Source organism: Streptomyces sp. BJ20 (assembly GCF_022869105.1).
GTDB classification, from domain to species: Bacteria; Actinomycetota; Actinomycetes; order Streptomycetales; family Streptomycetaceae; genus Streptomyces; species Streptomyces griseoincarnatus.
This window is the reverse complement of the sequence record NZ_CP094918.1, coordinates 3,024,481-3,079,592: the sequence shown is the minus strand read 5'-3', so window position 1 is coordinate 3,079,592 and position 55,112 is coordinate 3,024,481. Positions and strand designations below refer to the sequence as shown.

The 55,112-nt window shown below is 73.2% G+C and carries 50 protein-coding genes and 2 pseudogenes (2 of these 52 only partly in view); 22 read left to right on the top strand and 30 right to left on the bottom strand.

Going from position 1 to position 55,112, the window contains the following annotated elements:
• A protein-coding gene (locus MTR79_RS13910) for a CBS domain-containing protein (RefSeq protein WP_086702439.1) crosses the window boundary here: on the bottom strand, nt 1-222 show its 5' portion. 204 nt of this gene lie to the left of the window's left edge; 222 of the gene's 426 nt are visible here — the first part of the coding sequence; it begins with the start codon at nt 220-222; the stop codon falls past the left edge of the window.
• A 176-nt stretch (nt 223-398) separates the two neighbouring features.
• Between MTR79_RS13910 and MTR79_RS13905 the strand changes: the two genes are divergently transcribed.
• A complete protein-coding gene (locus tag MTR79_RS13905) occupies nt 399-1,649 on the top strand; it encodes an MFS transporter (protein WP_244793163.1) in 1,251 nt (416 codons plus the stop codon).
• Nucleotides 1,650-1,661: 12 nt separating this feature from the next.
• Here MTR79_RS13905 and MTR79_RS13900 read toward each other — a convergent pair.
• The 3 genes and pseudogenes from MTR79_RS13900 to MTR79_RS13895 form a co-directional block, all read right to left on the bottom strand.
• A pseudogene (locus MTR79_RS13900) lies at nt 1,662-2,010 on the bottom strand (VOC family protein).
• Between the two features lie 158 nt (nt 2,011-2,168).
• Complete coding sequence (locus MTR79_RS33585) at nt 2,169-2,291, bottom strand: hypothetical protein (protein ID WP_280518320.1); 123 nt, start codon at nt 2,289-2,291, stop codon at nt 2,169-2,171.
• A 105-nt stretch (nt 2,292-2,396) separates the two neighbouring features.
• On the bottom strand, nt 2,397-3,134 hold the full coding sequence (locus tag MTR79_RS13895) for an SDR family oxidoreductase (protein ID WP_244790426.1): 738 nt from the start codon (nt 3,132-3,134) through the stop codon (nt 2,397-2,399).
• Nucleotides 3,135-3,270: 136 nt separating this feature from the next.
• Here MTR79_RS13895 and MTR79_RS13890 point away from each other — a divergent pair, with 136 nt between their 5' ends.
• Complete coding sequence (locus tag MTR79_RS13890) at nt 3,271-3,846, top strand: TetR/AcrR family transcriptional regulator (protein ID WP_216718442.1); 576 nt, start codon at nt 3,271-3,273, stop codon at nt 3,844-3,846.
• Between the two features lie 13 nt (nt 3,847-3,859).
• On the opposite strand, the gene MTR79_RS13885 is transcribed toward MTR79_RS13890, so the two are convergent.
• Together MTR79_RS13885 and MTR79_RS13880 are read right to left on the bottom strand one after the other, a co-directional pair.
• On the bottom strand, nt 3,860-4,648 hold the full coding sequence (locus MTR79_RS13885; RefSeq protein ID WP_244790424.1) for an aminoglycoside adenylyltransferase domain-containing protein: 789 nt from the start codon (nt 4,646-4,648) through the stop codon (nt 3,860-3,862).
• Between the two features lie 37 nt (nt 4,649-4,685).
• Nucleotides 4,686-5,222 (bottom strand): isochorismatase family cysteine hydrolase, encoded by a 537-nt coding sequence (locus tag MTR79_RS13880; RefSeq protein WP_048454984.1) that lies wholly within the window; start codon nt 5,220-5,222, stop codon nt 4,686-4,688.
• A 150-nt stretch (nt 5,223-5,372) separates the two neighbouring features.
• Between MTR79_RS13880 and MTR79_RS13875 the strand changes: the two genes are divergently transcribed.
• Both MTR79_RS13875 and MTR79_RS13870 read left to right on the top strand, forming a co-directional pair.
• Nucleotides 5,373-5,795, top strand: a complete 423-nt coding sequence (locus MTR79_RS13875) for a pyridoxamine 5'-phosphate oxidase family protein (protein ID WP_086705427.1) — start codon at nt 5,373-5,375, stop codon at nt 5,793-5,795.
• Nucleotides 5,796-5,859: 64 nt separating this feature from the next.
• The gene (locus MTR79_RS13870; RefSeq protein WP_086705428.1) at nt 5,860-6,306 is read left to right on the top strand and encodes a type II toxin-antitoxin system PemK/MazF family toxin; all 447 of its coding nucleotides are present in this window, start codon (nt 5,860-5,862) and stop codon (nt 6,304-6,306) included.
• Here MTR79_RS13870 and MTR79_RS13865 read toward each other — a convergent pair.
• A complete protein-coding gene (locus MTR79_RS13865) occupies nt 6,281-7,150 on the bottom strand; it encodes a TIGR02452 family protein (RefSeq protein ID WP_244790422.1) in 870 nt (289 codons plus the stop codon). The genes MTR79_RS13870 and MTR79_RS13865 overlap by 26 nt on opposite strands.
• A 309-nt stretch (nt 7,151-7,459) precedes the next feature.
• On the opposite strand from MTR79_RS13865, the gene egtA reads away from it, so the two are divergent.
• Genes egtA through egtD form a run of 4 tightly spaced genes read left to right on the top strand, consistent with a single transcriptional unit; the run spans nt 7,460 to nt 11,833 of the window.
• Entirely contained in the window at nt 7,460-8,803 is a 1,344-nt protein-coding gene (egtA, locus tag MTR79_RS13860) for an ergothioneine biosynthesis glutamate--cysteine ligase EgtA (protein WP_244790420.1), read from the top strand.
• The gene (gene egtB / locus MTR79_RS13855; protein ID WP_244790418.1) at nt 8,800-10,119 is read left to right on the top strand and encodes an ergothioneine biosynthesis protein EgtB; all 1,320 of its coding nucleotides are present in this window, start codon (nt 8,800-8,802) and stop codon (nt 10,117-10,119) included. Before egtA ends, egtB begins: the two co-directional genes overlap by 4 nt.
• Complete coding sequence (gene egtC, locus MTR79_RS13850; RefSeq protein ID WP_086700450.1) at nt 10,119-10,874, top strand: ergothioneine biosynthesis protein EgtC; 756 nt, start codon at nt 10,119-10,121, stop codon at nt 10,872-10,874. The genes egtB and egtC overlap by 1 nt, the downstream gene beginning before the upstream one ends.
• Complete coding sequence (egtD, locus tag MTR79_RS13845) at nt 10,871-11,833, top strand: L-histidine N(alpha)-methyltransferase (RefSeq protein ID WP_244790416.1); 963 nt, start codon at nt 10,871-10,873, stop codon at nt 11,831-11,833. The genes egtC and egtD overlap by 4 nt, the downstream gene beginning before the upstream one ends.
• A gap of 36 nt (nt 11,834-11,869) precedes the next feature.
• Here egtD and MTR79_RS13840 read toward each other — a convergent pair whose 3' ends face one another.
• Complete coding sequence (locus MTR79_RS13840; protein WP_244790414.1) at nt 11,870-13,120, bottom strand: extracellular solute-binding protein; 1,251 nt, start codon at nt 13,118-13,120, stop codon at nt 11,870-11,872.
• A 214-nt stretch (nt 13,121-13,334) separates the two neighbouring features.
• On the opposite strand from MTR79_RS13840, the gene MTR79_RS13835 reads away from it, so the two are divergent.
• Nucleotides 13,335-13,550, top strand: coding sequence for a dodecin (locus tag MTR79_RS13835; RefSeq protein ID WP_048454993.1), 216 nt, complete (start codon nt 13,335-13,337; stop codon nt 13,548-13,550).
• 13 nt (nt 13,551-13,563) lie between these two features.
• Here the strand turns inward: MTR79_RS13835 and MTR79_RS13830 are convergent, their stop codons facing one another.
• Entirely contained in the window at nt 13,564-14,064 is a 501-nt protein-coding gene (locus tag MTR79_RS13830) for a hypothetical protein (RefSeq protein ID WP_086700446.1), read from the bottom strand.
• 59 nt (nt 14,065-14,123) lie between these two features.
• Between MTR79_RS13830 and MTR79_RS13825 the strand changes: the two genes are divergently transcribed.
• Nucleotides 14,124-15,143 (top strand): LLM class flavin-dependent oxidoreductase, encoded by a 1,020-nt coding sequence (locus MTR79_RS13825; protein WP_086700444.1) that lies wholly within the window; start codon nt 14,124-14,126, stop codon nt 15,141-15,143.
• A gap of 38 nt (nt 15,144-15,181) precedes the next feature.
• Here MTR79_RS13825 and MTR79_RS13820 read toward each other — a convergent pair whose 3' ends face one another.
• The 4 genes from MTR79_RS13820 to MTR79_RS13805 all read right to left on the bottom strand — a co-directional run bounded on the left by MTR79_RS13820 (nt 15,182) and on the right by MTR79_RS13805 (nt 19,781).
• Entirely contained in the window at nt 15,182-16,213 is a 1,032-nt protein-coding gene (locus tag MTR79_RS13820) for a PRC and DUF2382 domain-containing protein (protein ID WP_086700443.1), read from the bottom strand.
• Nucleotides 16,214-16,411: 198 nt separating this feature from the next.
• Nucleotides 16,412-17,161 carry a succinate dehydrogenase/fumarate reductase iron-sulfur subunit gene (locus tag MTR79_RS13815; protein ID WP_086700441.1) on the bottom strand — a complete coding sequence of 250 codons (750 nt, stop codon included), beginning with the start codon at nt 17,159-17,161 and terminating at the stop codon, nt 16,412-16,414.
• Entirely contained in the window at nt 17,158-19,107 is a 1,950-nt protein-coding gene (locus MTR79_RS13810; RefSeq protein WP_244790412.1) for a fumarate reductase/succinate dehydrogenase flavoprotein subunit, read from the bottom strand. The genes MTR79_RS13815 and MTR79_RS13810 overlap by 4 nt, the downstream gene beginning before the upstream one ends.
• A gap of 2 nt (nt 19,108-19,109) precedes the next feature.
• The gene (locus MTR79_RS13805) at nt 19,110-19,781 is read right to left on the bottom strand and encodes a succinate dehydrogenase (RefSeq protein WP_086700438.1); all 672 of its coding nucleotides are present in this window, start codon (nt 19,779-19,781) and stop codon (nt 19,110-19,112) included.
• Nucleotides 19,782-19,901: 120 nt separating this feature from the next.
• On the opposite strand from MTR79_RS13805, the gene MTR79_RS13800 reads away from it, so the two are divergent.
• Nucleotides 19,902-20,786, top strand: a complete 885-nt coding sequence (locus MTR79_RS13800; RefSeq protein WP_048455000.1) for a LysR substrate-binding domain-containing protein — start codon at nt 19,902-19,904, stop codon at nt 20,784-20,786.
• Here the strand turns inward: MTR79_RS13800 and MTR79_RS13795 are convergent.
• The 4 genes from MTR79_RS13795 to MTR79_RS13780 form a co-directional block, all read right to left on the bottom strand.
• Nucleotides 20,762-20,977, bottom strand: a complete 216-nt coding sequence (locus tag MTR79_RS13795) for a hypothetical protein (protein WP_244793161.1) — start codon at nt 20,975-20,977, stop codon at nt 20,762-20,764. The genes MTR79_RS13800 and MTR79_RS13795 overlap by 25 nt on opposite strands.
• Before the next feature lie 203 nt (nt 20,978-21,180).
• On the bottom strand, nt 21,181-23,325 hold the full coding sequence (locus tag MTR79_RS13790) for an EAL domain-containing protein (protein WP_086700437.1): 2,145 nt from the start codon (nt 23,323-23,325) through the stop codon (nt 21,181-21,183).
• Entirely contained in the window at nt 23,322-24,134 is an 813-nt protein-coding gene (locus MTR79_RS13785; RefSeq protein WP_086700435.1) for an SAM-dependent methyltransferase, read from the bottom strand. The genes MTR79_RS13790 and MTR79_RS13785 overlap by 4 nt, the downstream gene beginning before the upstream one ends.
• A gap of 280 nt (nt 24,135-24,414) precedes the next feature.
• Nucleotides 24,415-25,341, bottom strand: a complete 927-nt coding sequence (locus tag MTR79_RS13780) for an SCO0930 family lipoprotein (protein WP_086700434.1) — start codon at nt 25,339-25,341, stop codon at nt 24,415-24,417.
• Between the two features lie 833 nt (nt 25,342-26,174).
• Here MTR79_RS13780 and MTR79_RS13775 point away from each other — a divergent pair.
• Nucleotides 26,175-26,939 (top strand): DUF4239 domain-containing protein, encoded by a 765-nt coding sequence (locus MTR79_RS13775; RefSeq protein WP_078894909.1) that lies wholly within the window; start codon nt 26,175-26,177, stop codon nt 26,937-26,939.
• Between the two features lie 240 nt (nt 26,940-27,179).
• On the opposite strand, the gene MTR79_RS13770 is transcribed toward MTR79_RS13775, so the two are convergent.
• Nucleotides 27,180-30,626 (bottom strand): S8 family serine peptidase, encoded by a 3,447-nt coding sequence (locus MTR79_RS13770; protein WP_244790410.1) that lies wholly within the window; start codon nt 30,624-30,626, stop codon nt 27,180-27,182.
• A 163-nt stretch (nt 30,627-30,789) separates the two neighbouring features.
• Here MTR79_RS13770 and MTR79_RS13765 point away from each other — a divergent pair, with 163 nt between their 5' ends.
• A complete protein-coding gene (locus tag MTR79_RS13765) occupies nt 30,790-31,773 on the top strand; it encodes a helix-turn-helix domain-containing protein (protein WP_244790407.1) in 984 nt (327 codons plus the stop codon).
• A 97-nt stretch (nt 31,774-31,870) separates the two neighbouring features.
• Here the strand turns inward: MTR79_RS13765 and MTR79_RS13760 are convergent, their stop codons facing one another.
• Nucleotides 31,871-32,404: a hypothetical protein gene (locus MTR79_RS13760; protein ID WP_244790405.1), complete on the bottom strand. Its 534-nt coding sequence runs from the start codon at nt 32,402-32,404 to the stop codon at nt 31,871-31,873.
• A gap of 336 nt (nt 32,405-32,740) precedes the next feature.
• Here MTR79_RS13760 and MTR79_RS13755 point away from each other — a divergent pair, with 336 nt between their 5' ends.
• On the top strand, nt 32,741-33,406 hold the full coding sequence (locus MTR79_RS13755) for a class F sortase (protein ID WP_048455007.1): 666 nt from the start codon (nt 32,741-32,743) through the stop codon (nt 33,404-33,406).
• 52 nt (nt 33,407-33,458) lie between these two features.
• On the opposite strand, the gene MTR79_RS13750 is transcribed toward MTR79_RS13755, so the two are convergent.
• Nucleotides 33,459-34,298 carry a polysaccharide deacetylase family protein gene (locus MTR79_RS13750; protein ID WP_244790403.1) on the bottom strand — a complete coding sequence of 280 codons (840 nt, stop codon included), beginning with the start codon at nt 34,296-34,298 and terminating at the stop codon, nt 33,459-33,461.
• Nucleotides 34,299-34,445: 147 nt separating this feature from the next.
• Here MTR79_RS13750 and MTR79_RS13745 point away from each other — a divergent pair, with 147 nt between their 5' ends.
• A complete protein-coding gene (locus MTR79_RS13745; RefSeq protein WP_048455008.1) occupies nt 34,446-34,907 on the top strand; it encodes a universal stress protein in 462 nt (153 codons plus the stop codon).
• A 108-nt stretch (nt 34,908-35,015) separates the two neighbouring features.
• Nucleotides 35,016-36,467 carry an amino acid permease gene (locus MTR79_RS13740; protein ID WP_244790401.1) on the top strand — a complete coding sequence of 484 codons (1,452 nt, stop codon included), beginning with the start codon at nt 35,016-35,018 and terminating at the stop codon, nt 36,465-36,467.
• Nucleotides 36,468-36,999: 532 nt separating this feature from the next.
• Here the strand turns inward: MTR79_RS13740 and MTR79_RS13735 are convergent.
• Entirely contained in the window at nt 37,000-38,178 is a 1,179-nt protein-coding gene (locus MTR79_RS13735; protein WP_244790399.1) for a CapA family protein, read from the bottom strand.
• 211 nt (nt 38,179-38,389) lie between these two features.
• On the opposite strand from MTR79_RS13735, the gene MTR79_RS13730 reads away from it, so the two are divergent.
• The 3 genes from MTR79_RS13730 (at nt 38,390) to MTR79_RS13720 (ending at nt 40,411) form a co-directional block, all read left to right on the top strand.
• Nucleotides 38,390-38,935: a sigma-70 family RNA polymerase sigma factor gene (locus MTR79_RS13730; RefSeq protein ID WP_048455011.1), complete on the top strand. Its 546-nt coding sequence runs from the start codon at nt 38,390-38,392 to the stop codon at nt 38,933-38,935.
• A gap of 134 nt (nt 38,936-39,069) precedes the next feature.
• Nucleotides 39,070-39,582, top strand: a complete 513-nt coding sequence (locus MTR79_RS13725; protein ID WP_086700858.1) for a hypothetical protein — start codon at nt 39,070-39,072, stop codon at nt 39,580-39,582.
• 172 nt (nt 39,583-39,754) lie between these two features.
• Entirely contained in the window at nt 39,755-40,411 is a 657-nt protein-coding gene (locus tag MTR79_RS13720) for a zf-HC2 domain-containing protein (RefSeq protein ID WP_086700857.1), read from the top strand.
• Between the two features lie 33 nt (nt 40,412-40,444).
• On the opposite strand, the gene MTR79_RS13715 is transcribed toward MTR79_RS13720, so the two are convergent.
• Nucleotides 40,445-41,308 carry a DNA-formamidopyrimidine glycosylase family protein gene (locus MTR79_RS13715; protein ID WP_244790397.1) on the bottom strand — a complete coding sequence of 288 codons (864 nt, stop codon included), beginning with the start codon at nt 41,306-41,308 and terminating at the stop codon, nt 40,445-40,447.
• 31 nt (nt 41,309-41,339) lie between these two features.
• The gene (locus MTR79_RS13710; RefSeq protein ID WP_244790395.1) at nt 41,340-43,475 is read right to left on the bottom strand and encodes a SpoIIE family protein phosphatase; all 2,136 of its coding nucleotides are present in this window, start codon (nt 43,473-43,475) and stop codon (nt 41,340-41,342) included.
• Between the two features lie 172 nt (nt 43,476-43,647).
• On the opposite strand from MTR79_RS13710, the gene MTR79_RS13705 reads away from it, so the two are divergent.
• A complete protein-coding gene (locus tag MTR79_RS13705; RefSeq protein WP_244790393.1) occupies nt 43,648-45,069 on the top strand; it encodes a lipase maturation factor family protein in 1,422 nt (473 codons plus the stop codon).
• A 5-nt stretch (nt 45,070-45,074) separates the two neighbouring features.
• Nucleotides 45,075-45,206, top strand: a pseudogene (locus tag MTR79_RS13700) (helix-turn-helix domain-containing protein); the annotation flags it as partial.
• A 7-nt stretch (nt 45,207-45,213) separates the two neighbouring features.
• Here the strand turns inward: MTR79_RS13700 and MTR79_RS13695 are convergent.
• Complete coding sequence (locus tag MTR79_RS13695; protein ID WP_244790391.1) at nt 45,214-46,206, bottom strand: aldo/keto reductase; 993 nt, start codon at nt 46,204-46,206, stop codon at nt 45,214-45,216.
• Between the two features lie 99 nt (nt 46,207-46,305).
• Complete coding sequence (locus tag MTR79_RS13690; protein ID WP_244790389.1) at nt 46,306-49,326, bottom strand: glycoside hydrolase family 38 C-terminal domain-containing protein; 3,021 nt, start codon at nt 49,324-49,326, stop codon at nt 46,306-46,308.
• 430 nt (nt 49,327-49,756) lie between these two features.
• On the opposite strand from MTR79_RS13690, the gene MTR79_RS13685 reads away from it, so the two are divergent.
• A complete protein-coding gene (locus MTR79_RS13685) occupies nt 49,757-50,152 on the top strand; it encodes a VOC family protein (RefSeq protein ID WP_086702762.1) in 396 nt (131 codons plus the stop codon).
• A 12-nt stretch (nt 50,153-50,164) separates the two neighbouring features.
• Here the strand turns inward: MTR79_RS13685 and MTR79_RS13680 are convergent, their stop codons facing one another.
• From MTR79_RS13680 to MTR79_RS13660, 5 genes are all read right to left on the bottom strand, one after another.
• A complete protein-coding gene (locus MTR79_RS13680; RefSeq protein ID WP_086702763.1) occupies nt 50,165-50,644 on the bottom strand; it encodes a GNAT family N-acetyltransferase in 480 nt (159 codons plus the stop codon).
• A 52-nt stretch (nt 50,645-50,696) separates the two neighbouring features.
• Entirely contained in the window at nt 50,697-50,870 is a 174-nt protein-coding gene (locus MTR79_RS13675; RefSeq protein WP_102638571.1) for a hypothetical protein, read from the bottom strand.
• Nucleotides 50,871-51,305: 435 nt separating this feature from the next.
• Nucleotides 51,306-52,799: an SDR family NAD(P)-dependent oxidoreductase gene (locus MTR79_RS13670; RefSeq protein WP_086702765.1), complete on the bottom strand. Its 1,494-nt coding sequence runs from the start codon at nt 52,797-52,799 to the stop codon at nt 51,306-51,308.
• A 103-nt stretch (nt 52,800-52,902) separates the two neighbouring features.
• The gene (locus MTR79_RS13665) at nt 52,903-54,330 is read right to left on the bottom strand and encodes a wax ester/triacylglycerol synthase family O-acyltransferase (protein WP_244790387.1); all 1,428 of its coding nucleotides are present in this window, start codon (nt 54,328-54,330) and stop codon (nt 52,903-52,905) included.
• A 250-nt stretch (nt 54,331-54,580) separates the two neighbouring features.
• Nucleotides 54,581-55,112, bottom strand: partial view of a PA14 domain-containing protein gene (locus MTR79_RS13660; RefSeq protein ID WP_244793159.1) — the end only. It continues 2,087 nt past the right edge of the window; the window shows 532 of its 2,619 coding nt (coding positions 2,088-2,619); its start codon lies beyond the right edge, outside the window; the stop codon is at nt 54,581-54,583.

The following is a 55,112-nucleotide window of genomic DNA, read 5'->3' as shown; positions in this document are numbered from 1 at the left end:
GCATATCGAGCCGACGTTCGTGGCCTCGGGGTCGTGCCCCTCGGCGACGCCCCGCAGCACGATGTCGCGGTCGGTGAGCACGCCGAACAGGTCGCAGTCGTAGGCGACGAGGACGTCACCGACGTTCTGCTCGCGCATCAGCCGCGCCGCCCGCGTCAGCGAGGTCATCGGTTCGACGGAGGTCGTGTGCGCGGACATCACGTCGCGTACGCGCGTGGTCATGGGCGCCTCCCGGTGCGTGGTCGCGGTCGCGGGTGCGGTCGCGGGCCTCCCCTGGGGGCCGCGTAGCCCGCCGTGCCGGGAGTAAACCGGTCCGGTTTGCCCGCGGCGGCCCGGCTCGCTTGGATGGGGCGGTCCCCGGCGGCCGCCAGGGCTCGGCCGGTGTGAGCGGGGGGCTGGTGGACGGGCGGCGGTCGGCGGCGTGGCGGTTCGGGTGGCTGTGGACGGCGTACGGGGTCAGCTCCTTCGGCACGCGGTTCGCGTTCGACGCGTTCGCGCTGGTCGCCCTGCTGGTGCTGCACGCCGGTCCGGCCCAGGTGTCGCTGCTGGCGGCGGTCGGTCCCGCGGTCGGCGCGGTGCTGTCGGTGCCGCTCGGGCCCTGGGTGGAGTACCGCCGCAAACGCCCGGTGATGATCGCGACGGACCTCGTCCGGTGCGCGGTGCTGCTGAGCGTGCCTCTCGCGTACGCCCTCGACGCGCTCACCGTGGCGCAGCTGCTGGTGGTGTCGGTGACGGTGGCGGCGGCCGACATCACGTTCCAGGCGGCCGTCGGCGCGTACGTGAAGGACGTCGTGCCGCGGCAGGGGCTGCTGCGCGCGAACGGGCGGCTGGAGTCGACGACGTGGACCGCGACCATGCTGGGGCCGCCGCTGGGCGGTGCGGCGATCGGCCTCTTCGGTCCGGTGACGACGGTGGTCGCCGACGCCGTGAGCTATCTGCTGTCGGCCGGTGCGCTGGGCGCGGCGGGCGGCGGCGACCGCCGTCCCGAACGGCCCGACCCGCGGCCCCGGCTGCGGGCGGGCGACCTGCTCGACGGGTGGCGGTACATTCTGCGCAGCCCTGACCTGCGTCCGCTGTTCCTCAACACGGTGCTGGTCAACGGCCTGATCATGGCGTCGTCGCCGCTGCTGGTCGTGCTGATGGTCGGCCCGCTGGGCTTCGCCCCGTGGCAGTACGGGCTGGCGTTCGCGGTGCCGTGTCTGGGCGGGCTGGTCGGCGCGCGGCTGTCGCGGCGGCTGGTGGCGCGGTTCGGGGAACGGCGGGTGCTCCGGGTCGCGGGGACGCTGCGGGCGTGCTGGTCGGTCGGGCTTGCGTGCGTGGGGCCGGGCGTGGCGGGTCTGGTCCTGGTGATCGTGATCGAGTTCGGTCTGATCACGAGCATGGGCGTGTTCAACCCGGTGTTCTCCACGCGCCGGCTGGAGCGGACGCCGGCGGACCGGGTGGTCCGCACGCTGTCGGCGTGGTCGGCGACCAGCAAGGCGTCGATCGCCGTGCTGACGGCGCTCTGGGGCCTGCTGGCGAGCTTCACCGGCCCCCGCACGGCCATCGCCCTCGCGGGCGCCCTCCTCCTGGCGACCCCGCTGCTGCTCCCCCGCCGCCTCGACGAGGCGCGCCGGTACCAGGACAGCGAGGCGGATGCCAAGGCCTAGGCGAGGCCGTGTTCAGCGGTGGCTGAGGACGTTGACCACGCGGCCGTCGGGGTCGCGGACGAAGAAGCGGCGGACGCCCCACTCCTCGTCCCGCAGGCGGGTGGACGATCTCCGCGCCGCTCTCCCGGACGGCCCCGTACACGGCGTCCACGTCGTCCACCTCGACGCTGATGTCGGGGTGCGCCGGAGCCGTTTTGTCGCCGGTCATCACGCTGACCTGCGCCGTCGGGTTGGACGGGGACGCCGGCGTCATGATCCAGCCGTGGTTCATGACCTCCTCGAGGCCCAGCAGGCCGTAGAACTCCCCGTGCCTTTCCGGGTTCTCCGAGTGGAGGTTGGGCACGACTCGGCGGACGGTCATCGACGGCTCCCTCGGTTCTGTCGGGTCCACCGGGCGGCGGTCATGGAACGCATGCGCCGCACCGCGCGGCGTCGGATGGCGGCCCTGCCCAGGCTAGCCGTCCCGCGGTCGAGGCGGCCGGAGACGACGCCCGGCGCGCGGACAGTGAGGGCGGCGGCCTACGCGGGCAGGGGCGCCCGCGCGTCCAGCAGGCCCTCGCCCCGCGGGTCCGCCCATAGCCCGGCCGGCACCGTCGTGCCGTACGCCTCCGTGTCACGCCGTACCTCCTCGGCGGGCCGCATGCCGACGATGACGCCCGCGACGACGGGGTGGCCGGTCGACGCCCGGAATCGCAGGAGCCGGTTCCGCTTCCGGCGGGAGTTCCTTTCCGGCCGTCCACCGCACGGTCACGCCTGTGCAGTGGGCCGTACGACGACCTCGCCGACGTCGACTCCGGCGGGCTGCTCGATCGCGTAGCCGATGGCGGAGGCGACGGCTGAGGGGGGCATCGCGATCTCGTCGCGCATTTTGGTCATCGCGGCGGCGGCCTCGGGGCTTGCGCCCTTGCCGACGCCCTCGGTGTGGGTGAAGCCGGGTGACACGACGGTGACCCGCAGACCGGGGCCGGACTCCTGGCGCAGCCCTTCGGAGATGACGTGCACGGCCGCCTTGGTGGCCGCGTAGACGGCCTGGGGCGACTTGATGACGCGGGCGGCGGTGGAACTGACGTTGACGAAGTGTCCCGTACCCTGGCGGCGGAAGACGGGGAGGGCCGCGCCGATGCCGTTGAGCAGGCCCGTGACATGCGTGGCGACCATGGCGTCCCAGTCGTCCTGACGGAGCTCGTCGAACGGGGAGACGGCCATGGTGCCCGCGTTGGAGACGAGGACGTCGAGGCGGCCGTACCGCTCCATCGCGGTGTCGGTGAGGCGGCGCAGGTCCTCACGGCGGGTGACGTCGACGACGACGCCGGCGGCGTTCCCTCCATGGGCCGTGATGCCATCCACCACGGCGTTCAGCCGGTCCTCGCGCCGGGCTCCGAGCACCAACCGGGCGCCCCGCCCGGCGAGGAGGCGCGCGGTCGCCTCGCCGATGCCGCTGCTGGCGCCCGTAATCGCGATGACCTTGTCCTGGACGGTCGGCATGGTCGGGTTCCTTCCCTGAGGTGTCCGCGGGTCGTCGCGTGACCTACGGTGAAAGCGGAGACGTCCCCGCTTCCTACTCAAACTAAGTGGGGACCTCCCCACTTAGCAAGCCTCCCCGGGAAGGAATGCCAACGAGATGGCCGACCAGGCGCCCCGACCGCTGCGCGCCGACGCACAGCGCAACAGGGAGAAGATCCTCACCGCCGCCGCCCACGTGTTCAGCACGGAGGGGCTGACCACGCACATGGACCGGATCGCCAAGGAGGCGGGCGTGGGCAGCGCGACGCTGTACCGCAACTTCCCCACCCGGGAGGCGCTGGTCGAGGCGGTCTACCGCAACGAGGTGGCCCAGCTCTGCGGCTCCGTCCCGTCCCTGCTGGAGCGGCACCCGCCCGAGGAGGCGCTGCGCGCGTGGACGCGGCTCTTCCTGGACTACGTCACCACCAAGCACGGCATGATCGACGCCCTGCGCGCCATCGCGGCGACGGGCGCCAACCCCTACGGCAACAGCCGGCAGTTGATCCACACCGCCGTGGGCACGCTCATGGACGCGTGCGCGGCGGCCGGCGTGATCCGCACCGACGTCCCCGCCTCGGACATCGGCGCCGCACTGGAGGGCATCGCCCTCACCTCGGCGGGACCCGGCCGGCGGGAGCAGGCGGAGCGGCTGCTCGACCTGATACTGGACGGTCTCACGGTCCGCCGGGGCTGAGGGGCGCTCGGGCTCAGACCCCGGCGCCCTCGGCCGCCTCCTCGACGCGTGCGGCCACCCAGCGCAGGAACTCCCGCACGTCGCCGGCGGGCAGTACGGCCGCCTCCGCGCGAGGGCGTTCGAAGCTGCGCAGCGCCTCGGCGACCAAAGACTCGAAGGCCGGCTCGGACGCGGCGACGATCTCTCCCGCCCGGCGCTTGGCGAACCAGTGGCCGGTACGGCAGTGGACGGTGGCGCGGCAGCCGTTGAGCACCCGGTTGTCGGCCAGGTGCCCGTCCCCGTCGGTGTGTTCGCGCACGGAGGCGCGGAGCGCCGCGAGCACCGTGGGCCGGTCCGGGGCGGCGATCACCTCCCGCGCCGGCGCGCCGTACAGCGGGAGTCCGGCCTGGTGGGCGACGGAGCGGTCGATGACGTACCAGAAGTCGGACGCGTCCGCGGGGTCGTAACTGACGCGTTCGGGCAGGGACGGTCCGGTGTTGAGGTCGAGCAGGTAGCCCGCCTCGCCCGACGGGCGGGCGGCGAAGTCGGCGGCGTAAACGACCAGTTCGAGGCCGGCGGCGGGGCAGGGCAGCGCCGGGTGGGCCAGCGTCGCGGCGAGCGGGGCGAGGTCGGCGCGGGGCGGGGCCGGGTCCACGACGACCGTGACGTCGACGTCGCTGCGCCCGTGGCGGTAGTCGCCCAGGGCGAGCGAGCCCACGGCGAGGACGCTGAGCAGACGGTCTCCGCAGACGGCGGAGGTGCGACGGACCAGCTCCTCCAGAAAGGCGCGCAGTTCCGGCGGCGGGAGGGAGGGGCGGCTCATTGCCCCAGTGTCACCCCGGCGAGTCGCCCGCTGCGGGTCACGTCCACAGCTCGCCGCTGTCGCACACCCGTGCGCCCATGTTGCGCTCCATCATCCGCAGGGCCGCGTCCGCCAGATCCTCGTGGATGTGCGCGACGGCGTCCCGAGGGACGATCACCTGGAAGTGCCGGATGTGCGCGTCGAGCGAGGAGTACAGCACGCACTGCTCGGTCACCTGCCCGCACAGCACCAGCTGGTCGATCCCCTGCTGGGAGAGCAGATAGCTGAGCGGGGTCTCGAAGAAGACCGAGTGCCGGGCCTTGACCACGAACAGCGACGACTCGTCCGGCACCAGCGGCTCCACCAGATGCGCGTGCTGCCCCGCCAGCGCCTTGTCGAGCAGCTCGCCGTGGTGCGAGCGCCACTCGCCGAAGTTGTCGTTGACGTAGATCACCGGCGCGTCCTGCCGTCGCGCCCGCTCCAGCAGCCCTGAGATCACCGGGACCACCGTCTCGGCGGACGGGAGCAGCTGGTCGGCGTCCGGGTGGTCGTAGGTGTTGATCATGTCGATGACGATCAGTGCGGTCTTGCCCATGCCTCCAGGGTTCCACCCGCGCGCGGGAACAGGCATCCGCACGGTGCCGCGGCGCGGGAGCGCCCGCGACGTGGGCCTCCGGCCGTACTCCGACGCCAACGGGGCCGTCCGGCCCTAGTCGGGACCCGTTCCGCCACCGACGATGGGGAAATGATCCACAGCGATGGCTTCCGGGCGCTCGACCGGCAGGAGTGCCTGCGCCTGCTGGGCAAGGTGCCGGTCGGTCGCGTCGTGTACACGCGGCAGGCGCTCCCTGCGGTGCTGCCGGTGAACTTCACTCTGGAGCCGGACGGCGCCGTGGTGCTGCGCACGTCCGCCGGCTCCGACCTGGTGCGGGCCGTCGACGGGGTGGTGGTGGCGTTCGAGGCGGACGACTTCCACGCGGGGCGCCGGTCGGGCTGGAGCGTGGTGGTGACCGGCCGGGCGGCTGTGGTCACCGACCCGGCCGAGCACGAACGGCTGCTGCGCACCGGCCCCCGCTCGTGGATGCCGCTGCGGGAGGGCGTGTTCGTGCGGATCGAGAGCGAGATGGTGGCGGGACGGGAGCTCACGGCCGTCGGCGCGGGACCGTAGCCGCCCCTCGGGTGGTCAACCCCCTTGATCCATACCGCCGGACGGGTGGCGTACGGTACGGCCTGTGACCGCCTACACCCCTGAAGACACCCCGGGCCGTTACGGCCTGTACGCCACCGTCGAGACCGAGCCGCGCTCCGTCGGCCGGGTGCGCACCGAGTACTCGCCCGCGCACGACGGCGACCCGGACCCCGGCGAGATCGTCTGGACGTGGGTCCCGTTCGAGGAGAACGACGGCCGCGGCAAGGACCGGCCGGTGCTGGTCGTCGCCCGTGAGACGGCGGGGACCTTCCTCGCGGTGCAGCTGTCGAGCAAGGGGCGTGCCGGGGACCGGGACCGGGTGCCGATCGGCAGCGGGCCGTGGGACCGGTCGGGACGCGACTCCTGGGTGGCCGTGGACCGGGTGCTGCGGCTGCACGAGCAGGGCATGCGCCGGGAGGCGTGCGCGCTGGACCGGATGCGCTTCAACTCGGTGCGGCAGCGGCTCAGGGAGCGCTACGGCTGGGAGTGACCTCCGCCGGCGCGACCGCCAGGTCCGCGAAGGCCCGCTCGAACGCGGTGCGGGTCGCGCCGTCCCGGGTGCGGTCGAGGATCCCGAACACCACGTGGGCGAAGGCGCCCTCGAAGCGTCCGCCGGGGCCCAGGTGCGTGTGGAACGCCTCCGCGACCTGGGCGGGGTCGTTGCGGAACACGCCGCAGCCCCAGGCCCCGAGCACCAGCCGCCGGTAGCCGTGGTGGGCCGCCGTCTCCAGGACGCGGCCCGCGCGGCGGACGAGCACGCCGGGCACCTCCCCCACGCGCTCGGGCGCCTTGGAGCGGATCACGCCCGCGTTCGGCGCCGGTGACGTGAGGAAACCGGCCGTGAACGGGGCGTCCAGCAGGGCGCCGCGGTCGTCGCGGAACACCGGCACGGCCGGGGCGTGGATCACCCGATCGGTGTAGAAGGGGTCCCGGTGGGCGCGGTGGTGGTCGTAGAAGCCGGGCGCCCGCAGCAGGCAGGTGTACAGCGCGGAGGCGCGGCACAGGGCCTCCTCCTGGGCCTGTGCGCCGTTGAGGTAGCCGCCGCCCGGGTTGCGCGCCGACGCGAAGTTCAGGACGGCCACGGGGTCCGGGCCTTCCGGGACGGTGAGGCGGCGGGCGGCGGCCAGGCTGCTCTCGCCGGTCACCTCGAAGCGGGTGGGCGCGGGCTCGAAGGCCGGGACCGGGACCGGGTCCGGCCCGTGCAGCGTGGTGGCCTGCCGTGCCGCCTCGACGGCGGCCCCGACCGGCACCCGGCGGCCGTCCGGCGCGAGGTAGGCGCCTTCCGCCACGATCCGTTCCGTCTCCCGGGCGATGCCCCGCAGGCGCGCGCTCACGGCGCCACCCCCGTAGCCGCCGTGACCGCGCTCCACGCGCCCCGCGCGTTCCCCCTCGTCGTGCTCACACGAGCATCCTGAGCGATGCTGGTGACGCGGCGCAACGCGGTTTTCGCCGCCCCGGACGGTCCGGGCCCGGAGGTGAAAAGCCCCGGTGGCGGGCGGGACGCGGAGGTGACGGACCCCTTACGCCCCGTCGGGCGCTCTTGTGCACGGCGGTTCGAGGGTTTTGGGTGGACGCGTCGATGCCGGCCGGGACCCACCGGGCCCCGGGCCGGCGACATGGTGGTGTCTCAGGAGGATTCCCGCATGTCAGATCCGTCGAGCGGTTGCGCGCCGTACCGCGCGGCCGTCACCGAAGCCGAGGCGGAGGCCCTGATACGGGGCATCTGCTTCAAGACAGGACCGCCCCGCCGACTCGGCGTGGAGGTCGAATGGCTGGTCCACGAGTCGCGCGATCCGCGGCTCCCCGTCTCCCGTGAACGGCTCGAAGCGGCCTACGCCGCACTGCGTGAGGTGCCCCTGCGCTCGGCGCTCACCGTCGAGCCCGGCGGCCAGCTGGAGCTCAGCTCTCCGCCCGCCGCGTCCCTCACCGAGTGCCTGACCACCGTCTCCGCCGACCTGGACGCCGTCCGCGCCGTCCTGCGCCGGGACGGCCTCACCCTGGCAGGCCTGGGCCACGACCCCTGGCAGACCCCCCGCCGGTTCCTCCGGCAGCCGCGTTACGACGCGATGGAGGCCGCCCTCGACCGCACCGGCGCGGGCGGCCGGTACATGATGTGCAATTCCGCCTCCGTGCAGGTGTGCGTGGACGCCGGCCACGAGGAACCCGGCCCGCTCGGCCACGTACGCCGCTGGTGGATGGCGCACCTGCTGGGCGCCGTCCTGGTGGCGGTGTTCGCCAACTCCCCCGTCTCCGCCGGCCGGCCCACCGGCTGGCTCTCCACACGCCAGCTGCGCTGGGCGCAGATCGGCGCCGGACGGGCCGGCGCGCCCGCGCTGGACGCCGACCCGCGCGGCGCATGGGCCCGGCACGTGCTGGACGCGCCCGTGATGTGCGTGCGCGGGGACGGTGACGGCCCGTGGGAGGTGCCGGAGGACCTGTCGTTCCGGCACTGGACGCGGCGCCGGGCGCCGCGCGCGCCCACCCACGACGACCTGGACTACCACGTCACGACGCTGTTCCCGCCGGTCCGGCCGCGCGGCCATCTGGAGCTGCGGATGATGGACGCGCAGCCCGGCGAGGACGGCTGGACCGTGCCGCTGGCCGTCACAGCGGCGCTGTTCGACGACACCGAGGCCGCCGAGACCGCGTACCGGGCGGTGAAACCACTGGCCGAGCGGACGCGGGGTCTGGCCGCCCCGCAGAACCCGCTGTGGCGGGACGCGGCCCGCGACGGGCTGGCCGACCCGGAGCTGCGGGAGGCGGCGGCCGTCTGTTTCGCGGCGGCGCTGGCCGCCCTGCCCCGGCTCGGTGCCGCGACCGCCCTGGTCGACCGGGTCGCGGCGTTCCGGGACCGCTATGTCGACCGGGGCCGCTGCCCCGCCGACGACCTGCTCGACGCGTGGCGCGCGCGGCACGACGGGCGCCCGGACGGATCCGGGGCGGCCCTGCTCACCACCCACCCGCACGGGAAGGACACTCCCTCATGACCGACCCCGCCCTCGACGCCGAAACCCTGCGTGAGCGCGCGGTCGCCTCGCTGGTCGTCGCGCGGGACCGCACCACGCTGCTGACCAGTTGTGTGGAGGACCCCGACCTGACCGCGCAGCACTCGCCACTGATGTCGCCGCTGGTGTGGGACCTGGCGCACATCGGCAACCAGGAGGAGCAGTGGCTGCTGCGCGCGGTGGCCGGGCAGGAGGCGATCCGACCGGAGATCGACAGCCTCTACGACGCCTTCGAGCACCCGCGCGCCGAACGCCCCAGCCTGCCCCTGCTGTCGCCCCAGGAGGCCCGCAGGTACGCCTCCGACGTGCGCGGACGGGCGCTGGACGTGCTGGAGCGCACGGCGTTCGACGGCACCCGGCTGACCGAGGCCGGGTTCGCCTTCGGGATGATCGCCCAGCACGAGCAGCAGCACGACGAGACCATGCTGATCACCCACCAGCTCCGCAAGGGCCCGGCCGCGCTCACCGCGCCCGACCCGGAGCCGGTGACGCCGTACACGGGTCCGGCGGAGATCCTGGTGCCGGGCGGTCCGTTCACCATGGGCACCTCGGCCGAGCCGTGGGCGCTGGACAACGAACGCCCCGCGCACCGGCGGGAGGTGGCGCCGTTCTGGATCGACGCCACGCCGGTCACCAACGGCGCGTACCAGGCGTTCGTCGAGGACGGCGGCTACGACGACCCGCGCTGGTGGACGCTCGAGGGCTGGGCGCACGTGCGCCGCGCCCGCCTCACCGCGCCGCTGTACTGGCGCCGCGAGGGCGGGCAGTGGCTGCGGCGCCGCTTCGGGGTCACCGAACTGGTGCCGCCGGACGAGCCGGTGCTGCACGTGTGCTGGTACGAGGCGGACGCGTACGCCCGCTGGGCGGGGCGCCGGCTGCCCACCGAGACCGAGTGGGAGAAGGCCGCCCGGCACGACCCGGCCACGGGCCGCTCCCGGCGCTACCCGTGGGGCGACGCCGACCCGGCGCCCGAGCACGCCAACCTCGGCCAGCGCCATCTGCGTCCGGCGCCGGCCGGCAGCTATCCGGCGGGCGCGTCGCCGCTGGGCGTACGGCAGTTGATCGGGGACGTGTGGGAGTGGACGGCGTCCGACTTCCTGCCGTACCCGGGCTTCCGGGCGTTCCCGTACAAGGAGTACTCGGAGGTGTTCTTCGGGCCGGAGTACAAGGTGCTGCGCGGCGGTTCGTTCGCCGTGGACCCGGTGGCCTGCCGGGGCACGTTCCGCAACTGGGACCATCCGATACGGCGGCAGATCTTCTCCGGGTTCCGCACCGCCCGCTTGGCGGAGGGTGCGTGATGTGCCGTCACCTGGCCTATGTGGGTCCCGCGGAGTCGCTGGGCGCGCTGCTGGTGGGGCCGTCGCACGGGCTGTACCGGCAGTCGTGGGCGCCCCGCCGGCAGCGGCACGGCACGGTCAACGCGGACGGTTTCGGCGTCGGCTGGTACGCCGAGGGCGACCCGGTCCCGGCCCGCTACCGGCGGGCCGGGCCCGTCTGGGCGGACCTGTCGTTCACCGACCTGGCACGGGTGGTGCGCACGGAGGCGCTGCTCGCCGCCGTGCGGGACGCGACGCTGTCGGGCGCCGACGCGGAGGCGGCCGCGGCCCCCTTCGCGTCGGGGGCATGGCTGTTCAGCCACAACGGGGCGGTGCCGGGCTGGCCCGGTTCGCTGGCGCCGCTGGCGGCCACGCTGCCCGCCGAGGACCTGCTGTCGCTGGAGGCCCGCAACGACTCGGCGTTCGTGTGGGCGCTGGTGCTGGCGCGGCTGCGGGCCGGCGACGCCATGGGGCAGGCGCTGGCCGACACGGTCGCCGAGGTCGCGGCGGCGGCCCCGCGAGCCCGGCTGAACCTGCTGCTCACCGACGGCGCCACCGTCGCGGCGACCGCGTGGGGGGACACCCTGTGGTACCTCGCCCGGCCCGGCGGGGGAACCGTCGTCGCCTCCGAGCCCCACGACGACGACCCGCACTGGCAGGAGGTGCCCGACCGCACCCTGCTGGCCGCGAGCCGCACCGACGTTCTGCTCACCCCGCTCAAGGAGCCCCTCACGTGAGTCCGTTCCGTCTGACCCGCACTCTCCCCGAGGACGCCACCGGCGCCGCGCTGCGCGCCGACGTCCGCGCGGGACTGACCGGCAGCCCCAAGACGCTGCCGCCCAAGTGGTTCTACGACGCACGCGGCAGCGAGCTGTTCGAGGAGATCACCGCGCTGCCCGAGTACTACCCGACGCGCGCCGAGCGGGAGATCCTGCTCTCCCGCGCCGACGAGATCGCCGCCGCGTCCGGCGCCCGCACCCTGGTCGAACTGGGCTCGGGCTCCTCGGAGAAGACGCGGCATCTGATCGCCGCCCTGGACGGGCTGCACACGTACGTCCCGGTCGACGTCAGCGAGTCCGCGCTGACCGGGGCGGGACAGGCGCTGGCCGCCGAGCGGCCGGGGCTCGAGGTGCACGCGCTGGTCGCGGACTTCACCGCCGAGCTTGCCCTGCCGGACACGCCGGGGCCGCGTCTGGTGGCGTTCCTCGGCGGCACCGTCGGCAATCTGCTGCCCGCCGAGCGGTCCGCGTTCCTCGCCTCCGTGCGCGCCCTGCTCGCCCCGGGCGACGCGCTGCTCCTCGGCACGGACCTGGTGAAGGACGAGCGGACGCTGGTCCGGGCCTACGACGACGCGGCCGGGGTGACGGCCGCGTTCAACCGGAACGTGCTGAACGTCGTCAACCGTGAGCTGGGCGCCGACTTCGACCCGGACGCCTTCGCGCATGTGGCGGTGTGGGACGCGGAGCACGAGTGGATCGAGATGCGGCTGCGCTCGCGCACCGCGCAGTCCGTGAAGATCCCGGCGCTGGAACTGGTCGTGGACTTCGCGGAGGGCGAGGAACTGCGCACCGAGGTGTCGGCGAAGTTCCGGCAGGAGGGGGTGCGCGCCGAACTCGCCGCCGCCGGGCTGGACCTGACCCGGTGGTGGACGGACGGCGAAGGACGGTTCGCACTGTCCCTGAGCGTGGCCCGCTGAGCACCACCCGCCGACCGGCCGCCGCCCGGGACGCCCTCACTCGAAGGCGAGGGTCTCCGTGATGCGCCGCGCGGCGCGCTCGGCCTCCTTCTCGGGGTCGGCGCCGGTGAGCACCTCGGTCATGTACTCCTTGATCGGGTTGTCGGCCTCGACCACGCTCCACCGGGGCGTGGCCGGGGTCGCCCGGCCCCGTGCGGCGCCGGCCGCCATGGCCTCCAGGCCCTCCTCCCCCGCGACCGAGCCGGCGAGGTCCGCCTTGTTCGGCACGTAGTTCATGGTGCGGGCGAGGTCGGTGTTCCAGCGGGCACCGGTGAGGGCGGCGACGACCTCGACGGCGGCGTCCTCGGCGTCCGTGTTGGCCGGGACGACGAGGTCGGAGCCGCCGGTGAAGACGGCGCCGGGGCGGCCGGCCTCCTTGCCGGGGACGGGGAAGTAGCCGATCTTGTCCTCCAGTCCGGGGTTCTGCTGGAGGATGGCGCGGACCAGTCCGGGGACGGCGACGATCTGGGCGACCTTCCCGTCGGCGAACACCCCCGCCTGCGGCGGATGTTCCTCGTCGGCGTCGACGGGGCCGTCGCCGAGCTGCTGGAGCCGGCGGTAGAAGTCCATGCCGCGCAGGGCGGCCTCGCTGTCGAGGGCGCCCTTCCACACGCCGTCGCGTTCGGTGGCGAGTTCGCCGCCCTCCTCCCAGATGAATCCGGCGAGCGTGTACCAGTCCTGTCCGGCGAGGTAGACACCCTGGGTGTCGCCGGTGTCGAGCCGCTCGGTGACGTCCAGCCACTCCTCGCGGGTCCTCGGCGGGGTGACGCCGGCCGCGCGGAACAGGTCCTTGCGGTAGACGACGACGCGGTTGGCGGCGTACCAGGGGATGCCGTACTGCTGGGAGCCCCAGCGGCCGGGTTCGGCGAGGCCGGGCAGCCAGTCGTCGCGGCCCCAGTCGCGCATGGACTCCAGGGTGAGGTCGAGCAGCCCGTCGCTCTCGGCGTAGGCGGACACCTGGGTGTTGCCGACCTCGATGACGTCGGGCCCGTCGGGGTCCCTGCCGCGCAGGGCCCGCTGGACCTTCTCGCCGATGCCGGTCCATTCCTGGATGCGGATGTCGAGGTCGAGTGTCTCGTGCTCGCGTTCGAACTCCGCGGTGAAGCGGTCCAGGAAGTCCTGCGAGGCGCTGTGCTGCATCAGCCACACGGTGACGGTGCGCCGCTCCGCCGCGCTGTCGGACATCACCCCGCAGCCGGTGAGCAGGGAGGCGGACACACAGACGAGGGCGAGCAGACGGCGTCTCACGTGGGGTCCTGTTTTTCTGTCTGGCGGACAGGGCGGGGCCCGGCGTGGGGGGCGAGCCGGAGCTCGGACGGGCGCCCAGCATCTTGGTATGGACCAATGCCCGGGTCAAGGCCGCCAGGCGAACGGGGCCGACACCTCGCGCCCCGACCCGGCGTGGGGCACGGTGGAGTGACGTGTGCCACTGGCGGTGGAGCCGCCGTGAGAGGAGCAGAACATGTCGAACCACACCTACCGGGTCACCGAGATCGTCGGCACCTCGCCCGACGGCGTGGACGCCGCCGTCCGCAACGGCATCGAGCGGGCCTCTCAGACGCTGCGCCATCTGGACTGGTTCGAGGTGACGCAGGTGCGCGGGCAGATCGAGGAGGGGCGCGTCGCGCATTACCAGGTGGGCCTGAAGGTGGGTTTCCGGCTGGAGGAGACGGACTGAGCCGCCGCACGGCTCAGGTACGGCCCTCGCGCTCCTGCGCGTCCTTCAGCTCGCCCGACGGCGTCGCCCAGCGCGCGTGGACGACGGTGAACCCGGCCCGGCGGGCGTCCTCGCAGACCAGCTCGTCGTCGTCGACCAGCATCCGCACCTGACGGGTGCGGGCCAGGCGGCGCAGCACGGCCAGCTTGGTGAACCGGGCGGGCCGCCGGTCGGCGTTGCCGCGCATGTGCAGCTCCCCCTCGGGCAGCCCCTGCGCGGCCAGCCAGTCCAGGGTGTCGCGGCGGCATCGCCCGGGCCGGCCGGTGAGGTAGACGATGTCGCACGTCTCGGCGCTCTCCCGCACCAGCGCGATCCCCTCGGCGAGCGGCGGGTCCTGCGGCGCGGCGGCGAAGAAGCCGTCCCAGTCGCGGGGCCTGCGCTCGAGGAAGTGCTGGCGGTGCGCGGTGCCGGCGAGGGTGTTGTCCAGGTCGAACACGGCCAGCGGACGCTGCGCGCGATCGGTGCGGTGGGTCACCCTCCCACCCTAGAGCGGCGCCCCAGGAATCCTGGCGGCTCCCCCGTGTTGAACCCGGTATGAGTTCCGTGATCGCCGCGACCCGCTTCTCCGTCCTCGACCGCTCCCGGGTGCGCGAGGGGCACACCGCCCCCGAGGCCCTGAGGGACACGGTGGATCTGGCGCGGGAGGCGGAGCGCCTCGGGTACCACCGGTTCTGGGTGGCCGAGCACCACGGGGTGCCCGGGGTGGCGGGTTCGGCGCCGACCGTGCTGGCGGCCGCGGTCGCCGGGGCGACCCGCACGATCCGCGTCGGCACCGGCGGGGTCATGCTGCCCAACCACCGTCCGCTGGTCGTGGCCGAGCAGTTCGGCGTGCTGGCCTCGCTGTTCCCGGACCGGATCGACATGGGTCTGGGCCGCTCGGTGGGGTTCACCGACGGGGTGCGCAAGGCGCTCGGGCGCGACAAGGGCGACGCGGAGGACTTCGCGGGCCAGCTCGACGAGCTGCTCGGCTGGTTCGCGGGGACCTCCCCCACGGGGGTGCGTGCCCGGCCGTCCGAGGGGCTGACCGTGCCGCCGTTCGTGCTGGCGATGGGCGAGGGCGCGGACATCGCCGCCCGCGCCGGGCTGCCGATGGTCATCGGCGACCTGCGCGACCGCGAACGGATGCGGCGCGGCGTCGACCGCTACCGCGAGCGGTTCCGCCCGTCCGCCTGGGCGGAGGAGCCGTACGTGGTGATCTCCGGGACGGTGGCGGTGGCGGACACGTCCGAGCGGGCCCGGCGGCTGCTGGTGCCGGAGGCCTGGTCGATGGCGTACTCCCGCACACACGGCGCCTTTCCGCCGCTGCCGCCCGCCGAGCGCGTCGAGTCCCTCGCCATGAGCGCCAAGGAGCGCGGCTTCTACGAGGCGGGGCTGGCCGGGCAGCTCGCCGGCACCGCGGAGGAGGTGCGGCGGGAGCTGGAGGCGGTACTGAAGGACACCGGCGCCCAGGAGGTGCTCGTCACCACCAGCACCCACGACCGTGAGGCGCTGCTGGACTCCTACCGGCGGCTCGCCGCGCTCGCGGGGCTCGACGACGGCGCGACGCGCCGGTGAGGACACCGGCGCGTCGTGGGGAGAGCGGGGACGGGGCCCTACCGTTCGCGGCCCCGGCCCGGGACGTCACGGCCACGGCCGGGGACGTCGCGCCCCTTGCGGCCGGACTCGTCGGTCATCTCCGTCTCGGCCTCGATGCGCTCCTTGCGCACCCGGCCGCGCACGGTCTCGTTCGTGACCGTCTCCTCGGTGGTCATCCGGACGCGCTCGACCGGCACGGCCTCGGTGGTGACCACGGGGCGCTCCTCGTGCAGCGTGACCTCGTGCTGGTCCTCCTTGAAGGCGGGACCGGACAAGGCGTCGTCACGGTTGGCGTCCGTGATCGGCTCGCGCTCCACGCGTACTTCCTCGTGGCGGACCGGGACGGTCTGCTGGACCTCCTCGGTCACCACGTACTTGCGCAGCCGCGCGCGGCCGCTCTCGTGGCGTTCCACGCCGACGTGCATACGCTCCTCGGAGCGCGTCATCGCGTCGTCGGTGCCGCGCGCGCCGGCCTCGCCGCGGTGGGACCTGGCGCCGGCCGCGCCGGACCGTTCGGCGGTGGTGCCCTTGGCGCCCGCCGCGGAGGACATGCCGCCCTTCGCGCCCGTCGTCCCGGCCGCACCGGACGTGTCCGACGTGTCGCCGCGGCGTCCGGTCGCCGCACCCGCGGCACCGGCCGCTCCGGCCGCGCCCGCGGCGCCGGCGGTTCCGGTGGTCCCGGCCCGGCCCGTCGTGCCGCCGCTGTCCTTGGGGTCGCCGAGGACGTTGTCCCAGTTGATGCCGTAGTACTCGTAGAGCCGGTGCTCCTCGTCCACCGACAGGTGCCCGCCCGCGTCGATGTCCACGCTGGGCGCGCCCTTCACCTTGTCCTTGTCGTAGGGCACCTCGAGGTGGTCCTGGACCAGGGAGGCGTCACGGATGGGTACGAACGACTCGCTGGAGCCGAACATCCCGGTCTTGACGGTCACCCACTCGGGGCGTCCACTCGCGTCGTCGAGGAAGACGTGCTTCGCGTCGCCGATCTTGTTGCCGTCCCCGTCGTACACGGGGTGATCCAGCAGGATCGAGATCTCTTCGCGGGTGATCATCTGTCATCACCCTCCTCTCGGGTCACTCCTCTCCGGTTCTCCTGATCAGGAGGTAAAAAACGGGACGAAAGTGATTAAACGCACTTTATTTTCCACAGCGCGACACAAGGGTGTCCGGGAACGCGAGACGGGGCCGGAAGGAGCACCTTCTCCCGGCCCCGCCCGTCCGCACCTGCCGGCGAACGTCCGTGGGAGCGGCTACCGCTTGCCCGCCTTGCGGGTCGCCCGCAGCCACTCCTTGTTCATGCCCGTGATGGACGTCAGCGGGATGCCCTTGGGGCAGGCGGTGGCGCACTCCCCCGCGAGGGTGCAGCCGCCGAAGCCCTCCTCGTCCATCTGCGCCACCATGTCCAGCACCCGGGTCTCCCGCTCGGGGGCGCCCTGCGGCAGCACGTTCAGGTGGTTGATCTTGGCGGAGGTGAACAGCATCGCCGCGCCGTTGGGGCAGGCGGCGACGCAGGCGCCGCAGCCGATGCACTCGGCGTGTTCGAAGGCGAGGTCCGCGTCCGGCTTCGGCACCGGGGTGGCGTGCGCCTCCGGGGCGGAGCCGGTGGGCGCGGTGATGTAGCCGCCGGCCTGGATGATGCGGTCGAAGGCGGAGCGGTCGACGACCAGGTCCTTGATCACCGGGAACGCGGCGGCCCGCCACGGCTCGATGTCGATGGTGTCGCCGTCCTGGAAGGACCGCATGTGCAGTTGGCAGGTGGTGGTGCGCTCGGGCCCGTGGGCGTCGCCGTTGATGACCAGCGAGCAGGCGCCGCAGATGCCCTCGCGGCAGTCGTGGTCGAAGGCGACCGGGTCCTCGCCCTTGAGGATGAGCTCCTCGTTGAGGGTGTCGAGCATCTCCAGGAAGGACATGTCCGGGGAGACGTCGTCCACCTCGTACGTGGACATGGCGCCGTCGGCGTCGGCGTTCTTCTGGCGCCAGACGCGCAGGGTGAGCTTCATGCGTAGCTCCGCTGGGTGGGGTGGACGTACTCGAAGACCAGGTCTTCCTTGTGCAGGGTCGGAGCCTCGCCGGTGGCGGTGAACTCCCAGGCGGCCGCGTAGGAGAACTCGTCGTCCTTGCGGGCCGCCTCGCCGTCCGGCGTCTGGGACTCCTCACGGAAGTGCCCGCCGCAGGACTCGGTGCGGTGCAGCGCGTCGAGGCACATCAGCTCGGCGAGCTCCAGGTAGTCGACGACGCGGTTGGCCTTCTCCAGGGACTGGTTGAACTCCTCGCCGGTGCCGGGGACCTTGATGCGCCGCCAGAACTCCTCTCGGATCTGGGGGATGCGCTCCAGGGCCTTGCGCAGTCCGGAGTCGGAGCGGGCCATGCCGCAGAACTCCCACATCAGCTCGCCCAGTTCCCGGTGGAAGGAGTCGGGGGTGCGGTCGCCGTCGACGGACAGCAGCAGGTTCAGCCGGTCCTCGGTCTCGGCCAGCACCTCCTGCACCGCGGGGTGCTCCCCGGCCACCTCGTCGAGCTTCGGGTTGCGGCCGAGGTAGTCGTTGAGGGTCGCCGGCAGCACGAAGTAGCCGTCGGCCAGGCCCTGCATCAGCGCGGACGCGCCGAGCCGGTTGGCGCCGTGGTCGGAGAAGTTGGCCTCGCCGATGGCGAACAGGCCCGGAACGGTGGTCTGGAGGTCGTAGTCGACCCACAGGCCGCCCATCGTGTAGTGCACGGCGGGGTAGATCCGCATCGGCACCTCGTACGGATCCTCGTCGGTGATCCGCTGGTACATGTCGAAGAGGTTGCCGTACTTGGCCTCGACGGCCTCCCGGCCCATGCGCCTGATGGCGTCGGCGAAGTCCAGGTAGACGCCCTGGCCGCCGGGGCCCACTCCCCTGCCCTCGTCGCAGACGTTCTTCGCGGCGCGGGAGGCGATGTCGCGGGGCACCAGGTTGCCGAAGGAGGGGTAGACGCGCTCCAGGTAGTAGTCGCGCTCGTCCTCGGGGATCTGCGCGGGCGGGCGGGTGTCGCCCTTGGCCCTGGGCACCCAGATGCGGCCGTCGTTGCGCAGCGACTCGCTCATCAGGGTGAGCTTGGACTGGTGGTCGCCGGTGCGCGGGATGCAGGTGGGGTGGATCTGGGTGAAGCACGGGTTGGCGAAGTACGCCCCGCGCCGGTGCGCGCGCCAGACGGCGGTGGCGTTGGAGTTCATGGCGTTCGTCGACAGGTAGAAGACGTTGCCGTAGCCGCCGGTCGCCAGCACGACCGCGTCCGCGAAGTACGTGGAGATCTTCCCGGTGATCAGGTCGCGGGCGACGATGCCACGGGCCCGGCCGTCGACGACGATCAGGTCGAGCATCTCGGTGCGCGGGTGCATCTCCACGTTGCCGGCGGCGATCTGCCGGCTGAGCGCCTGGTAGGCGCCGAGGAGGAGCTGCTGGCCCGTCTGGCCGCGGGCGTAGAAGGTGCGGGACACCTGGACGCCGCCGAAGGAGCGGGTGTCGAGCAGGCCGCCGTACTCGCGGGCGAAGGGCACGCCCTGCGCGACGCACTGGTCGATGATCTCCACGGAGATCTGCGCGAGGCGGTGGACGTTGGACTCGCGGGCGCGGAAGTCGCCGCCCTTGACGGTGTCGTAGAAGAGGCGGTGGACGGAGTCGCCGTCGTTGCGGTAGTTCTTCGCGGCGTTGATGCCGCCCTGCGCGGCGATCGAGTGGGCGCGGCGCGGGGAGTCCTGGTAGCAGAACTGGACGACGTGGTAGCCCTGTTCGGCGAGCGTGGCGCCGGCGGAGCCGCCCGCGAGTCCGGTGCCGACGACGATGACGGTGTGCTTGCGCCGGTTGGCGGGGTTGACCAGCTTGGCCTCGAAGCGCCGCTTGTCCCAGCGCTCGTGGACGGGGCCCGCCGGGGCCTTGGTGTCGGCTACCGGGTCGCCGGTCGTGTAGTCGGTGTACGAGGTCATGGTCAGCTCACCACTCCGGTCATGACGCCCACGGGAACGGCGAGGAAGCCGGCCGTGAGCAGCAGCGCAAGGGCGTTGGCGGTGGTCTTCAGGGCGCGGTCGCGGGTGCGGCTGCCGGCGCCGAGGGTCTGGGCGGCGCTCCAGAAGCCGTGCCGGACGTGCAGGCCGACGGCCAGCATCGCGACGATGTAGATGGTGTTGCCGTACCAGGTGGAGAAGGTGTCCACGACGTTCTGGTAGGGCTTGCCGGACTCGAAGCCGCCGGAGTGGACGGTGCCGGTGGTCAGGTCGAGGAGGTGCCAGACGATGAACAGGGCGAGGATGATCCCGCCCCAGCGCATGGTGCGCGTGGCGTAGCTCGCCCGCGCCTTCTTGTGCACGTACTTGGTCGGGCGGGCCTTGATGTCGCGGCGGCTGAGCTGGTACGCGGAGACGGCGTGTGCCACCACGGCGAGGACCAGCACCACGCGGACGACCCACAGCGTCCACTCGTAGTGCATGAACGGTTCGCCGACCGTCCGCAGCCAGTGGGCGTAGTGGTTGAACTCGCCCGCCCCGAAGAAGATCTTCAGGTTTCCGATCATGTGGACGACCAGATACAGCAGCATGATCAGGCCGCTGACCGCCATCACTGCCTTCTTGCCGACGGTCGAGTCCCACACGCTGCGTGCCATGGACGGCCGTCGGTCCGTCCGCGTTGCCAGAGCCATGTCACCAGACGCTAGGGCCGGAGGGCCTCATCGGTCCAAGACATGGTGCGGCTGGATTCGATAGGGCCGCCCTATCATGGCTGGATGCAGTTCCAGCAGCTCCAGTACTTCGTGGCGGTGGCCGAGACCCGCCACTTCACCCGCGCCGCCGAGCTGGTCCACGTCGCCCAGCCGTCCTTGTCGCAGCAGATCAAGGCGCTGGAGCGGGAGCTGGGGGCGGATCTGTTCCGGCGGGCGCGCGGCAACATCACGCTGACCGACGCGGGCGAGGCGCTGCTGCCGCTGGCCCGGCGCATTCTGGCGGACGCGGAGACCGCCCGGCACGAGGTGCAGGAGGTGGCGCAGCTCCGCGGCGGCCGCGTGCGGCTCGGCGCGACCCCGAGCCTGTGCACGGGCCTGCTGCCGGACGTGCTGCGCGCCTTCCACGACCGCTATCCGGGCGTACGGCTGCTGATCGAGGAGGGCGGCTCGCACGACCTCGTGCGCGAGCTGGCGCGCGGGGCCCTGGACCTGGCCCTGGTCGTGCTGCCGCTGCCGACGCCCTCCCCCGCGCTGACCACGGTGGAGCTGTTGCGGGAGGACCTGGTGGTGGTCTCCTCGCCGGACGCGCCCCGCCCCGGCCGGGGGCGACGGGCGGTGCGCGTCGCCGACCTGGAGGGCGAGCGTCTGGTGATGTTCCGGCACGGCTACGACCTGCGGGAGCTGACCGTGGCCGCGTGCCGGGCGGAGGGGTTCGAGCCGGAGTTCGCCGTGGAGGGCGGGGAGATGGACGCGGTGCTGGGGTTCGTCCGGGCGGGGCTGGGCGTGGCGGTGGTGCCGCGCATGGTGGCCGCCCGCTCCGGCCTGGGCCTGCGCGTCACCCCCCTGGCCCGCCCGGGCCTGCACCGCACGATCGCCCTGGCCCACCGCAGCGACGTGGCCCCGCCGCGGGCGGCACGGGAGCTTCAGGGGATGCTGCTGGAGCGGTGAGCGCCGGCTCCGGGCGGGCCCGGGCGACGGTCCCGGAAGGTGGCGCGGACCGAGCCGACCCGCTCGCCCTGCCCGAGGACCGGTGCGGAGGCGAGGTCGCGAAGGGTGTCGTCGGCGTCCACGTCGCCGTCGAGACGGCGCAGCGCGGCGACCCTCATCACGGGCCGGGAGCGGTGGGAACCGTCGGCGATCCTGAGCGCGACCGCCGAGCCGTCCGGCAGGCCGAGCGCGTGGACGCGTCTCGGAGCCGTCCTCGGCGTCTGCGCCCGGCAGGCCCCTCTTCCAACGCCCTCAGGGGCGCGGGGAACTGCGCGCCCGGCCCGGACGGACCCGCACAGGCCAGGGCACCTGAGGCGGCACCGGCGTGCCCCGGCGGTCGGTCACCGTGAGCACCTCATCCCGTCGCGTCCACCAAGGCCAGCTCGTGCAGCCGCTCCGGCGGGCCCGGGCGGGCGTAGTACCAGCCCTGGGCCGTGTCGCAGCCGAGGATGCGCAGCTGCTCGGCCTGGGCGCCGGTCTCCACTCCCTCCACGGTGACCGCGAGGTCGAGGTTGTGGGCGAGCGAGACGATCCCCTCGACGATCTTGAGGTCGACCGGGTCGGCGGGGAACTGCTGCATGCTCTGGGTGAAGGAGCGGTCCAGCTTGAGGACGCTCACCGGGAGCCGGCGCAGGTTGGCGAGGTTGGAGTAGCCGGTGCCGAAGTCGTCGAGGGCGATGTCGACGCCCATCTCGGCGAGCCGACGCAGCGGCTTGAGCAGGTCGTCGTCGGCGCCGATGAGCGCGGACTCGGTGACCTCCAGGCACAGCGCGTCCGGGGCGACGCCGGTGCGCTCCAGGATCTCCACCGTGTCCTGGACCAGGCCCGGGTGGGTGAGCTGGCAGGGCGACAAGTTCACGTTGATGCGCAGCGGGCCGAGCGCGTCGCCGCCGTTGGCGTCGCGCCACGCGCGGGCCTGGCGCACCGACTGCTCCAGCACCCACCGGCCGAGCGGAACGATCAGCCCGGTGTGCTCGGCGAGCGGGATGAAGCGGTCCGGGGAGAGCACCCCGTGCTGCGGGTGCAGCCAGCGCACCAGCGCCTCGGCGCCCCGGACGCTGCCGTCGCCGAGGTGCACCAGGGGCTGGTACTCGATGAAGAACTCACCGCGGTCCAGGGCGGTGGGCAGCGCCGTGGTGAGGCCGTGCCGGGTGATGGCGCGGGCGTCGGCCTCCGGGTCGGCCAGCTCGAAGCGGTTGCCGCCGGCCGCCTTGGCCCGGTACATCGTGATGTCGGCGCTGCGCAGCACCTCCGCCGCGCTGCGCTCCCCCGCGGGACCCTCGACGATGCCGATGCTGCCGCGGACGGTGAGCTCCCGGCCGTCGATGCCGATCGGGGCGAGCAGCGCGTTCATGATGCGGCCGGCCAGCTCGTCGACCGTGCGGCGGGTGTCGGTGCCGGTGGTGAGGGCGACGAACTCGTCGCCGCCTAGCCGGGCCACCATCTCGCCGGGCGCGGTGGCGCAGGACTGGAGGCGGTCGGCGACCTCGACGAGCAGCCGGTCGCCGGCCGCGTGGCCGAGGCTGTCGTTGACGGTCTTGAAGCCGTCCAGGTCGAGGTAGCAGAGGCCGAACCGCTGCCCGGGTCCGGCCGCGAGGGCCTTCTCCAGACGCTCGAAGAAGAAGGTGCGGTTGGGCAGCCCGGTGAGCGCGTCATGGGTGGCCTCGTAGCGCAGCCGGAGGTTGAGCAGCCGTCGCTCGGTGGTGTCCTCCATGAGGGCGAGCTGGTAGTGGGGTTCGCCGTCGGCGTCGCGCAGCAGGGAGACGGTGAGGTTGGTCCACAGGACCGTTCCGTCGGGGCGGTAGAAGGCCTTCTCGACGTGGTAGTGCTCGCGCTCGCCGCTCACCAGCTCCTCGTAGAGCCGCCAGGTCTGCGGGGCGTCGTCGGGGTGGGTCCAGTCGCGGACGTTGCGGCCCAGCAGGGCCTGCTCGGTCAGGCCGAACATGCGGGTGAGGGCGCCGTTGACCTGGAGGACGTTGCCGTCGAGGTCGGCGATGCCGATCCCTATGGCCGCGCCTTCGAAGACCGCGCGGAACCGGGTCTCGGTGGCGTGCAGGGCCTGGGCGACCACGCCCTGTGCCTGCAGCGCGGCCTTGGCGATGGCCTCCTGCTCGGCCAGCGTCCGCTCGCGCAGGGCCTGGGCGAAGCCGGCCGCCATGGCGTGCTGGAGGCGCGCGCTGCGCGTCCTGAGGGTCTCGCGGTCGCCGTCCTCGTCGCCGCAGTAGAGGACGAGGTAGGCGTCGACGCAGTCGAGGGTGCGGCTGAGCGCCTCGGGGTCCGTGCAGTGCGCCTCGACGAGCGCCGCGCCGGCCTCGCGGCCCGCCTCCGCGTCGAAGGAGCGGGCGCGCAGGGCCTCGCTCAGCCGCCGGGCGACCGGGAGCAGCCGCTCCTCGAACTCGGGGCGGGTGGCGGCGGTCGAGGTCACCGGGTACACGGCCCGGCTCCAGATCGTCGCGAACCGGCGCAGTCTGCCCTCCGGCGCGTCCGGCTCCGCGTTCACGCCGTACGCCCCACGCCCGCGAGACCGGAGAAGGCGTAGGGATCCTCGTCCTCCGGTGCGGTGTCGGGACGCCATCGCGGCATCGGCACCAGTCCGGGTTCCACCATGTCGTACCCCTCGAAGAACCGCGCGATCTCGTCGCGCGTACGCATGATCAGCGGGTTGCGCATGTCTCGGTACACGTCGACCGCCCCCTCGGCCCGCTCCGGCGGCAACGGGATCCCCTCGTACGTCGCATGGGTGAGCACCAGCATGCTCCCCGGCGCCAGGGCCCCGCGCAGTTCGGCCACCGCCCCGTACGGGTCGTCCGCTTCTTCCACGAAGTGAAGTATGGCAACGAGAAGGAGCGCGACCGGCCGATTCAGGTCGATCAGCCGGCCGACTTCGTCACTGCCGAGAATGTCCCGCGGCTTGCGGAGGTCGGCGGCGAGCACGTCCGCGCGGTCGTTGCCCTCCAGCACGACTTTGCTGTGCGCGACCGCCACCGGGTCACGGTCCACGTACATCACCCGCGCCTCGGGGTCGGCCGCCTGGGCCACCTCGTGCACGTTCCCGAACGTGGGGATGCCGGAGCCGATGTCGAGGAACTGGGTGACTCCCTCGCTGACGGCGAAGCGCACCGCCCGCCGCATGAACGCCCGGTTCGCCTGCATGACCTTGGGCAGTCCCGGCATGAACTCCATGGCCTTGCGGGCGGCTTCCCGGTCGACCTCGAAGTTGTGCGAACCGCCCAGGTAGTAGTCGTACATCCGGGAGACACTGGGCACCGTGATGTCGATGCTCCGTGGGGCCCAGGCGGGACGCTCCATGTATCTCTCCAAGGCGTAGGCGATCCGGTGTTCGAGCAGAGGCTACTGATCGCCCGCCAACAGGGCGACCCCAAACGGAAATTGACCATCCGTTCCCGGTCACTGCCTCTGGCACGTGCCTGCTTTGCGGATGCACAGGATCGTCACGTGACGTGATCACGACACTCCAGAGGGTTCCGGCGCGCGGGAGGAACCCGGGAAAAGCGGTCCGCCCCTCCGCGGATCGCGGAGGGGCGGACTCGGGGCCGGCGGCGCCGGGGTCGGCACCCTGGGGAGGTCGTCACTTCTCCGGCGCGCCGACCGGCTTCCCGTCGGGCCGTACGGCGTACCAGGTGCCGCCCACGCCCTGACCGTTGGTGTCGCCGGGGGCCTTGTCCCCGGCGAAGGTGTAGATGGGCCAGCAGTTGATCGTCTGCTGCTCGGCGCCGTCGGGCCGGGTGAAGGTCATGTAGCCCTTCTTCTGGATGCCCTTGGTGTCGTCGAAGTCGACCGGAGAGACGACCGGCCACTTCTTCACGCAGTCTCCGGCGCAGTTCGAGACGGGCTCCGGCCACGCCTCGTCCTTCATGAAGCGGTAGACCGTCATGCCCTTCTCGTCGACGACGATCTCGCCGAGCTTGGAGTCCTCCCGGGTCGACAGCCCCGGCAGATCGGCCGACTGCGCCTTCTTGCCCTCCGGGGTGAACGCGAACCACTTGCCGCCCACGCCCTGGCCCTTGACGTCCCCGGCGTTCACGTCCTTGGCGTACCGGTACGCCGGCCAGCCGTCCACGGTGAGCTGCTTGGTGCCGTCGGCGCGGGTGATCTCGCCGAGCAGCGCCTTGTCGATGCCCTCACCGGCCGAGGCGTCGTCCGCCGGCACCGGCGGCCAGGTCTTCGCGCAGTCCCCGTCGCAGTTGGACTTGGGCGGGTTCGCCGAGTCCTGGTCGAACCGGTAGAGCGTCAGGCCCAGTTCGTCGGTCACCACCTTGCCGAGCTTGGCGTCGGTGGCCACGTTCAGCTGCCCCGCCGTGTTGGCCGGCTGGCTCGGGGCCGGCGAGTTCTGGCCCGCCTGCGCGCCGCTGCCGATGCCGCCGAGGTCGCCCGGCGCCGTGACCCCCACGTTCTGACTGGAGGGCGGCGGGGTGTCCTGACCGCACGCCGTCGTCAGGGTCAGCACCGCCGCGGCGCTCACCACCAGTGAGGCGGTCCGCCAGGAGGTCTTCATCGTCAACTCCAGATGATCGCAGAGGTGTCGCAGCGCTCTGCCGCGCCGCCGCTCGACGATGGGTACGCACGGCGGCACACGTTGTGTTCAACGGCGGCCTGTTTTTCTTTTCTTAACTCCTTCGTGGCATTCCCCTCGCTCTCGCGCGTGGGACGGCCCCGGACGACTCATGATCTTCGTCGTGCAAGCACTCGTACCGACCCAAACCCGTACCGCGGCGCGCGCGTTGGCCGTGGTGACGCTGTTGTGGGCGCTCGCCGGCGCACCCGGCCAGGCGGCGGCGGACGCCTGCGCGTACGCCTCGACGGGGCCGGACGGCACGGAGGCGGTGGCGATCGCGGGCCACATCGACTGGGACGTCCCGCCCTGCTCACCGCCGCCTCCGCCACCGCCCCCCACCCCCACGCCGACCCCCACACCCACGCCGACGCCGACCCCGACTCCGCCCCCTCCTCCACCGCCGCCCTCGCCGACGCCGGCCCCTCCGAAGCCGAAGCCCACCCCCACCGTGCGGCCCGTCGCGCCACCCGCGGCGCGCCCCGCTCCGCCGCCTCCGCCGACGCCGACGGTCAGACCGCGCCCGACGCTCCGCCCGGCGCCGCCGCCCCCGCCGCCGAAGCCGTCCGCGACGCCGAGCCCCCGCCCGTCCCTGCGGACCGTCACCTACCCGCGCCACCGCGCGACCGAGGTGAGGCGGCAGACCCGGAGCACCACGTCACCTCTCGTCTTCGTCCTGCTCATCATCACCCCCGCGGTGGTCGCCGTGGCCGCCCTGCGTCCGCGCTGACGACCGCCCGCGCGACCGATCGCCCCTCTCTTCCTGGAGGCACCTCTTGCCGGAATGGCTTGTTCTCACCCTCGCCATGCTCGCCGCCTGCTCCGTCGTGGTGATCATCACCCTCCTGAGGCACCGGAGGGCGGCCGAGGACGAGGACCCCAGCGAGACACCGGACGTCATCGAGTACATGACGATGTGGATCGGCGTCGTGTACGCCATCGTGCTGGGCCTCGCCATCGCCGGTGTCTGGGAGGGCCGCAGCGCCGCCCAGGACAACGTCCGGGCCGAGGCGGTCGCCCTGCACGAGGTCTCGGAGCGGGTACGGGTCTACCCCGCCGAGATCCGCGACCGGATCCGTGACGATGTCAACGCCTATGTCGGACACGTCGTCACCACCGAGTGGAAGACCATGGCCGACCACGACCGGCTGACCGACGAGGGCACCGAACTGCTCGACCGGCTGCGCCGGGACGTGACCGACTACGAGCCGCGCACCGACTTCGAGGCACAGGCATACCAGCCGCTGGTGGACCAGGTGGCCGCCGCCGACCAGGCGCGCAGCGCCCGCGCGGAGTCGACCGGGGCGACCATGCCGGGCGTGGTGTGGTTCGGCCTGGTCACCGGGGCCGTGATCACCATCGGCATGATCTTCGCCCTGCAGATCCGGCGCACCCGCCGCGAACTGATCCTCGCCGGGCTGTTCTCGGCGCTCATCGCCTTCCTGCTGTTCCTCATCTGGGACTTCGACGCGCCCTACAGCAGGGGACTGGCCGCGACGGCCGATCCGTTCCTGCGGCTGTTCCCGGAGGTCAAGAGCTAGAGCTAGGGTCTTTCGTTTGGATCCAGCCGGATCAGGGAGCGGGGTCCGGTGCCGTGCATCGCAAGGCGGAGGAGGGCGGCAGGGCGGAGCCCTGACAACCGACGACAACGCGGCGAGGCGCGGTGCCAGGGCCCGCGAGCCCGGCCTGATCCAAACGAAAGGCCCTGGGGAGACGGCACGGCTGCCGCCCCCGGCCGGCAGCGGTCGGGGGCGGCCGTCACACAGGGGCCTCGCCGGTGTTCATCGCCGTACGCCGAACTCCCCGGTCAGCGCTCCGATTCCCACCGTCCAGGTCCCCGTGGCCGCCCGGCGGACGGTGAAGCGCACCGTCACTTCCCCACCCGGGCGGACGGTGACGTCCTGGCGCTGCTCCGGCTCGCCGGCCACCGTCAGCACGGCGGTGTACGTGCCCGTCGCCTCGCCCACGTTCCTCACCCGCGCCGTCACCCGGACCGGGGCGCCGGGGCGCACCCGGGGCGGTGTCACCGTCAGGCCGTGCGGAGCGAAGCGCGCCTCGGGCCCGGCGACCAGGTCGTGGACGAAGACGTCCGAGTGACGGTTGGTGTCGTCGCCGACCAGGTTGGCCGAGGTGCTCTCGAAGGCGACGTACCGGCCGTCCCCGCTGAGCGCGGGCAGTGCGGACGCCCCGTCTCCCCCGGCGCCCTCCGGGCCGTCCGACACCCGGACCGTGGTCCCGGCCTCACGGTCGCGCACGAACACGTCCGCCATCCCGTTGGTGTCGCCTGGAGCCAGGTCGGCCGCGTAGCTGTAGAAGGCCACCTTGGTGCCGTCCGCGCTGAGGGAGGGCGCGTAGGCCCACTCGTCGGCGGGGGTGCCGTCGCCGGCGACGTCGACCCGCTCGTTCTTCCCGGTGCGCAGGTCGTGGACGTACAGCCGCCAGTCGCTGTCGAACACGACCACGCTGCCGTCACCGCTGATCTTCGGCGCGGTGTGGGGGCCGTCGGGCCCGTCGACCAGGCGGGTCGTGCCGGTCTGCCGGTCGTACAGGAAGACGTCGGCGGCGCCGTCGGTGTCGCCGGGCACGAGGTTGTCCGCCGTGCTCTGGAAGGCGATCCACCGGCCGTCGGCGCTGATCGTCTGCTCGCGGGACGGGCCGTTGCCCGCAGCGCCGTCGGGGGCCGCGGAGACGCGGACGGTGGTGCCGAGCTTCCGGTCGCGGAGGAAGACGTCCGTGGTGCCGTTGGTGTCGCCCGCCACCAGGTTGCCGGCCTCGCTGTTGAAGACGGCCCAGCGGCCGTCGGCGCTCAGCGACGGGGCCGAGGAGAGGCCGTCGGCCTGGGTGCCGTCCGAGGCGACCGAGACCCGTTCGGTGACGCCGGTCGTCCGGTCGTGCACGAAGGCGTCGGTCTCCCGGTTGGTGTCCCCGGACACCAGGGTGGTCGCGCCGCTGCTGTAGCCGACGTACCGGCCGTCGGCGCTGAGGGTCGGCGTCAGGGAGAAGTCGTCGCCCTCGGTGCCGTCCGAGGCGACCGACACGCGTGCGGTGGTCCGGCGGTCCCGGTCGGTGACGAAGATGTCGAGCGTGCCGTTGGTGTCGCCGGGGACCAGGTTGGAGGCCGCGCTCGCGAAGGCGACGACCTGGCCGTCGTCGCTGACGTCGGGCCACCAGGCCTCCCCGTTCGGCTGGTTGCCCTGGCCGCTGAGGGACACCCGCTCGGTGGCGGCGGGACGCGGCAGCGCCAGGTCGGCGCGGCGGGCGCCGGAGCGGCCGTCCACGGTCACGGTGAGCGGGCGGGACCGGGAGATGCCGGGCGCGACGGCCGTCAGACGGTGGGTGCCTGCGGGCACGTCGCGGATCGTGTAGCGGCCGTGCGCGTCGGTCACCGCGGTCAGCGTGTCCGGGACGTCCAGCACGCTGACGGTGGCGCCCGGCACGGTCGTCCCCGTCGGCCCGTACGTCACCGTCCCGCTGACCGTCGCCCAGCGGGTGCGCGCGAGCTCCAGGCGCACGTCGGTCCAGCGGTCGGCGCGCACCCGCTCCCGGGTCACGGTGTCCTGGTATCCGAAGCGGGACAGCGCGAGGTCGTGGCTGCCGGGGGCGAGGCGGAGCGAGAAGCGGCCCGCCGCGTCGGTGGTGACCGTGCGACCGGTGTCCGTGCGGGCGACGGCGACGCCGGCCAGCGGCTTGCCGCTCCGTCCGTCGGTGACCGTGCCGCGCACCCCGCTGTTCAGGGCCGCCTCGGTCACCGCCGCGTAGGCGTCGATACGGCCGTGTCCGTAGCGCGGGTTGGGCAGGGCGCCGTAGCGGTCGTCGGCGCGGGAGGTGCCGGTGAGGATCGCGAGGGCCTCGTCGACGGTGAGGTCCGGCCGGGCCTGGAGCATGAGGGCGACGGTGCCGGACACGTGCGGGGTGGCCATCGAGGTGCCGTCGAGGGTGCCGTAGCCGCCGTCGGGGAGCGCGGACAGGACGTCGACGCCGGGTGCGGAGACGTCGGGCACGACGTAGGTGTCGGGCCATTCGGCGGGCGGGGTGCTCCAGTTGCTCTTGTGGACGACCTCGCCGCAGGAGAAGTCGGCAACGTTGTCGTCGGCGTCGGTCGCGCCGACGGAGACGGCTTCGAAGACGTTGCCGGGGGCGGCAGAGCCCTGGAGGCACTCGTTGCCGATGGCGAAGGCGGGGAAGGCGCCGGCGCGGGCGATGTTGCGGGCCGGTTCGACGAGTTCGTCCGCGTAGCCGTCGGAGCCGAGCGACATGCTGACCACGTCGGCGGGTTTCCCGGCGGGGGTGCCGTCGGCGGCGTAGGGGGCGATCGCCCACTGCATGCCGGCGATCACCTGGGCGAGGCTGCCGCGTCCGCCGGGTATGACCAGCCCGCCCATGAGTTCGGCGCCGGGCGCCACGCCGATCCGGGTGCCGGAGGCGTCGCCGCCCGCGACGGTGCCGGCGACGTGGGTGCCGTGGTAGGCGCTGTCGTGCGGCAGGGAGCCCGGGACCGGGCGCCCGTCGGCGTCGAACTCGATCCAGCCGCCGGGGTGGGCCGGGTCGGCGGAATCCGCGCCGGCGAGCTTGCCCGAGAGGTCGGGGTGCGCGATGTCGATGCCGGTGTCGAGGACGGCGACGCGGACGCCGGCGCCGGTGAGTTTCCGGTCGTCCTGCGCCTTGTCGGCTCCGATCTTGGCCAGACCCCAGGTGGTGGCTCCCGCGGTGGCACGGGCGACGGCCGCGGCGCTCTTCTCCGGGGTCTCGCCGGGCGGGGTCTCCAGGGTGAAGTTGGGGATGACCCGCTCGACGGGGGCGAGCGCGGCCAGTTGGCGGAGGGTGTCCGGGGTGGCCCGGACGAGCACCATGTTCTTCAGCCAGAAGGTGTTGAGGACCCGGTCGCCGTTCGCCTCGACGAGGTCCACGACCGGGGCCTGGTCGGCGGCGGTGCCCCGGGCGAGCGCGCGGCGCACCTCCGTGGCGGTGCCGTCGGGGAGGGAGCCGGCGGCGCTGCGGAGGACGACGGCGGCCTCGACGCGGCCGTCGCCGCGGGCCTCGGCGGCGTCCATGCGGGCCAGCACGGCGGTGTCGATCTTGGCGTGGGCGCCCGCCGGACGGGACGGTCCGGCGGGGGCGGCGTGCGCGGTCGCGGGTGCGGCGGTCAGCGCGGTGGCGCAGATGCCGAGCACGGACAGCAGGGATCTGTGGCGGTGTCGTCCGCGGCGCGGACGGGACGGGAGCGGCATGGGGGCACTCCTTCTTGTGGCGCGAGGTGCGCCGGGGGAACGGGGGAGGCAGGTGACGAAGCTCGTCGAACGCTGACATCCGCCGCGGACGCCTGACAAGATCGACCGGCGGCGACTTCCCGTCAGGCGGCGGGAAGACGACAGCGGACGGAGGGGCGGGAGCGTGCTGGAACCGATCGGCCTGGACGAGCGCGGCGAGGCGCTGTACGACGCGTTGATCCGCAGGACCCGGGCCACGGCGGCGGAGCTGGCGGCCGACTGCGGTCTCACCCCGCGGGCGGCCGCGCGGGTGCTGCGGTCATTGGTGGACCTCGGGCTCGCCTCGGCCGGACGGGGACGGCCCGTCCGCTACGCCGCGGCGCCGCCCGACAGCGCGCTGGAGGCCGTGCTGCGGGAGAAGGAGCGGGCCTTGAACGGCGTTCGTTCCCAGGTCGCGGACCTGATGTCGCTGTACCGGGCGGGCAGCATCTTCGCGCACCCCGGCGACCTGGTCGAGGTCGTCTCCGGCCGGGACGAGGTGAACCGCCACTGGACGCAGATGCAGCGGGCCAGCCGCATGCAGGTGCGCGGCTTCGACTGCCCTCCGTACGCGGCTGCCGCGGGCCATCGCGAGTCCAATCCGGTCGAGCTGGAGCTGCTCTCCCGGGGTGTGAAGTACCGGGTGCTGTACGACAGTTCGGTGCTGGAGATGCCGGGCTGGCTGGAGGACGTGACCGCGGGGATACGGCTGGGGGAACAGGCGCGCATCGCCACGGGGCTGCCGACCAAGCTCGCGATCTGCGACGACCGGGTCGCCATGCTCCCCCTGCTGCGCCCCGGCGACGACTCGGTCACCGCCTCGTACGTCGTCCACCCCTCTCCCCTGCTGGACGCGCTTGCCGCCCTGTTCGAGGCGGTGTGGGAACGCAGCGTGCAGATACGCCCGTCGGTGCCGCCCGTGGTGGGGGACCTGCCGGAGCGGCTGTCGCCGGACGAGGAGAAGCTCCTGACCCTGCTGGCGTCGGGGGCCACCGACAAGGCGGCGGGGCGGTCCCTCGGCTGGAGCGAGCGCACGGTGCAGCGGCACATCACCAAACTGCTGCGGCGCTTCGGCGCGCAGACGCGCTTCCAGCTCGCGATGGAGGCCACCCGCCGGGGCTGGATCTGACCCGTCCCGCGCGCACGACCGCGCCCCGGAACACCGTCAGGGTCCGGGGCGCGGGCTTCGGGCACGTGCGGAACGGGAGACCGAGGGGAACAGCGCCTCAGATCCGCTTCTCGGCGCGGCGGCGCATCCAGAAGAAGCCGCTGCCGGCGACCGCGGCGGCCACCAGCGACCCGCCGATCGCCATGTCGGTGGGGGTCGCGCCGGTGGTGCTGCTGCCGCCGATGCCGCCGCGGACACCGCCGATGACGGTGAAGGCGGCCGGACGGGTCAGGCTGCGTCCGGAGCAGTGGACGGTGATGTCGTAGGGACCGGGACGGGCGTTGTCGTCGATGGTGGCGGTGCCCCTGGCGGTGTCGTTGCCCCTGGCGGTGTCGTTGCCCCTGGCGATGTCGTTGTGGTTGTTGACGGGCGTCAGGTTCGTCCGCTGGAAGGCGTTCGAGGTGGCGTGGCCGCCGTGGGGGCAGCCGTCGACGGTGATGGTGAGCTGGCCGCCCCGGGCGATGACGCCGGGCTGGGCGACGATGTTGGACGGGTTGGCCACCCGTCCGCCGTCCGCGACGGCCACCGGGGCGGCGACCCCGAGGACGGCGACCGCGGCTCCGGCGGCCGCAAGGGCACGTGTCTTGCGCATGTGATCCTCCGCGGGAGACGCCCCGGGTCCCGTCCCCGGTCCGATCGGCGAGAAAGCGCCTCCCGGAAAGACCCTCAGTTGCCCTGCGCCGCCGCGCATTTCGGGAATGGTCCGTACGGTTGAGGGCCGCCCCCGTCCCTCCCGTGCGGGCGGGGCCATCACCGCAGGTCACGGACCGTCAGAAGATCTTCGTCCCGGATCACCTCGGATGGCGCACGCCGCCCTCCCGGGGGCCACCCGTTCGCCTCCGTCCCGTCGCCGGTGGCGCACCCTCCGCTTAGCGTTCACGTCATGCGCGAGTGACACGGCGACGGCCGTGTCGAGAGGGGAAGGCGAATGTCAGCTTTCGAGCCGGCCGAAGCCGAAGAGGAGGCGCGGCCGAGGAGGCGCGCCCCGTGGGGCGTGATAGCGCTGGTCCTGCTCACCGGCCTCGCGCTGCTCCGCAACGGCTCCGGGGAGTTCGACGTGGGCCCGCCGCAGCCGGCCGGTGCGGCCGCCGCGGACAGCGCGACCCCCGGCGGCGCCGTCGGCGCGCTGCCGGCGCTGCCGTACGCGGTGCCGGACCGGGTGCGGATCCCGGCGATCCAGGTGGACGCGCCGATCGTGCCGGTGGGTCTGGACGCGGAGGGCTGGGTGGACGCGCCGCCGCCCGAGGACCCGAACCTGGCGGGCTGGTTCACCGGCGCGGTCTCGCCGGGCGAGAAGGGCACGTCGGTCGTGGTCGGGCACGTCGACAACGCACAGGGCCCTGCCGTGTTCTACGGCTTGGGCGCGCTGAAGAAGGGCAACCGGGTCGAGGTCGCCCGCAAGGACGGCAGGACCGCCGTGTTCGAGGTCTACGGCGTGGAGGTCTTCTCGAAGAACGACTTCCCCGGCGACCGGGTCTACGCGTCCAAGGGAACCGCCGAGCTGCGGGTCATCACCTGCGGCGGCGGCTTCACCCAGCAGGACGGCTACGACGGCAACGTCGTCGCCTTCGCCCGCCTGACCGAGGTCCGCTGAGCCGTCGGCCGAGCCGTCCCCGCCCGTCCGGGCGGAGACGGCTCGGCCGTTCTCAGACGTACTCCCGGCGGGGCACGGTGACGTGGTAGCCGGAGTCCAGCAGGTGCGGCAGATAGGAGCGCAGTGCCTTCACGCTCTGCGAGCGGTCGCCCCCGGCGTCGTGGGAGAGCACCACGACGCCGGGGGCGGCGCCGTCCTCGACCCGGCCGACGATGGTGCGGGTGCCGGGCTCGGTCCAGTCGAGGGTGTCGACGGTCCAGGCGAGCGGCTCCATGCCCAGTTCGGCGCCGAGCTCGAAGGCGGCCCGGTTCCAGGCGCCGTAGGGGGCGCGGAACCACTCCGGGCGGGCGCCGTAGTGCTTCTCCACGACGTCGCTGGTGCGTTCCATCTCGGAGCGGATGGTGCGGCGGCGGAGTTTCGTCAGCAGGGGGTGCGACCAGGTGTGGTTGCCGACGACGTGGCCCTCGTCGGCCATGCGGGCCAGCAGGTCCGGGGTGTAGCCGGCCATCTCGCCGCACACGAAGAACATCGCGCGCACCTCGTGCCGGGCCAGGATGTCGAGGATGTCGGGGGTGTAGCGGGGGTCGGGCCCGTCGTCGAAGGTGAGCACGACCGTGCGGCCGTCGTCCGGGACCTTCAGCAGCGGCTCCTTGCGCACCGGGGTCCTGCCGGGCGGGGTGCGCGGGGGGCCGTAGCCGGTCAGCGGCCTCAGCCGGTACTCGGAGGGCCTGAGCGGGCGGCGGGCCGCAGGCGCTCCGGCTGCGGGCGGGGAGGCGGGCGCGCCCCGGTTCCCGGCCCCCGGCGCGAGCACCGCGGCCACGCCTGCCGCGCCCAGCGTGGCGGCACCGGCGAGCAACGCCCGGCGCCGGGTGAGCAACTGATCCATCTGCATGACTCATGAGTCGCCCCGCGGAGGTCCGGCACAGCGCGACGACACCGGTGCGGCGGCACGATTTCACCTGATCGGCGCAGCATATGGCGGAGTTTTCCGGGGACCGCGCGGTGTCCGGCCGGGCGGCGCTCCGATAGCCTCGCGGTCGTGACGGAACAGCAGTCCCATCGGTTCGAACGGGGCACGGACGGCCCGAAGGTGATCGTGGCCGGCGTGGACGGCTCCGACTCGTCGCTGCGCGCGGCGGCCTACGCCGCGGGCCTGGCGCGGCGTCAGGGAGCCCTGCTAGCCATCGTGTACGTGCAGCCGGTGCTGGCGGGCGGGGCGGCTCTCGGCGCGCCGGTGGCGGACACGACGGAGGAGATAGCGCAGGACCTGGCGGCGCACATCCGGGAGTCGATGGAGCGCCTCAAGGGGATCTTCGACATGCGCTGGGAGTTCCACACCTTCCGGGGCGACCCTTACAACGGCCTGGTGAAGGCGGCGGACGACCTCACGGCGGACGCGGTGGTGGTGGGCGCGTCCGAGCAGGCGGGGCACCGGTTCATCGGTTCCGTGGCGGTGCGGCTGGTGAAGGCCGGGCGCTGGCCGGTGACGGTGGTGCCGTAGTCCGGTGAAGGCGAGTCCCGCGGCTCGCGTGGTGTCTTCCGTCGGCGGTGTCACGAGGGGATCATGAGCCCCCGTCGGACGCTTGCCGAACGCGAAGAGGTGAGGCGCATGGCCGGTCTCCGGGCGGGCGAGGGAGTCCTCCGCCGCAAACCGATCGAGCGCATCGAGGAGACGGAGGCCGGCCGGGGGCCGCGGCTGGAGCGCACCCTGGGCCTCTGGCAGCTCACCGCGATCGGCGTGGGCGGCATCATCGGAGCGGGCATCTTCACGCTCGCGGGGACGGTCGCGAACGGCACGGCAGGACCCGCGGTGCTGCTGTCCTTCCTGATCGCGGGTGTGGCGAGCGCGGCGGCGGCGCTGTCGTACGCGGAGTTCGCGGGGATGATCCCGAAGGCGGGGTCGGCCTACACGTACGGGTACGCGGTGCTGGGCGAGCTGGCGGGCTGGTTCATCGGCTGGGACCTGCTGCTGGAGTACACGGCGATCGTCGCGGTCGTCGGGATCGGCATCTCCGGCTACTTCAGCTTCCTGGTGAACGAGATGGGCGCGGACCTCCCGGCCTGGATGCTGGGCGCGCCGGGCACCGGGGACGGGCACCGGGTCGATCTGTTCGCGGCACTGCTGTGTCTGCTGATCGCGGCGCTGCTGAACCTCGGCATCAGGAACGCGGCGCGTTTCGAGACGGTCGTCGTGGTGCTGAAGGTGGCGGTCGTGCTGCTGGTGATCGGAGTCGGCGTGTTCCACATCCGGGCGGCGCATTACGACCCGTTCTTCCCGTTCGGCGTCGGCGGGGCGTTCACGGGTGCGGCGACGGTGTTCTTCGCGGTGTTCGGCTACGACGCCATGTCGACGGCGGCGGAGGAGTCGAAGGACGCCCAGCGGCACATGCCGAAGGCGATCATCTATTCGTTGATCATCTCGATGGTGCTGTACGTGGCGGCCTGCCTGGTACTGACGGGCATGCAGGACTACAGGGACATCGACCCGGAGAGCGGCTTCTCCACGGCCTTCAAGTCGGTGGGGCTGACCGGGCTGGCGGACGTGATCGCGGTGGGCGCCATCATCGGCATCCTCACGGTGATGTTCACGTTCATGCTGGGCGTGACCCGGGTGTGGTTCGCGATGTCGCGGGACGGGCTGCTGCCCCGCTGGTTCGCGAGGACCCACCCGACGCGGCACGTGCCGACTCGGGTCACCTGGATCGTGGGGGTGGCGTCGGCCGCCATCGCCGGGTTCCTCCCGATCGGCGAGGCGGCCGAGCTGACCAACATCGGCATCCTGCTGGCGTTCGTGGTGGTGTGCACGGCGGTGATCGTGCTGCGCTACCGGCAGCCGGAGCTGCCGCGCTCCTTCCGTACGCCGTTCATGCCGGTGGTGCCCGCGGTGGGGGTGATGTTCTCGATCTGGCTGATCACGTTCCTGCAGTGGCAGACCTGGGCACGGTTCGCGGTGTGGTTCGCGGTCGGCCTGGTCGTGTACTTCGGCTACTCGTACCGGCGTTCGGCGCTGGCGCGGGCGTCGAAGGACACCGGCGGGACGGAGGACCAGCGGGGCTCCTGAAGGAACTCCAGGAAGTCGAGGAGGGCGCGCAGCAACGCGTCGGGGCGCTCCACGGCGTAGTGGCCGGTGCCCTCGAGGGTCGCCGTCCGGCCGTCGGGTACGGCGCCGGCCAGGTGCTCGGCGACCGCGTGCGGTTCGGCCGGTTCCAGGGACCCGTAACTACGCCTACTTCGGGGGGCTCACACCGCCACGGCCTGGTGGGTGCTCTCCGCCTGGGCCGTGGGCGGCGTCCTGTTCGGCACCCTCGTCCTCCTGTTCCGCCGACGGCCCGAGGCGGCCGACGGCGACCGTCGCCGACGGCTTCCGGAGGGGCCAGGGCATGACGGCCGACACGACCGGCACGGACGGGCGGCCGGTGCCGCCCCCGCCGGGTCACCTCACCTGCGCGTCCGCCACGTCACCTCGGGCCGAACGCCCGGGTGACGCCATCACCGTGGCGGACGGGCGGCCGGTCGGTCGCGGCGTGCATGCGGAGGCGTCACCCCTGGTCGTGGGCGTTCGGACGACCGCTCTCCTGTCCTGCGCGCACGCCTCAGCCGTCCCCCTCCGTCCGCGTCCCGCCCGCCATCACGAGCCCGTCCTTCGCCGCGCCCCTGCTGAACACCACGTCACGGATGCGGTCGCGGACGGCGTGCAGTTCGGCGCCCCGGGCGAGGGCCGCGTCGAGGTCGACGACCCGGCCGGCGTCGACGTCGTACAGCTGGGGCACGAACTCGGCGCGGGTGACCTCCCAGCGGCCGCCGGGGCGGGACGGAGACGAGAAGGTGAAGCGGCCGACGGTGGACTGGTTGCCGCGCGGGTCGTGCACCCCGTCGTGGTTGGTCATCTCGCCGGCGATCTGGTCGCCCATGCCGTAGACGACCCAGGTGCCGTTGACCTTCTCGTACGCCTGCGGGACATGGGCGTGGGTGCCGAGGATCAGGTCGACGTCCGGGCGGTCGCCGGTCTTCGAGGCGGTGAGGGAGCGGGCGAGGGAGAGCTGGAGGTCGTCGGGCGCGTCCTGCCACTCGGTGCCCCAGTGCAGGGAGACCACCACGACGTCGGCCCCGGCCTTGCGGGCGGCACGGGCGTCGGCGACGATCCGCCGCTCGTCGATCAGGTTCACCGCCCAGGGCCGGTCCGGCGGCAGCGGAATCCCGTTGGTGTCGGAGGTGTAGGCGAGGTGCGCGACGCGGGCGCCGCCCGCGTCCAGCAGGGTCGGTGCGGCGGCCTCCCGCGCGGAGCGGGCCGAGCCGGCGTGGCGCAGGCCCGCCCGGTCGAGGGCGTCGAGGGTGCGGCGGATTCCCTCCTCACCGTCGTCCAGGGTGTGGTTGGAGGCGGTGGAGCAGCCGTCGTAGCCGGTGGCGGCGAGGCCGGCGGCCACCTCGGGCGGTGACTTGAAGAGGGGGTAGCCGCTGTAGTCGCCGTCGGCGCCGTACACGGTCTCCATGTGACACAGGGCGAGGTCCGCGGGGGCGACGACGGAGCGGATGCCGGAGAGCATCGGCCGGAAGTCGTGGCCGGCGCCCCCGGCGTCGAACGCGGCCTGCTCGATGACGGAGGTGTGGGGCAGGACGTCGCCCGACGCGACCAGGGTGAAGCCCCGGTCGGCCGTCGCCGAGGGGGCCGGACGGCCCTGGGCCTGCGGTGTGTGGTCGCGGGCCTGGCAGGCGGCGCCCGCGGCGAGGACGGCCGTCAGGAGGAGGGCCAGCTGTCTGCTGCGTGCGATCATCACGTCACCCCGCTGTGGTCGTATTTATGGATAAACAGGTAAGAAGCCACATTGCGGCGAACGGCGCTCCGACACGCTCTTTAGGCCGTCCGGCGTGCGAGAACGGCCGTCCCGACCGTTCGTCGAACCGTTCGTCGACGCGATCGACCGTCCGCCGCACACTCCTGTGCGCGACCTGTCCCCCGGCGACGGGGTGCGTTGCCATACGGCCATGACGGCCGGAATGACACTCACGAACGGGACCACCGCCGAGCACGAGCTCGCCGCGCTCCAGCGGGAGCACGGCCGGCCCCTCTTCGCGCTGCTGCTCCGGCTCTGCGACGGGGACCGGCAGCGCGCGGAGGACCTGGTCCAGGAGACGCTGGTGCGCGCCTGGCAGCATCCCGAGGCCCTGCGCGCCGAGAACTTCGACTCCGTACGCCCCTGGCTGCTGACCGTGGCGCGGCGGCTCGCCATCGACGCGCGCCGGGCCCGGCAGGCGAGGCCCGCCGAGGTAGGCGACGCCGTGCTGGAGAACGCCCGGGTGATCTCCGACCACGCGGAACGGGCCGCCGCGACGCTCGACGTGCGGGAGGCTGTGAAGACTCTCACTCCCGAGCACCGTGAGGTCCTGGTGCTCGTGTACTTCCAGGGGGCGAGTGTGGCGGAAGCGGCGGCCACCCTCGGAATCCCGCCCGGTACGGTGAAGTCCCGCGCGTACTACGCGCTGCGCGCCCTGCGCCGGGTGCTTCCGGGCTACGCCTCCGACATGCGGTGAAACCGACCGTAGGGTCAAACCTCCGTAAAGCGCCTTGCCCTGGAACCCGGTTGGGGATCGGCTGTCCTCATCCGTGTTCCGGACCGGACATCCGGGCTCGGGCGACGCGCACGCACCGGAGGAGGCAGGAAGGGATGCTGCACAGAGGTCGAGAGAGCACGGACGGCGACGGCGGACACGCCGTCCCCATGGCCTGGTTCTACGCCGAGTACATCGCGGACGAGCTGCTGCGCACCGGCGACCTCATGCCGCCGACGTCCGTGGAGTTCCGGGCCGGCCGGGACGCGCTGGCGCTGACCGTCTTCCTGTCCGACGCCGACGGCGAACTGTCCGGCATCCGGGTCATCACCCAGCTGGAGACCTGGCTGTCGCTGACCGCGTACGACCAGCCGTGGCAGGAGTGGGTGCAGGAGCGGCTGGACGACCTGGCCGCGGACGCCGCCGGGTCCGGCAGGGGTGCTCCGGGCCCGGACCTGGAGCTGGCCGTGGAGGCCTGGCGCTGGCTGCGGGAGACGGAGCTGCTGGCCCCGGACCTGAACGCGGTGCCGGGCGGCGGGGCGGCCGGCGAGGACGAGGGACCGAAGGTGTGGACGCCGGCGTGGCAGCTCGGACTGCCGCTCGGGCACCTCGCCATCCACCTCTTCTAGGGCCGTCCGGGCCCGTTCCGAGGTCCGCGGAAAATCCGACCAATCCGCGGGCCCGAGGTCTCCGAATCCTTAGGTCACGATTCGGTGCGTCGCTGAGTCGATCGGCTGCCTGGTGCGTACCGGTGGGAGCAAGGAGTAACCCCACCCGCACCCAACGGCACGAGGATTCGGCATGAGGTCCCTGGAGAGGCATCGCGACGTCGGCGCCTACGCGCTCGGCGTGCTGGACGAGGCGGAGGCGTTCCGCTTCGAGGACCACCTCATGGAGTGCCCCAGCTGCGCCGTCCAGGTGACCGAGTTCGGCCCCGCGACACGCCAGTTGATGCTCTACCGCAGCGCGACCCCGCGCACGGTCCACCCGGCGGCGCAGCCCTCGCCGCGGATGCTGGACCGCCTGCTCACCCAGGTGTCCGCCCGGCGGCGCGTCGGACGGCGCCGGATGCTGCTGGCGCTGGCCGCGTCCGTGGTGCTCGCGGTGTCCGCCCCGGCGGTCACGGTGGTGGCGCGGGGCGACGACGGGCCGCGCCCGCTGACCGTGGAGGCGACCGACGAGCGTTCCGGGGTGTGGGCCGAGGTGAAGGTCGAGGACCGCGACTGGGGCAGCAGCGTGGAGCTGCGGGTGAAGGACGCGGCGGGACCGCGCGACTGCGTCCTGGTGGGCATCGGCCGCGACGGCTCGGAGAACGTCATGACGAACTGGGCCGTGCCCCGGCACGACGCCCGCCCCAACACCGTCCCGGGCGGATCCGCGATGCGCTCCGACGACATCGAGCGGTACGAGGTGCGTTCCACGCAGGGCGAGACACTGGTGGTGCTGCGGCCCGAGTGACCCCGGCGGTCCGCGGCGGGAAGTGTGCGGGGGTCACCTCAGCAGGCGGGACAGTCTCCGGTCGGCCAGCGGCTTGCCGCCCGTCTGGCAGGTGGGGCAGTACTGCAGCGAGGAGTCGCTGAAGGACACCTCACGGATGGTGTCCCCGCACACCGGGCAGGGCTCGCCGGTGCGGCCGTGCACGCGCAGGCCGGTCTTCTTCTCCGCCTTCAGCCGTCCGGCCGCCAGCCCGCGCGAGCGTTCCACGGCGTCGGTGAGGGTGGTGCGCAGCGCCTCGTACAGCCGGGCGGTCTCCTCCGGGGTGAGCGAGGAGGCCAGCTTGAACGGGGACATGCGGGCCGCGTGCAGGATCTCGTCGCTGTAGGCGTTGCCGACGCCCGCGATCATGCTCTGATCGCGCAGGGCGCCCTTGATCCGGCGGCGCTCCCCGGAGAGCAGCTCGGCCAGGCGCGCCTCGTCGAAGTCGTCGGCCAGCGGGTCCGGGCCGAGCCGCGCGATCCCCGGGACCTCCGCCGGGTCGCCCACCACGTACACGGCGAGCCGCTTCTGCGTGCCGGCCTCCGTCAGGTCGAAGCCGGCGCCGGTCTCCAGCGCGACGCGCAGGGCCAGCGGGCCCTTGCCGGGGCGGGGCACGCCGCTGGGCAGCGGGTCCTTCCAGTGCAGCCAGCCCGCGCGCGCCAGATGGGTGACGAGGTGCGGGCCGCCGTCCGTGGCCAGCGCGAGGAACTTGCCGTACCGCCGCACGGCGGTGACCTCGCGGCCCTCGACGGCGGTGAGCGGCGGGTCGTAGGTCTTCAGGACGCTGATCGCCACGGGCAGCGCCCGGACGATCTCGTGGCCGGTCAGGTGCTCGGTGAGGAAGTCCTTGAGCGCCTCGACCTCGGGGAGTTCCGGCATGCGTCAAGGGTGCCACCGACGGCGGACGTCCTCAGCCCGTGCCGGGTTTCCCGCCGGCGGCCGGCCCCGGGTCCTTCGCGGCAACGAACTCGCTCCAGACGCACTTGCCGCCGCCGCGCGCCTCGACACCCCACAGGTCGGTGAGCGTCTCCACCAGCAGCAGGCCCCGGCCGGAGACGCCGCCCTCGCCCGCCTCCCGGCGCCGCGGCAGGGCGCTTGAGGAGTCCTCCACCTCCACGCGCAGCCGCCGTTCGGCGCCGTCGAGCACCCGGAGCGTGACCTCCGCGGACCCCTCGGTGTGCATGAGCACGTTGGTGATCATCTCGTCGGCGACCAGTTCGATCTCGTCGGCCCGGTCCCGGGCGCCCCACGCGGCGGCCGCGGTGCGGATCATGCGGCGGGTGTCGGACAGCGCCTCCGGGTCGCCGGGCGGCACCAGCTGCTTGAGCCGGCCGCCGGAGCGCGGGCCCTCCGGTTCCCGGCGGCGCAGCAGGAGCAGCGCCACGTCGTCGTCGCCGCCCCGCTCGTCGGCCACCTCGATCAGCCGGTCGGCCAGGTCGCGCACGTCGTCGGGGCCGACGGCGATCAGCGCGGCGAGGGTCTCCACGCCGTCGTCGAGGTCGGCGCCGGGCTGCTCGACCAGACCGTCGGTGCACAGCACCAGCGTCTCGCCCGGCTCCAGCTCGATCCGCCCCACCGGGTACTCCAGCCCGCCGAACTCGGCGGACAGGCCGAGCGGCAGCCCGCCGGGCACGGGGGCCCGGCGGCAGGAGCCGTCGGTGCGGCGCACCATCGGGTCGATGTGCCCGGCGCGGACCGCCTGGATGACGCCGGTGGCCAGGTCGACCTCGGCGTAGAGGCAGGTCGCGGAGCGGTCGGTGTCGAGTTCGTTCAGGAAGACCGAGGCGCGGGCCATGACGGTGGCGGGCGTGTGGCCCTCGGCGGCGTAGGCGCGCAGCACGATGCGGAGCTGGCCCATGACGGCGGCGGCGTGCGTGTCGTGGCCCTGGACGTCGCCGATGACGGCGCCGACCCGGCTGCCGCCCGCGGTGCTGCCGGGCAGGGGGATCAGGTCGTACCAGTCGCCGCCGATGTCCCGGCCGAAGGAGCCGCCGAAGGTGGCGGCGCGGTAGCGGACGGCGAGGTCCGCGCCGGGCACGCTGGGGATGGTGCGGGGCAGCATGGCCTGCTGGAGCCCCTGCGCGAGGTCCATCTCCTGCTCGTAGAACATCGCGCGCTGCAGACTCTGGGAGATGCTGCTGCCGAGCGCGACCAGGATGTTGCGCTCCTCGGCGGTGAAGCCGCGCCGGTCGCTGTAGAGCAGGCCCATCGCGCCGATCGGACGGGCCTGCACGATGAGCGGCAGATAGGCGGCCGAGGTGATGTTCAGCCCGGTGATGCCCCGCCACAGCTCCGGGTAGCGCTCGGCGAACTCCTCCGGGGACTCGATGAAGCGCGGGCTGAGGGTGCGGACCGCCTCGCTCATCGGATACCGCTCGTCGATCCCGGTGAGCTCGGTGCCGGGCACGAAGCTGCCCGCCGGTCCCTCCGCGATGAGCCGGATGCGGCCGGCCTCGACCAGCCCCATCACCAGACTGGTCGCGCCCAGATGGGTGAGGCCGTGGGTGTCCTTGAGGACGTCGATGACGTCCCGCACGGTCCGGGCGTGGGCGAGCGCGGCGGTGGTCAGCTGGACCACGTTGGTCTGCTGACGGCGCAGGTTCTCCTGGAGGGCCTGGTCGCGCCGGTCGCCGCTCTCGCGCAGCTCCTGCGTGGCGTCGCGGACGATGCCGATGATGCGGCGGGGCCGGCCGGCCTTGTCCCGCCGGATGTAGCCCTGGGTGTGGGTCCAGCGCAGGGAGCCGTCGCGGCAGCGGACGCGGAAGTAGGCGCCGTAGTTCTCCTGGCCGGTGTTGAGCGCCCGGGCCACGGCGGCGTCCAGCCGCCGCGCCTCCGCGGGCGGGACGCGGTTGGCGAGGGTCTCCGGCCGGTCGTCGTACTCGTCGGGGCGCACGTCGAAGATCTCGTGCGCCTGGGCGTCCATCTGCATCACCCCGGCGTCCAGGTCCCAGTCGAAACTGCCCATGCGGTTGAGCGCCAGGATCGGATCCGGGTGTTCCGGCCAGTCGTCCGGGAGTGACAGGGGGCTCGCTCCCCGATCAGCCATGGGGCCACCTTGCCAGGATTCGGGCGATTCTTCGACCGCTGGGGCACCTGGGGGCACGGGTATCCCGGGACGCCCGGTGGTACACGGGAAGTCACAGGCAGTAGGGCGCCACGGGGCCCGGGAGCGGGCCGGAGCCCGTCCGGCGGGCCGGTGCAGGAGGGAGGGTGCGGACGTGGAGTGGTTCGGCGCGGCCGAGTACTGGACGAGCCGGCTGGTCTTCCAGAAGGGGCTGGCCGCGCTCTACCTGGTCGCGTTCCTGGCCGCGGCGCTGCAGTTCCGCGCGCTGGTCGGGGAGCGGGGCATGCTGCCGGTGCCGCGCTTCGTGGCGCGGGTGCCGGCGCGGCGCTCCCCCAGCCTGTTCCACCTGCACTACTCGGACCGCTTCTTCGCGGGGTGCGCGTGGACGGGGTGCGCGGTGGCGGCGGCGCTGCTCGCGGGGGCGGACTCGCTCGTGCCCCTGTGGGCGGCGATGCTGCTGTGGCTCGTGCCGTGGGCGCTTTACCTGTCGATCGTGAACGTGGGGCAGACCTGGTACGCGTTCGGCTGGGAGTCGCTGCTGCTGGAGGTGGGTTTCCTCGGCGTGTTCCTCGGCAACGACGAGGTGGCGCCGCCGGTCGTCGTGCTGTTCCTGCTGCGGTGGGTGCTGTTCCGGGTGGAGTTCGGCGCCGGGCTGATCAAGATGCGCGGCGACGAGTGCTGGCGCCGCCTCACCTGTCTGGACCACCACCACGAGACCCAGCCGATGCCGGGGCCGCTGAGCTGGTTCTTCCACCGCCTGCCGAAGCCGCTGCACCGCGTCGAGACGGCCGCCAACCATGTCACGCAGCTGGTGGTGCCGTTCCTGCTGTTCGCGCCGCAGCCGGTCGCGTCGGCGGCCGCCGCGCTGATGATCGTCACCCAGCTGTGGCTGGTGCTGTCCGGGAACTTCGCCTGGCTGAACTGGATCACCGTCGTGCTGGCGCTGCCCGCCGTGGCCTGGCCGTCCGATCCGCCGCCGGTGGGCGACGCCCCGCTCTGGTACGTGGTGGTCGTGCTCGCCGTGTCCGCGCTGCTGCTCGCGCTCAGTCACGCGCCGGTGCGGAACATGCTCTCGCGGCGCCAGGTCATGAACCGCTCCTTCGACCCGCTGCACCTGGTGAACACCTACGGGGCGTTCGGCACCGTGAGCCGGGTGCGGCACGAGGTGGTGCTGGAGGGCACGGCGGACGAGACGCCCCGGGAGGATTCCGAGTGGCGGGAGTACGAGTTCAAGGGCAAGCCGGGCGACCCCCGGCGCTGGCCGCGCCAGTTCGCGCCGTACCACCTGCGGCTCGACTGGCTGATGTGGTTCGCGGCGCTGTCCCCGGCGTACGCGAGCCCCTGGTTCGGCGGGCTGGTGGAGCGGCTGCTGGAGAACGATCCCGACACGCTCCGCCTGCTGCGCCGCTCCCCCTTCCCGGCTGACGCCCCGCCCCGCCACATCCGCGCCCGTCTGTTCCGCTACCGCTTCACCACCTGGCGGGAGCTGCGCGAGACGGGCGCGTGCTGGGAGCGGACCTGTGTGCGGGAGTTCTTCCCGCCGACCCGGCTGGCCGGGAGCACGCGGAAGTCCTGAGCCGCGCGCTGGTCCTGCTGGCCGAGCGGACCCCGGTGACGCAGGTGGCGCACCGGTGCGGATGATCGTCCACGAGCGCCTTCATCGACGTGTTCCGCCGTGCGTTCGGGCACACGCCGGGCACGCACGCGCGGTGACCGGGGTTCACAGCAGGCCGGTGGCGCGCAGTTCCTCCCACAGGGCGTCGGGGACGGGTTCTTCGAAGCGGTCGGCGCAGTCGTCGACCTCGGCGGCCGAGCGGGCGCCGACCAGGACGGCGGTGACCGCCGGGTGGGCGGCGCAGTGGGCCAGGGCCGCGGCGCGCAGCGAGGTGCCGTGCCGCTCGGCGGCCTCCTTGATCCGCAGGGCGCGCTCCAGGAGGGCTGCGGGGGCGGTCGCGTAGTCGTAGGTGGCGCCCGGCCGTGGGTCGGCCAGAAGACCGGAGTTGAAGGCACCGCCGACGACGACGGACATCCCGCGGTCCAGTGCGGCGGGCAGCAGCTCGACGGCCGCGCTGTGGTCGAGCAGGGTGTGGCGGCCCGCGCACAGCACCACGTCGATGTCGGTGTCGCGGACGAAGCGGGTGAGCATGGCGGTCTGGTTCATGCCGGCGCCGATGGCTCCGACGACGCCCTCGGAGCGGAGCCGTTCGAGGGCCGGGTAGGCCTCGCGGAAGGCCTGGTCCCCGTGGTCGTCGGGGTCGTGGAGGTAGACGACGTCCACGCGGTCGAGGCCGAGGCGTTCCAGGCTCGCCTCCAGGGAGCGCCGGACGCCGTCGGCGCTGAAGTCCCAGACGCGGCGGTGGGTGGCGGGCACGGCGAAGCCGTGGGCGAGGTCGTCGCCGCCCGCGTCGGACGGTTCGAGACGGCGGCCCACCTTGGTGGACACCGTGTAGGTGTCGCGGGGCAACTCCCGCAGGACGGCGCCCAGCCGGCGTTCGGCGAGGCCGAGACCGTAGTGCGGGGCGGTGTCGAAGTAGCGGATGCCCCGCCGCAGCGCGGCCCGCACCGCCTCCCGCGCCTGCTCCTCGGTGACGGGGGTGTAGAGGTTGGCGATGCCCGAGGTGCCGAGGGCGAGCGGGGTGATCTCCACACCGCTGCGGCCGAGTCTCCGGCGGACCGGCTCGGACGGGCCCGTCGGGACTCCGGGGTCACTCATGCCGGGCTGCTCCTTGTCGTGATCACGGACCGGACGCGGCCGAGCATACGGGGCCCTCGACCGCCTGACCGGGCGGCGGCCGGAGCCCCCGCCGCCCGGTCAGGCCCGCCTCAGCCGCAGCGTCCTCAGCTCGAAGGGCCGCAGCCGTACGGCGATCCGCCCGTCGTCGACGGCGGGCGGATCCGTGTCCGCGAGGGGGCGTTCCAGCAGGTCGGTCACGTCCACGCCGACAACCGGGAAACCGGCGGTGAGCGTGGCGCGGGCGCGGGCGCCGTGCGCCTCGTGGAAGCGGACCACGACGTCGCCGCTGCCGTCGTCGGCGAGCTTGACCGCCGTGACCACGACGGAGTCCTGGTCGACGCTCACCAGCGGCGTCACCTCGGCGGCCCCGTCGAGGCGCCGCTCGGGCAGGTTGATCCGCCAGCCCTCGCGTACCGCGTCGCCGATGGACGCGCCGGGGACCAGGGCGTGCCGGAAGCGGTGGACGCCTTGGTCGGTCTCCGGGTCGGGGAAGCGCGGGGCGCGCAGCAGGGAGACGCGGACGGTGGTGGTCGTGCCGCCGTCGCCGTCGGTGCGGACCGCGCGCGTCACGTCGTGGCCGTACGTGCCGTCGTTGACGACGGCGACGCCCCAGTCGGGCTCCTGGAGGTGGACGAAGCGGTGGTTGCACGCCTCGAACTTGGCGGCCTCCCACGAGGTGTTGGTGTGGGTGGGGCGGAAGAAGTGGCCGAACTGCGTCTCCGAGGCGTAGCGGTCGGTGTGCAGGTCCAGGGGGAAGGCGAGTTTGAGGAACTTCTCCGTCTCGTGCCAGTCGACCTCGGTGTCCACCACCAGGCGCTTCTCCCCCGGCGCCAGCGACAGCACCTGCGTCACGCGGGAGTCGCCGAAGGTGCGGACGATCCGCACCGAGGCGCCGTCGTCACCGGGGGTGACCTCGTCCGCGTCGGTGAGGTCGGTGACGGTGTTGCGGTAGAACTCGTCGACGTCCCAGGCGTCCCACATGTTCGGCAGGTCCTGGTGCAGCTGGAGCACGTTGCCGGTGCGGCCGGGGGCGATGGTCTCGCGGTCGTTCGCCAGGTCGACGGCGGAGTCGACCAGGCCCCGGGCGTCGATGCCGACCCTCAGCAGGCCGTTGTCCAGGACGTGTCCGCCGTCGGGGCGCTCCGTGTGCGTGGTGCGTCCGGGCGCCTCGGCCGGGCGTGCGCCGCCCGCCGGGACGCCGGCGCGGGTGTGCGGGGCCGCGTTGAAGACCAGCGGCACACCGCCCTCGCCTGCCAGAGCCCGCTGGGCGGCGTCGACGACGGCGTTCAGCTCGTCGGCGACCCGGGCGTACGTGGCGCGGGCCTCGCGGTGCACCCAGGCGATGGAGGAGCCCGGCAGGATGTCGTGGAACTGGTGCAGCAGCACCGTCTTCCAGATCCGGTCCAGGTCCGCGTACGGGTAGGGGAAGCCGGTGCGCACGGCGGCCGTGGCCGCCCACAGTTCGGCTTCCCGGAGCAGATGCTCGCTGCGTCGGTTGCCCTGCTTGGTGCCGGCCTGGCTGGTGAGCGTGGCGCGGTGCAGTTCGAGGTACAGCTCGCCGACCCAGACGGGCGGTTCGGGGTTCTCCGCCGCGGCCTTGGCGAAGAAGGCGGACGGGGTCTCCCAGGTGACCGTGGCCGATCCTTCGAGGTCGCGGAGCCGGGCGGCCTTGGCGACCATCTCGCGGGTGGTGCCGCCGCCCCCGTCGCCCCAGCCGGTGGGCGCGAGGGAGTGCCGGGCGCTGCCCTTGTCCTTGAAGTTGCGGACGGCGTGGGCGATCTCGGCGCCGCGCATGGAGCAGTTGTAGGTGTCGACGGGCGGGAAGTGGGTGAAGATCCGGGTGCCGTCGATGCCCTCCCAGCGGAAGGTGTGGTGCGGGAAACTGTTGGTGCGGGACCAGGAGATCTTCTGCGTGAGCAGGTACGTGGAGCCCGCGGCCTTGATGATCTGGGGCAGTCCGGCGGCGAAGCCGAAGGTGTCCGGCAGCCAGGCCTCGTCGTTCTCCACGCCGAACTCGTCGAGGAAGAACCGCTTGCCGTGCACGAACTGCCGGGCCATGGCCTCGGAGCCCGGCATGTTGGTGTCGGACTCCACCCACATGCCGCCGGCCGGCACGAACCGTCCGTCGGCCACCGCCTTCTTGACCCGCGCCCACACCTCGGGCCGGTGCTCCTTGATCCACGCCCACTGCTGGGCCTGGGACATGGCGAAGACGAAGTCGGGCTCGTCGTCGAGGAGGGCGGTCATGTTGGCGGCGGTGCGGGCCACCTTGCGCACGGTCTCACGCAGGGGCCACAGCCAGGCCGAGTCGATGTGCGCGTGCCCGACGGCGCTGATGCGGTGCGCGGACGGCACGGCGGGCGCGGAGAGCACCTCCGTGAGGCGTGAACGGGCTTGTCCGGCTGTGCCGTTGACGTCCTGGAGGTCGACGGCGTCCAGGGCGCGCTCGACGGCGCGGAGGATCTCCCAGCGGCGGGGCGAGTCGACGGGCAGCTCGGCCATCAGCTCGCCGAGCACCTCCAGATCGGTCACCAGGTGCCACACGGTCTCGTCCAGAACGGCGAGGTCCATGCGGGTCAGGGTGTACTGGGGGTCACTGCCCGCGGTCTCCAGGTCGCCGAGCGGGGTCGGCGTGAACGGGCGGTAGTCCATGATGACGGGGTTGGAGGCGGCCTCGACGTGCAGGCGGACCTCCTCCCCGCCCCGGACGGGAGCGCCGATCCGCACCCACTGGTTGCGCGGGTTGAGGCCCTTCACGGGCGTGCCGTCGGGGCGGTACACCAGCCCTTCGCACTGGAACCCGGGCATGTTCTCGTCGAAGCCGAGGTCGAGGATCGCCTCCACGGTGCGGCCGGCCCACGCCTCGGGGACGGTGCCGGTCACCCGGAACCAGCTGGTGCCCCACGGCGCTCCCCAGCGGGAGCCCACGGTGATCGGCTCGGAGTCGGCGGCCAGCCCCTCGGCGACCGGGACCGGTTCCCCCGGCGCGTGCCACACCGCCACTTCCAGGGGGACGGACTCGGGGTACACGGCGGGTCGGACGCGCTCGTCGAGGACCCGCCTCAGACGGGCTTCGACCAGGGTGCGGTCGTCATGCATGCGGCGCTCCATGGTTGTGGCCGTTCGCTGCCGTACGGGATCCCGCCCGCGAGACGGGACCCCCGGGTACAACTCCCCTCCCACACCTCCCTCGAACCGCCCCCGCCCCAACGCGCGCACGGGCAGGTCAGCGGGCACAGGACGCCGTGCCACGGCCTCTGCGCCGGCACGGGTCTGCGAACGCGGGCTCCGGCCGACCGGGGGGAGGCGAACCGGTCGGCCGTCGTATCCCGTTGCCCCGCCCCGCACTCACGAACTAGGGTCGGGCGCGTGACTGCCGGGTCGGCCTTGAGCCGTTCACGAAAGGCGCTCCCGGCTCCGGAGTGAGTCCGGGGCGGGCGCGCGCGCCTCCGTCGTCGGTCGTTCCTTCCACCCGTCGTGCTTCCGCCGGCGGGGAACGGCACACCGACACCGGAGACGAGAGGCGACCATGCCCGCAGCACCGCACATCGAGTTGAACCACACCGCCGTGTACGCCCGTGACCGCAGACACTCCGCCGAGTTCCTCGCCGGGATCCTGGGTCTGGAGGTGGGGGCGCCGTTCGGGCCGTTCCTGCCGGTGGACCTGGGCAACGGCGTGACCTTGGACTACTACGAGCTGCGCGACGAGCCCGTGCAGTCCCAGCACTACGCCTTCCTGGTGCCCGAAGAGGGGTTCGACGCCATGGTCGCGCGCCTGGAGGAGGCCGGGGTGACGTACTACGCCGACCCGCGGCACACCGAACCGGGACGCGTGAACAACCTGTTCGGCGGCAAGGGGGCGTACTTCGAGGACCCGGACGGCCACAACATGGAGATCATGACCCGGCCGTACGTCCGGCCCTGAGTCTGCCCCCGGTCAGAGCGACCGGTACATGACGTGCAGCCCGACCCGGCCGTGCCGGGGGTGGTCGAAGGCGTCCGGGACCGTGCCCAGGACGGTGAAGCCGAGCGAACTCCACAGCTTCACCGCGGGGTTGGTCTCGACGACGGCGTTGAACACCATGCCCCGGTACCCGGCGTCGCGCGCCTCGGCCAGCACGTGTTCGGCCAGCAGCCGTCCGGTCCCGCGGCCCGCCCGGTCGGGGTCGACCATGAAGCCCGCGTTGGCGATGCGGGCGGCTGGGCCGCCGTAGTTGGGGGTGAGATAGGCGGAGGCGACGACGGTCCCGTCGTCCTCGACGACGTACACCCGTTTCGCGGGGCTCATCCACAGGGCCCGGGCGTCCTCCTCGGAGGTGCCCGGGTCCCAGGTGTAGGTCTCGCCCGCCGCGACGATGCGGTGCCAGAACGGCCAGATGCGGGCCCAGTCGTCCGGACGCGCTTCCCTGATCAGCATGGATGCGAGTCTGGCACGCCCGGTGCGGGCGGGAGTGCGAGGGGGTGACGTGTCAGTCGACGCTGGGGAGGATGTGCGGCTCCGCGAGGTCCTCCTCGTACCCGGCGAGGCGGATGGGGGCCGAGCGGGCCCACACGTCGAGGCTTCCCAGTTCCCCCGGTCGGCGGCCGGAACGCTCCATGGGTTTTTCGGGGCGCTGTTCGAGTTTCGTCTGCTCCGGTGTCACCGCGCACTCCTTATGTGTCGGTCACCCTCGGGACGTACCGTGTCGGCCCTGCGGCCGGCGCCCGACGCCCGAGCGGGTCTGAGTCCAATACCGTTCGGACGCGGTGGCGCCGGTCGTTCGAGGGAGAGCGGGCCGTGGTGAACCGGCAGTCCCATGACGGATCGTGGGTGCGGGTAGGACCCTTACTGCTGTCCGTCCGCCTCAGATTAACCAAATGAGCGGCCCCCTGCTCGATGGGGCTGCAAACTGGCTGTAACAATCACATGACGGATCGCCCATCATCAGGCGCTATGTCCAGGCATGTCGTGACAGAATGCGCACCGTAGCTCACTCGATCGGAGTACGCGCGTCCCGAAGTACCGGACAAGTCCGGACGGCCGGGGCGCGGTCCGGGCGCCGCCGGCCGTCGTCGGTGTGCTCGGGGTGGCCGGATGCTCACCAGCGGCCGGGCGCGTAGTCCTTCAGGAAGACGCCGTACAGGTCCTCGCCCTCCTCGCCGCGCACGATCGGGTCGTAGACGCGGGCCGCGCCGTCGACCAGGTCGAGCGGGGCGTGGAAGCCCTCCTCGGCGAGGCGCAGCTTGTCGAAGTGCGGGCGCTCGTCGGTGATCCAGCCGGTGTCGACCGAGGTCATCAGGATCCGGTCGGAGTCGAACATCTCCTGCGCGCTGGTCCGCGTCACCATGTTCATGGCCGCCTTGGCCGCGTTGGTGTTGGGGTGTCCCGCGCCCTTGTAACCGCGGGCGAAGACGCCCTCCATCGCGGACACGTTGACCACGTAGGCGCGCTTCGAGGACGCACGGCTGGCCGCCTCGGCCATCGCCGGGCGCAGCTTGCTGATCAGGATGAACGGCGCCGTGTAGTTGCACAGCTGGGTCTCCAGCAGCTCCACCGGGGAAATCTGCTCGATCGTCTGCACCCAGGTGTTGGAGTCGACGACGTCCGGCAGCAGGCCCCCCGCGTCGATGGCGGTGCCGTCCCGGTGCCGCTCCACGCTGGCGTTGCCGGCGACCAGGGCGAGGTCGGCCACCGCCTGGGCGTCCAGGCCGCTCGTCCCGGCGGGCAGCGCGGTGAGGCCGTCCACCGCACCGGAGTTGAAGGCGCCGATGACGTGGTGGGCGGGCAGCTCGCCGGCCGGCAGCGGGGCGCTCTCGCCCTCGACGAGCGCGGCGTAGGCGGAGGGCAGCCGGCGCACGGTCTGGGTGGCGTTGTTGATCAGGATGTCCAGCGGGCCCTGCTCCGCGACCTGGTCGGCGAGCGCGACGACCTGGCCGGGGTCCCGCAGGTCGATGCCGACGACCTCCAGACGGTCGATCCAGTCCGCGGAGTCGTCCATCGCCTTGAAGCGCCGGATGGCGTCCTTCGGGAAGCGCGTGGTGATCGTGGTGTGGGCGCCGTCGCGCAGCAGCCGCAGCGCTATGTACATGCCGATCTTGGCGCGGCCGCCGGTGAGCAGCGCCCGCTTGCCGCTGAGGTCGGCGCGGGCCTCGCGGCGGGCCCGGTTCTCGTCGGCGCACTCCGGGCAGAGCTGGTGGTAGAAGTAGTCGACCTCGACGTACCGGGTCTTGCAGACGTAGCAGGAGCGGGGGCGCTGGAGTATGCCCGCGATACGGCCCGGCTCGACACGGGAGGAGGGCAGGATGCCCTCGGTCTCGTCGTCGATGCGCTGGGCGGAGCCGGTGGCGGTGGCCTCGGTGACCGCCTTGTCGTGCGCGGTCTTGGCTGCCCGGCGCTCCTGGCGGCGGCGCTGCTTGACCGTGCGGTAGATGTGCGAGGTGGCCCGGCGCACCTTGATCGCGTCCGGGTGGTCCACGTCGATCTTGTCGAGCTCCTCGAGCACGCTCAGGCAGACGGCCAGCCGCTCCGGGTCGATGCCCGGCCCGTACGCCACCTCGTCCGTGGTCCCGGGGCCGTCCTGTGTCACCGTCATCGCCGCTGCCGTTCCCGCTTCGGTTCGCGCGGCGCTCCGTCCGCGTCCGCTGTCGAACGGGGGATTTTACGGAGCGCCGGGCCGCAGCACCAAACCGCTGCGCTCAGTGAGCGCAGGCGACGGTGAGTGCCGTCACCTCCTCGGTCACCGCGCGGGCGAGCAGGTCGAGGTCGTCCACGGCCGCGCCGTCGGCCACCAGACCGTAGTGGACGCGTCCCCGGTAGGTGGAGACGGCGACCGCCAGGGAGTGGCCGGGGGCGAGCGGCGCGAGCGGGAACACCGCGCCGAGCGGGTCGCCTCCGAGGCGCAGGCCGAAGCCTGGCAGCGGCACGCTGGTGACCAGGACGTCGAACCAGAGCCGGGCCGCCTGACCGAGCAGCGGTCCGCCGAGCCGGTGGCCGAGCGGCGGCACGTGCTCGGCGAGCAGCGCGACCGCGCCCGCGCCACGGTGCGGGCCCGCTTCCTTGTTGCGGTCCATGGCGGTGCGGACCCGGGTCAGGCGGGTGACCGGGTCCTTCTCGTCGAGCGGGAGCCTTATCAAGTACCCGGAGAGCCGGTTGCCCTGCGGGTGGGCGGTGCGGGGGCGACGCCGGGAGACGGGGACGAGGGCGCGCGGGGCGACGCCGTCGCTGCCGTCGCCGCGCTCGTCGAGCCAGCGGCGCAGCGCGCCGGCGACGACCGCGATGAGGACGTCGTTGACGGTGCCGCCGGCGCTCTTGCGGATGCGGTGGACGTCGTCGAGGTCGACGACGACACCGGCGGTGCGGCGGGTGCCGCTGGGCGCGCAGGTGAGGGCCGGCGAGGAGCGCATGTCGAGGGTGGACCTGGCGACGGCGGCGCCGATGTCCAGGGCCCGGCCGGCCTCGGCGAGGGCGTCGCGCACCATGCCGGGCACCTCGCGGACGTCCGGGACGACCCCGCGGGTCGGCTCGGCGGGCCGCGGCCGGGGCGTGGGCAGGTCCGTCGGGTCCATCAGCGCGGCGGCGAGGGTGAGGGCGCGCAGTCCGTCGGCGAGGGCGTGGTGGAACTTGAACAGGACGGCGAAGCGGGCGCCGCCCTCCTCCGGCAGCACGTGCGCCTCCCACGGCGGACGGGTGCGCTCCAGGGGGCGCCCCATCAGGTCACCGGCGGCGGCGTGGAAGTCGGCGACCGGCTCGTGCAGCCGGACGTGGTCGAGGGGGTCGAAGCCGGGGTCGGCCTCCCGTGCGGCGCCGCCGAAGGCGAGCGAGCCGCGGACGACGGAGGTGAGCGGGCGGCCCAGCGCTGCCGTGAGGGGTTCACCGGGGGCGGGCAGGGAGCGGCGCAGCGCCGAGAGTGAGCGCCGCAGCCCGAGCGGCTGCCAGGTGTCGCGGATGCGCATGCGCAGCCCGGGCACCGCGGCGGACCGCGCGGCGAGCAGGTCCGCGGCGTGCGCGGCCGCGGAAGGCGAGCCGGCGGTGAAGACGCCGAGCGCCGCGAGGTGCATGGGGTGCCCGGCGGACTCGAGGTTCCAGAACGCGAGGTCGAGGGGGGCGAGCGGGTCTGCGGTCATGGGCGGGGGCCTCGCATCGACGACGGGAACGGATCAGCAGTCAATCGCTCCCGGCCGATTACGGTCAAGTACGATCTGGCTACCCCTAGTTAACAGCATGTGACGTCTCCGCCCCTTCCGCTGTTACGGCGAAAGGGGCGGAGTCGTCCTCAGGTGCGGGGCCCAGGGGACGTCCTCGCCGTCCGGCGGGGTGACGGACGCCACCCGAACGCACGCCGCCCGGACGGGTGGGTCCTCTTACTACGGCCCGTCAGTCCGTGGCCGGGCAGCCCGCGGGCCGGGCCCGGGAGGCGTCCCGGATCAGGTCCCGCTGCGCGGCCCGCACCCGCTCGACGTCGGGCTTCATCACCCGCCGGTCGTAGGTGAGCAGACCGTTCAGCTCGCCCTCCACGTCGGAGATCTGGGTGTAGACGGCGCCGTTGCTGCCCCGGCACACCAGCGCCCGCACCTCGTCGAGCTTGGTGAGGTAGTCGTCGGTGTAGGTCGCCGGGTCGACGTCGACGTACGACTGCTGCACGGGCCAGGCGTGGCCGGGCACCGCGAGGCCGAGACCGCCGTACTCGCCGCTGACCAGGGCGCGCTCGCCGTCCGGGCGGGGCGGCAGGGCGGGGCTCGGGTATCCGTGCTCGTCCATGATGTCGCCGGTGCCGCCGTCGGCGCCCAGGTTCAGCCCGGACTGGTTGTTGACCAGCCGGCTGGGGTCCCAGGACTTGGCCTGCGCGGCGATCCGGCCGACGTCGTACTGGCCCCAGCCCTCGTTGAAGGTGACCCACATGACGATC

What these genes read in the sequence shown, in the direction of transcription:
- MTR79_RS13770 (WP_244790410.1), bottom strand. Translation starts at nt 30,626, where the DNA reads ATGCCGCTCCCGTCCCGTCCGCGCCGCGGACGACACCGCCACAGATCC.
- MTR79_RS13800 (WP_048455000.1), top strand. Translation starts at nt 19,902, where the DNA reads ATGCAGTTCCAGCAGCTCCAGTACTTCGTGGCGGTGGCCGAGACCCGC.
- MTR79_RS13685 (WP_086702762.1), top strand. Translation starts at nt 49,757, where the DNA reads ATGCCCGCAGCACCGCACATCGAGTTGAACCACACCGCCGTGTACGCC.
- MTR79_RS13720 (WP_086700857.1), top strand. Translation starts at nt 39,755, where the DNA reads ATGAGGTCCCTGGAGAGGCATCGCGACGTCGGCGCCTACGCGCTCGGC.
- MTR79_RS13805 (WP_086700438.1), bottom strand. Translation starts at nt 19,781, where the DNA reads ATGGCACGCAGCGTGTGGGACTCGACCGTCGGCAAGAAGGCAGTGATG.
- MTR79_RS13735 (WP_244790399.1), bottom strand. Translation starts at nt 38,178, where the DNA reads ATGATCGCACGCAGCAGACAGCTGGCCCTCCTCCTGACGGCCGTCCTC.
- MTR79_RS13780 (WP_086700434.1), bottom strand. Translation starts at nt 25,341, where the DNA reads ATGAAGACCTCCTGGCGGACCGCCTCACTGGTGGTGAGCGCCGCGGCG.
- MTR79_RS13690 (WP_244790389.1), bottom strand. Translation starts at nt 49,326, where the DNA reads ATGCATGACGACCGCACCCTGGTCGAAGCCCGTCTGAGGCGGGTCCTC.
- MTR79_RS13785 (WP_086700435.1), bottom strand. Translation starts at nt 24,134, where the DNA reads ATGGAGCGTCCCGCCTGGGCCCCACGGAGCATCGACATCACGGTGCCC.
- MTR79_RS13740 (WP_244790401.1), top strand. Translation starts at nt 35,016, where the DNA reads ATGGCCGGTCTCCGGGCGGGCGAGGGAGTCCTCCGCCGCAAACCGATC.
- MTR79_RS13680 (WP_086702763.1), bottom strand. Translation starts at nt 50,644, where the DNA reads ATGCTGATCAGGGAAGCGCGTCCGGACGACTGGGCCCGCATCTGGCCG.
- MTR79_RS13885 (WP_244790424.1), bottom strand. Translation starts at nt 4,648, where the DNA reads ATGAGCCGCCCCTCCCTCCCGCCGCCGGAACTGCGCGCCTTTCTGGAG.
- MTR79_RS13665 (WP_244790387.1), bottom strand. Translation starts at nt 54,330, where the DNA reads ATGACCGCAGACCCGCTCGCCCCCCTCGACCTCGCGTTCTGGAACCTC.
- MTR79_RS13710 (WP_244790395.1), bottom strand. Translation starts at nt 43,475, where the DNA reads ATGGCTGATCGGGGAGCGAGCCCCCTGTCACTCCCGGACGACTGGCCG.
- MTR79_RS13670 (WP_086702765.1), bottom strand. Translation starts at nt 52,799, where the DNA reads ATGACGGTGACACAGGACGGCCCCGGGACCACGGACGAGGTGGCGTAC.
- MTR79_RS13725 (WP_086700858.1), top strand. Translation starts at nt 39,070, where the DNA reads ATGCTGCACAGAGGTCGAGAGAGCACGGACGGCGACGGCGGACACGCC.
- MTR79_RS13755 (WP_048455007.1), top strand. Translation starts at nt 32,741, where the DNA reads ATGTCAGCTTTCGAGCCGGCCGAAGCCGAAGAGGAGGCGCGGCCGAGG.
- MTR79_RS33585 (WP_280518320.1), bottom strand. Translation starts at nt 2,291, where the DNA reads ATGCGGCCCGCCGAGGAGGTACGGCGTGACACGGAGGCGTACGGCACG.
- MTR79_RS13750 (WP_244790403.1), bottom strand. Translation starts at nt 34,298, where the DNA reads ATGCAGATGGATCAGTTGCTCACCCGGCGCCGGGCGTTGCTCGCCGGT.
- MTR79_RS13810 (WP_244790412.1), bottom strand. Translation starts at nt 19,107, where the DNA reads ATGACCTCGTACACCGACTACACGACCGGCGACCCGGTAGCCGACACC.
- MTR79_RS13815 (WP_086700441.1), bottom strand. Translation starts at nt 17,161, where the DNA reads ATGAAGCTCACCCTGCGCGTCTGGCGCCAGAAGAACGCCGACGCCGAC.
- MTR79_RS13890 (WP_216718442.1), top strand. Translation starts at nt 3,271, where the DNA reads ATGGCCGACCAGGCGCCCCGACCGCTGCGCGCCGACGCACAGCGCAAC.
- MTR79_RS13825 (WP_086700444.1), top strand. Translation starts at nt 14,124, where the DNA reads ATGAGTTCCGTGATCGCCGCGACCCGCTTCTCCGTCCTCGACCGCTCC.
- MTR79_RS13835 (WP_048454993.1), top strand. Translation starts at nt 13,335, where the DNA reads ATGTCGAACCACACCTACCGGGTCACCGAGATCGTCGGCACCTCGCCC.
- MTR79_RS13695 (WP_244790391.1), bottom strand. Translation starts at nt 46,206, where the DNA reads ATGAGTGACCCCGGAGTCCCGACGGGCCCGTCCGAGCCGGTCCGCCGG.
- egtB (WP_244790418.1), top strand. Translation starts at nt 8,800, where the DNA reads ATGACCGACCCCGCCCTCGACGCCGAAACCCTGCGTGAGCGCGCGGTC.
- MTR79_RS13730 (WP_048455011.1), top strand. Translation starts at nt 38,390, where the DNA reads ATGACGGCCGGAATGACACTCACGAACGGGACCACCGCCGAGCACGAG.
- egtA (WP_244790420.1), top strand. Translation starts at nt 7,460, where the DNA reads ATGTCAGATCCGTCGAGCGGTTGCGCGCCGTACCGCGCGGCCGTCACC.
- egtC (WP_086700450.1), top strand. Translation starts at nt 10,119, where the DNA reads ATGTGCCGTCACCTGGCCTATGTGGGTCCCGCGGAGTCGCTGGGCGCG.
- MTR79_RS13715 (WP_244790397.1), bottom strand. Translation starts at nt 41,308, where the DNA reads ATGCCGGAACTCCCCGAGGTCGAGGCGCTCAAGGACTTCCTCACCGAG.
- MTR79_RS13875 (WP_086705427.1), top strand. Translation starts at nt 5,373, where the DNA reads ATGATCCACAGCGATGGCTTCCGGGCGCTCGACCGGCAGGAGTGCCTG.
- MTR79_RS13895 (WP_244790426.1), bottom strand. Translation starts at nt 3,134, where the DNA reads ATGCCGACCGTCCAGGACAAGGTCATCGCGATTACGGGCGCCAGCAGC.
- MTR79_RS13760 (WP_244790405.1), bottom strand. Translation starts at nt 32,404, where the DNA reads ATGCGCAAGACACGTGCCCTTGCGGCCGCCGGAGCCGCGGTCGCCGTC.
- MTR79_RS13820 (WP_086700443.1), bottom strand. Translation starts at nt 16,213, where the DNA reads ATGATCACCCGCGAAGAGATCTCGATCCTGCTGGATCACCCCGTGTAC.
- MTR79_RS13880 (WP_048454984.1), bottom strand. Translation starts at nt 5,222, where the DNA reads ATGGGCAAGACCGCACTGATCGTCATCGACATGATCAACACCTACGAC.